A 57,671-nucleotide genomic window follows, 5' to 3' on the forward strand; every position below is an offset into this window, starting at 1 on the left:
CCACCAGCAACTGCTGGAGCTGGGCGAAACCTGGCGCGCCGCACAGGGTGGTGGCGCCAGGTTTGCCGTGTTCACCGATGGCAGCCAGGGTGGCGAGGCCGAGCTGGCGCGGCGCATGCGCATCGGGCAGCTGCAAGGGGCCTTGATGTCGGTCGTGGGCCTGCGCGAGATGGAGCCCAGCATCGCCGCCCTGCAGAACCTCCCCCTGCTGTTTCGCAACTGGGACGAGGTCGACCACGTGCGCGAGAAGATGCGCCCCGCCATGGAGAAGCGTTTTCTCGAGCGCGGCTTCGTCATCCTCGGTTGGGGCGATGCCGGCTGGGTGCGCTTTTTCTCCAAAGAACCGGCCCTGCGCCCTGGCGATTTCAAGCGCATGAAGTTCTTCGCCTGGGGGGCCGAGCCCGAGCAGCAGGCCATCATGAAGAGCCTGGGCTACACGCCCGTGCCACTGGAGACCGCCGACGTGCTGCCCTCCTTGCAGACCGGCATGATCAACGTCATCCCGGCCACACCCTATTTCGCGCTGGCCAGCCAGATCTACGGCACGGCCCCGAACATGCTGGACATCAACTGGGCGCCCATCGTCGGTGCCCTCGTGGTGACCCAGAAGGCCTGGGACGCCATGTCGCCCGCCGGCCAGCAGGCCCTGCGCAGCGCCGGTGAAAAGGCCGGCTTGCAGATGCGCACCCAGGCCCGCAAGGAAGTGGACGAGGCCGTGGCCGCCATGAAGAAGCGTGGGCTCACGGTGAACACACCCAACGCCGAACAGATGCGCGAGTGGACGCAACTGGCCGAGCAGCTCTACCCGCGCATCCGCGGCACCATGGTCCCCGCCGACACCTTCGACGAGGTCTTCCGCCACCTCAAGGCCTACCGCGCCGCGCGGGGGAAGTGAGCGTGACCGCCCCGCATGACACGGCCCGCGCCACGGGCCTGAGGGCGCTGGCCCGCCTGGACAACGCACCCGCCATGCTGGCCCTGGCGCTGATGACGGTGCTGCCCCTGATCGAGATGGCGCTGCGGCCCCTGCTCGGCCGCGGGGTGGACAACGCCCCTGTGCTGGTCCAGCACCTGGGCCTGGTGCTGGCCATGTTTGGCGCCATCGCCGCCGAGCGACGTGGCCACCTCACCAGCCTGGGCAGCGCGCGCACCCAGGCTGCCGTGCGCGGCTTGGCCAAGGGCGGCTCGGCCCTGCTCTGCGGCACGCTGGCGCTGGCCGGCTGGCAGCTGGTCGATGCCGAACGCCAGGCCGGGCAGCTGCTGGCCTACGGCATGCCGGTGTGGTGGGTGCAACTCAGCCTGCCGCTGGGCTTTGCGCTGCTGGGCATGCGGCTGGGGGCCGCTGTGGCGCACAGCCCAAGGTGGCGCGCCATCACGGCCCTGCTGCTGCCCCTGGCCGGCTGGGTGGCTGCCCGCACCTGGCAAGACCACGCCCTGCCACTGGGCCCGGCCCTGCTGGCCATCGTGGCGCTGCTGCTGGCCGGTGCGCCCGTGTTCGCCGCCCTGGGGGGCCTGGCCCTGGCCCTGTTCTGGAGCGATGGCCTGCCCCTGGCCTCCATCGCCCTTTCGCATTACCAGATCACGGTCAACCCCTCGCTGCCCGCCCTGCCCTTGTTCACGCTGGCGGGCCTGGTTTTCGCCCGCACCGGCGCGGCCGGCCGCCTGGGCGCCGTGTTCGTGCAGGTGTTTGGCGGCGGTCAGCGCGGCACGGTGATGGCCACGGCGGTGCTGTGCTCGGCCTTCACCGCGTTCACCGGTGGCAGCGGCGTCACCATCCTGGCGCTGGGAGGGCTGCTGCTGCCCCTGCTGCGCCAGTCGGGCTACCCCGAACAACGCGGCATCGGCATGGTGACCAGCGCCAGCGCCCTGGGGGTGCTGCTGGCGCCCTCGGTGCCCCTGATCATGTACGCGGTCATCGCGCGCGTGCCCATCGAGGCCATGTTCCTGGCGGGGCTGCTGCCAGCCCTGGTGATGGTGGCCAGCCTGCTCCTGCTGGGAGGCTTTCTGCGCGGAACCGCTGCGGCAAACGACCAGGCCCACACCCCTGACTTGCCTCCCACAACCCGGCCCAGCCTGCGCTGGGCCCTCGCGGCCGCCTGGACGGCCAAGTGGGAAATCGCCGCGCCCCTGGTGGCCATCGGCGCCATGGTCAGCGGCCTGGCCACGCCCACCGAAAGCGCCGCACTCACCGCCGCTTACGCCGTGCTCAGCCAGGGCCTGGTGCACCGCGAACTCGGCTGGCGTGCCTTGGGCCACTGCCTGGCCGAATGCGCACAGGTGATCGGCGGCGTCATGCTCATCCTGGGCATGGCCCTGGCGCTCACCAACTTCCTGGTCGATGCCGGCATCCCCGATCAGGCCGTCGAATGGGTGCAGGCCGCCATCCCCAACAGGCACGCGTTTCTGCTTGCCCTGTGCGCCTTCCTGTTCGTTGCCGCCGCGCTGATGGAGATCTTCGCGGCGATCGCCGTGCTGGTGCCGCTGCTGCTGCCCGTGGCCCACAGCTACGGCATCGACCCCCTGCACTTCGGCATCGTCTTCCTGGCCGCCATGGAAGTCGGCTTCCTGTGCCCACCCGCCGGCATGAACCTCTATTTCGCCTCGGCCATGTTCGGCAAACCGATCCGGTATGTGGCGAAGTCGTTGCTGCCCGCCATGCTGGCGATCTTTGCAGGCACCCTCGTCATCGCCATGTGGCCAGGGTTGTCGACGTGCTTGCCGGAGTGGTGGCGCCAATGAAGGGCCTCAGGCCTTTTCAAAAACAGGCGGCCGTTTTGCCAGGAATGCCGCCATGCCTTCCTGTTGATCCGGCGTCCCGAACAGGGCCTGGAACACACGCCGCTCATACTGCACCCCATCGCTGAGGCCGGTTTCGAAGGCGCGGTTGACGGCCTCCTTGGCCAGCATCACGGCCGGGCCACTGAGCGTGGAGATCAGCGCCCCCATCTGCAAAGCCTCGGGCAAGAGCTGCGCCAGAGGCACCACGCGCGAGACCAGACCGATGCGCTCTGCCTCGGTCGCATCCATCATGCGGGCGGTGAGCACCATGTCCATCGCCTTGGCCTTGCCCACCGCTCGCGGCAGCCGCTGTGTGCCACCGGCGCCCGGGATGACGCCCAGCTTGATCTCCGGCTGACCGAAGCGGGCGTTGTCTGCCGCGATGATGGTGTCGCACATCATGGCCAGTTCACAGCCGCCACCCAGGGCAAAGCCCGCCACGGCTGCGATCACCGGCTTGCGCACGCGGCGAATGGTTTCCCAGTTCCGCGAGATCAACTCGCTGCGGTAGGCGCTCATGAAATCATGGCGCGCCAGCTCGGGGATGTCGGCGCCGGCCGCAAAGGCCTTGTCTTGGCCGGTGAGCACGATGCAGGCCACAGTGGGGTCCTGATCGAAGTCCAGCAGGGCCTGCCCCAGTTCATCCATCAAGGCGTCGTTGAGCGCGTTCAAGGCCTTGGGTCGGTTCAGGGTGATCAAACCAGTCTGGCGATCGCCCTCGCCATGCCTGCTCAACAGAATGTGTTCAAAGTTCATGTGGACCTTCATTGGTTGACATCGACGATGGCACGCCCCTTGAGGCGCCCTTCCAGCAATTCGGGCGCAACCCGGATGACATCGCTCAGGCCGATGGTGTGGCTCATGCGCGCCAGGGCCTCGCCATCGATGTGGCGCGCCAGCAGGGCCCAGGCCTCTTCGCGCACAGCCTGTGGCACGAACACGCTGTTGATGCCGTAGAGGGTGACGCCGCGCAGGATGAAGGGCATCACGCTGCCGGACAAGTCTGCGCCCTGTGTCAGCCCGCAGGCTGCGATCGCGCCGTTCCAGCGCGTGGCGGCGCAGGCATTGGCCAGGGTGTGGCTGCCGACCGTGTCGACCACGCCCGCCCATCGCTCGCTTTGCAGCGCCTTGCCGGGTGATGCGAGCGCCGCACGATCCATGCACTGCACCTTGCCCGCACCTTGAAACGCCATCACCACCTGCGGCCGACCTGTGGCCGCCGTGACGTCCATGCCCAGCGCCGACAGCAAGGCCACGGCCACCGAGCCCACGCCACCACTGGCCCCGGTGACCAGCACCGGGGCGCCGGCCTTGAGCCCATGGCGCAGCAGGGCCATCACGCACAGGGCGGCGGTGTAGCCCGCCGTGCCAATGGCCATGGCCTGCGGCAAGGTGTAGGCCTGTGGCAGGCGCTGCAACCAGCTGGCCGACACGCTTGCCCGCTGCGCCAGGCCGCCCCAGTGGGTCTCCCCCATGCCCCAGCCATTCACCACCACCTGATCGCCTGGCTGCCAGGCAGGGTCGTCGCTGCGCTCCACCACACCCGCCAGATCGATGCCTGGCACCATGGGCCATTGCCGCACGATGGCACCTCGGCCAGTCACCGCCAAGGCATCCTTGAAGTTCAGGCTGCTGAAGGCCACGCGGACGATGACCTCACCGGGCGGCAATGCGGCATCGGCCAAGGGCACGATGTCGGCCACGGTTTGGCGGTCGGACTGGGTGAGCATCAAGGCAAGAAAGGTCATGGCATGCAAGGGCAACAGGTAGCAGGAAGCAGGAGGGGCTGGTCAAACGCTGGGCGGCGACCACTTGGACCAACGCATGACGATCTGGTGCAGGGCATCCAGGCCATCCGTCAGCGCGGCGGGCCCTGGCTGCAAGATCAGCGGAGATTTGATTTCATGGAGCTCGCCATCGCGCACCGCCGGCACGTCATGCCAGCCCGGCCGGCGCTCGACCGATTCCGGTCGGAACTTCTTGCCACACCACGAACCGATGATGATGTCGGGCGCGCGCGCCACCACCTGCAAGGGATCGGCAATGATGCGGTCCCGCCCCATGCTGGCGCGGGCGCGCTCGGGAAAAATGTCTTGCCCGCCGGCCAGCGTGATCAGCTCGCTCACCCAGCGTATGGCCGAGATCTGAGGCTCGTCCCACTCTTCAAAGTAAACGCGAGGGCGCCGTGGCAGCTGCGACGCCTGAACCTGAACGCCGCGCACCTTCGCCTGCAAGGACTGCGCATAGGCCCGGGCCTTGTCGGGCACCCCCACCAGGGCACCCAGTCGCATCACGTAGCCCAGTATCTCGGCCACCGAGCGGTGGTTGCTGATCCAGACCTCCACGCCATGCCTGATCAAGGTCTGGGCAATGTCGGCCTGCATGTCTGAAAAGCCGATGACCAGGTCGGGCCGCAGGTCCAGAATGGGCTCGATCTTGGCGCTGGTGAAGGCCGAGACGCGCGGCTTTTCGTGCCGTGCCTGAGGTGGCCTCACGGTGTACCCGGAGATGCCCACGATGCGATCTTGCTCGCCCAGCGCGTACAGCACCTCGGTGGGCTCCTCCGTCAGGCACACGATGCGCTGCGGGATGCGGGGGCTCAGATCGATCACGCGGGCAGCCTCAGAACAGCTCATCCGACAGCGCCAGCACGGCCTGCGCGCCCCGGGTCACGCCGTGCAGCAGCCCACTCACCTCGGGCATGACGTGGTCCGCGTAGAAGCGCGCCGTGTGCAGCTTGGACTGCATGAAGGGCAGGTCTGCTGCAGCCTCGCCGTTGGTGCACTGGTCCCTGTCCAGCGCCTGCCTGGCCGCCAGCGCCGCTCGGGCCATTTGCCAGCCACCGGCCACGATGCCGAACAAGGCGAGGAAGGGCACCGCGCCGGCCAGTGCCTCGCGCACATCCTTGCTGTATTGGTCCACGATGTACTGGACGGCCACATCGAGTGCCGCCACGCCTTGCGCCAGGCTGCTGGCGATGGCGGAGAGCTCCGGGTCATCGCCCTCATTCAGAGCCTGCACCACGCCACGCATGTCATCGATCACGCGACGCACCGTTGCGCCCTCGTCGCGGGCAACCTTGCGGCCGATGAGGTCGGCGGCCTGGATGCCCGTTGTGCCCTCGTAGATGGGGGTGATGCGCGCGTCGCGCCAGTGCTGGGCTGCACCGGTCTCTTCGATGAAGCCCATGCCGCCATGGACCTGAACCCCGAGTGAGGTAACCTGAACCGCCGTTTCCGTGCTCCAGCCCTTGACGACGGGGATCATCAACTCGACGAAGGCCTGTCGCTGAAGCCGACAAGCCTCGTCGGGGTGCGACTGCGCCTCGTCCATGGCCAGCGCCACCACGCAGGCCACGGCACGCAAGGCTTCGGTGCGCGACTTCATCTGCAGCAACATGCGCCGCACATCCGGGTGGCGAATGATGGCCACCTTGTCTCGGCTGCTGGCGCCTGCCTCGGTGCCCTGCACCCGGTCACGCGCATACGCCAGCGCCCGCTGGTAGGCACGCTCACACAAGCCGATGCCCTCGATGCCCACCGAAAAGCGCGCGGCGTTCATCATGATGAACATGTAGGCCAGGCCATGATGGGCCTCACCCACCAGCCACCCCGTGGCACCCTGCTCGTCTCCGAAGGACAGCACCGCCGTCGGGCTGCCGTGGATGCCCAGCTTGTGCTCGATCGACACGCAGCGCACCTCGTTGCGCGCGCCCAGGCTCCCGTCTGCATTGACCAGGAACTTGGGCACCACAAACAAGGAGATGCCCTTGACGCCCTCAGGCGCGCCGGGCATGCGGGCCAGCACCAGGTGGACGATGTTGTCCGTCAGGTCGTGGTCGCCATAGGTGATGAAGATCTTTTGCCCGAAGACCCGGTAGGACCCGTCGGGCTGCGGCAACGCACGGGCCCGCACCGCAGCCAGATCGGAGCCGGCCTGCGGCTCGGTCAGGTTCATGGTGCCGGTCCACTCGCCACTGATCATCTTGGGCAGGTAGATGGCCTTCTGCTGCGGACTGCCGCAAAGCTCCAGGGCCTCGATGGCACCGCGTGTCAGCATGCCGCACAAGGCAAACGACAGGTTGGCGCCGTTCCACATTTCCTCAACCAGTGCAGACAGCAGGCGCGGCAAACCCTGACCACCGTGAGCACTGGGACAGGACAGCGCATTCCACCCACCTTCGCTGAACTGGGTGTAGGCCTGCCGCCAGCCCGTGGCCGTGTGCACCTGGCCATCCAGCCAATGTGCGCCTTCGCGGTCCCCGACCACATTCAGTGGCGACAACACCTCGCTGGCGAACTTGTTGGCTTCTTCAAGGATGGCATCGGCCACGTCTGCATGGAGGTCTGCCTGACCCGGCAAAGCCATGACCTCGGCCAGCGGGGCCAGGTGGCGCAGCACGAAGCGCATGTCGCGCAAGGGAGCGATGTAGTCGTTCATCTGGATGCGGCTTGAATGAATGAAGGTGCTCAGGCGTACGAAAAGAAGCCCTGCCCGCTCTTGCGGCCCAGGTGCCCGGCGGCCACCATCTCCTTGAGCAGCGGGGCGGCGCGGTATTTGGGGTCACCCAGGCCATCAGACAGCACGTTCATGATGGCCAGCACCGTGTCCAGCCCGATCAGATCGGCCAGGGCCAATGGGCCAATCGGGTGGTTGCAGCCCAGCTTCATGCCCTCATCGATGTCGGAGGCCGAAGCCACGCCCTCCTGCAGCACGAAGATGGCCTCGTTGATCATGGGGATCAGGATGCGGTTGACCACGAAGCCCGGGTTGTTGCGCACCGTGACCGGCGTCTTGCCGATGGCCTGGGCAAAAGCCATGGCCAGCTCACCGGTCGCGTCCGATGTCTGCATGCCGCGGATCACTTCGACCAGCGCCATCAAAGGCACGGGGTTGAAGAAGTGCAGGCCAATGAGGCGCTCGGGCCGCTTGAGCACGGCCGCCAACTGCGTGATCGAAATCGACGAGGTGTTGCTGGCAATCACGGTGTCGGGGCCGAGCAGCCCGTCAAGCTGGGTCAGGATCCGCAACTTGAGTTCCAGGTTCTCGGTGGCCGCCTCGATGACCAGTTGGGTGCCGGCCAGGTCTTCGTACCGTGTCGAGCCTTGCACGCGGGCCACGGCGGCGTCACGGTCGGCCTGGCTGAGCTTGTCCTTCTTGACCAGACGGTCCAGGCTGCCAGACAGCGTGCTCAGGCCGCGCTGCACGGCCGCGTCGTGGATGTCGATCATCGTGACCCTCAGGCCCGACACGGCGCAGACCTGCGCGATGCCGTTGCCCATGGTCCCTGCCCCGATGACCCCTATGTGTTCGATCTGCATGACAACTCCGGATGGACTGCTTGTGGGGCCGATCGTCAGACGCGCTCAAAGATGGCGGCAATGCCCTGCCCGCCGCCGATGCACATCGTGGCCAGGGCATAGCGCCCGCCTGTGCGCTGGAGTTCGTAAATGGCCTTGGTCGTGATGATCGCGCCCGTCGCGCCCACCGGATGCCCCAGCGAGATGCCCGAACCATTGGGGTTGACCTTGGCAGGATCCAGGTCCAGCGCACGCGACACCGCGCAAGCCTGCGCCGCAAACGCCTCGTTGGCCTCGATCACATCCAGATCCGACACGCGCAGCCCCGCGCGCTGCAGCGCAATCCTCGTGGCCGGCACCGGCCCCAGGCCCATCAGGCGGGGATCCAACCCGGCGTGGCCATGGCTCACCAGCCGCGCCAGTGGCGTCAGGCCATGCGCTTTCACGGCGGCCTCGCTGGCCAGCACCACGGCGGCCGCGCCATCATTGAGTCCGGAAGCATTGCCAGCCGTCACGCTGCCGTCCGCCTTGAAGGCCGGCTTCATGGCGCCCAATTGGGCCAGCGTCACGTCGCCGCGCACATGTTCGTCGGTCTGGAACACGACCGTGCCCTTGCGCGAAGCCATCTCGACGGGCACGATCTGCGTGGCAAAGCGCCCCTCGGCAATGGCCCGCGCGGCACGCTGCTGGCTTTCCAGTGCAAGCGCGTCCTGCATGTCTCGACTGATGCCTTCTTGTGCCGCCACGTTCTCGGCGGTGACGCCCATGTGGATGCGGTGGAAGGGGTCGTGCAGAATCCCCAGCATGTAGTCTTGAATCATCGCATCACCCATCCGAGTACCCCAGCGGGCAGAGGGCATCAGGTAGGCGCTGCGGCTCATGGCTTCGGCACCTGCCCCCACGGCGATGTCGGCGTCCCCCGCCGAGATGGACTGGGCGGCCAGCAAAATGGCCTGGAGACCAGAGCCGCACAGCCTGTTGACATTGAACGTGGGGGCCTCCTGAGGGATGCCGGCATCCATGGCCGCAACACGGGACAGGTAGGCATCACGCGGCTCGGTGGGGATCACATTGCCCATCACGAGATGCCCCACCTGGCTGGCGTCCACATGGCTGCGGCGCAGGGCTTCCCGCACGGCGATGGTTGCCAACTGACTCAACGGAACATCCTTCAGCGTGCCGCCGAAGGTGCCGATGGCGGTGCGTGCGGCACCAACGAGATAGATGCTTTGGCTCATGATTCAAAATTTGGGTTGCGGCAGCGGCCAGGAGCCACTGAAGTGGATGGAGGCGCATGCCTGCGACGCGCGCCTGATGAAGGGGGGCACGCGTCGATCAATCGACACGCGCACGGTTCCAGAGAGGCTCGGCCTGGCTGGCCTGCTGGTTGAGCACACGGGCCATGACAAAAAAGAGATCGGACAGCCTGTTGAGGTATTGCCGCGCCGTGTGGCTGATCGACTGGAGTTCGGCGAGGTCCACCAGCACACGCTCGGCCCGGCGACATACCGTACGGCACATGTGCGCCTGAGCTGCAGCCAGGGTCCCCCCAGGCAACACGAACTCGGTCAGACGGGGCAACGTGGCATTGGCCAAGGTCAGCCAGGCATCCAGTGCCACGACACGCTCTTCCTTGAGCAAGCTGTAGCCAGGAATGCTGAGCTCCCCACCCAGGTCCAGCAGGTCCTGCTGGATGCTCCCGAGCAGGTTCCCCATGTCCAGATGGCAATCCGGCACGCCCAGGGCCCTCAACAGTCCGACGGCGCTGTTGAGCTCATCGACATCCCCCATGGCCGAAACCCTGGGATCCGACTTGCTGACGCGGCTGCCATCCCCCAGACCCGTGGTGCCGGCGTCGCCGGTGCGGGTGGCGATGGTGGACAAGCGGTGTCCCATGGTCAATGCGCACGCTGTGAGGAGAGCGCAGACACGGCGGCCTGCGACGTGCGGCCTGCCAGCACTTCCGCCTTGTGGTAAAGCGCCAGCAAGGTGGCATCGCGCACGGCGGCTGTGCGACAGTAGGCCCAGCTCTCATCGGGCACATCGGCACCCGCATGCACAGCCATGGAGAGCCTCACCACCGCCAGGCGCTGATGACCGAAGCCAATGCTGCGCGCCAGCAACCACAAGGCCGACTCACGGGCAAGGAAGACCTCCTGAACGGAGGCATCAGGGCGCCCACCCGACGTGTATGTGCGCTTCATTTCACGGACGTTTTCACGGGACATTGTTGTCTCACCTCACATGCTGCGGCGGTACTGACCGCCCACTTCGAACAAGGCGTTCGAAATCTGCCCCAGCGAGCACACGCGCACCGCGTCCATCAGCACGTCGAACACATTGCCGTTGTCGATCACGGCCTGCTGCAGACGCTTGAGCATGGCTGGCGCCTCACCGGCGTGTCTCGCGTGGAAGTCTTGAAGGCGGCGCAGCTGGCTCTGCTTTTCGTCGTCGGTGGAGCGCGCCAGCTCGATGGTCTCCTGCACCGCATCGCCATGCGGGTTGCGGAAGGTGTTCACGCCGATGATGGGGTACTCGCCCGTGTGCTTGAGCATCTCGTAATGCATGCTCTCTTCCTGGATCTTGCTGCGTTGGTAACCGGTCTCCATGGCGCCCAACACGCCGCCGCGCTCCGCGATCTTCTCGAACTCGCCCAGCACGGCCTCTTCGACCAGTTCCATCAACTCGTCAACGATGAAAGCACCCTGGTTGGGGTTCTCGTTCTTGGCCAGGCCCCACTCCCGGTTGATGATCAGCTGGATGGCCATGGCACGGCGCACACTGTCCTCCGTGGGGGTGGTGATGGCCTCGTCAAAGGCGTTGGTGTGCAGGCTGTTGCAGTTGTCGTAGATGGCGATCAGCGCCTGCAAGGTGGTGCGGATGTCGTTGAACTGAATTTCTTGCGCATGCAGCGAGCGCCCACTGGTCTGCACGTGGTATTTGAGCTTTTGACTGCGCTCGTTCGCGCCGTACTTTTCACGCATGGCCACCGCCCAGATGCGGCGGGCAACCCGTCCCAACACGGTGTATTCCGGATCCATGCCGTTGCTGAAGAAGAAGCTCAGGTTGGGCGCGAAGTCATCGATGTGCATGCCGCGCGCCAGGTAAGCCTCCACAAAGGTGAAGCCATTGCTCAGCGTGAAGGCCAGCTGGCTGATCGGGTTGGCACCCGCCTCGGCAATGTGGTAGCCACTGATCGACACCGAGTAGAAGTTGCGCACCTGGTGCTGCACGAAGTACTGGGCAATGTCGCCCATCACCTTGAGGCTGAACTCGGTCGAGAAAATGCAGGTGTTCTGGCCCTGATCCTCCTTGAGGATGTCGGCCTGCACGGTGCCGCGCACATTGGCCTTGGCCCAGGCCTTGAGCTCATGCAACTCCTCTCGCGAGGGCGGTCGGCCATGCTTGGCCGTGAACTGATCGATCTGCTGGTCGATGGCCGTGTTCATGAACATGGCCAGGATGGTCGGCGCCGGCCCATTGATGGTCATGGACACCGACGTGGTCGGGCTGCACAGATCAAACCCGTCGTACAGCACCTTCATGTCGTCCAGCGTGGCAATGCTCACGCCGGAGTTGCCCACCTTGCCGTAGATGTCCGGGCGCAGATCCGGGTCATTGCCATAGAGCGTGACCGAATCGAAAGCCGTGGACAAACGCTTGGCGGGCATGCCCTCGCTGACCAGCTTGAACCGGCGGTTGGTGCGAAAGGCATCACCCTCGCCCGCGAACATGCGCGTCGGGTCTTCGCCTTCGCGCTTGAAGGCAAAGGTGCCCGCGGTGTAGGGAAAGCTGCCTGGCACGTTTTCGAGCAGCAGCCATTTGAGCAGCTCGCCGTGGTCTTCGTAGGTGGGCAAGGCCACCTTGCGTATCTTCGTGCCACTCAGGCTGGTCTGCGTGAGCCTGGTGCGGATCTCCTTGTCGCGAACCTTGACGACCAGCTCGTCACCGGCATACGACTCACGCAGCGCAGGCCAGCCCGCCAGCAGGTCACGTGAGCACGCGTCCAGCTTGGCCTCACGCTCCTTGGCCAGAGCCACAAGCTTGTAGCCCACAGCCTCAGGCCCGTTGTCGGCAACCTGCGCCTGCAGCAAGCGCTTGGCCGCCATCAATTGCTGAGCCTCGCGTGCCAGGCGCGCCTGCTCCCGGGCACGGCGTTTGTAGCCGCGCACCGTGTCGGCGATCTCGGCCAGGTAGCGCACGCGTGCGCCCGGCACCACCGGTGTCTGGTGCGTGCTGTGGCGGGTGTTCACCAAGGGCAGAGCGCCCTCTTGAACGGGCAGCCCCAACTCGGCCAGGCGCGCGCGCAAAGCCTGGTACAGGGCCGTCACGCCATCGTCGTTGAAGCGGCTGGCCATGGTGCCGAACACCGGCATGGCATCGGGCATCACCGTGAAGGCCTCGCGGTTGCGCTGCACCTGCTTGGCGACATCGCGCAGGGCATCTTCGGCGCCCTTGCGGTCGAACTTGTTGATGACCACGAACTCGGCAAAGTCCAGCATGTCGATCTTTTCAAGCTGGCTGGCTGCACCGAACTCCGGCGTCATCACATACATGGGCACATCGACCATGGGCACGATGGCCGCATTGCCCTGGCCAATGCCCGATGTCTCGACGATGATCAGATCAAAGCCCGCGACCTTGGTCGCAGCCAGCACATCCGGCAGGGCCGCACTCACCTCGCTGCCGGTGTCACGCGTGGCCAGACTGCGAACGTAGACGCGCTGCCCCTGTTGCCACGGGCTGATGGCGTTCATGCGGATGCGGTCGCCCAGCAGTGCACCACCGCTCTTGCGGCGTGAGGGGTCGATGCTGATCACGGCGATCCGCAGGCGGTCGCCTTGATCCAGTCGAATGCGGCGGATCAGCTCGTCCGTCAGGCTGGACTTGCCCGCGCCCCCTGTGCCCGTGATGCCCAGCACCGGTGTCTTCACCGCCTGAGCCCGCTCATGCAAGGCCGCCAGCATGTGGGCGTCGGCCTTCTGGTTCTCCAAGGCGGTGATCAACTGCGCCAGCGCACGCCAGGCTGCTTCACTGTGGCCGGTGATGGCGTCGATGTCAGACGGTGCGTAGGGCGACAAGTCCTTGTCGCAACGCATCACCATCTCGCCGATCATGCCCTGCAGCCCCATGCGCTGCCCATCTTCCGGGCTGTAGATGCGCGCCACGCCATAGTCGTGCAGCTCGCGAATTTCGGCCGGCACGATCACGCCACCGCCGCCGCCGAACACCTGGATGTGCTCGCCGCCACGTTGCCTGAGCAGATCGACCACGTACTTGAAGTACTCGACGTGACCGCCCTGGTAGGAGCTGATGGCAATGCCTTGGGCATCTTCCTGCAGGGCCGCTGTCACCACCTCATCGACCGAGCGGTTGTGCCCCAGGTGAATGACTTCAGCGCCCATGCTCATCAAGATGCGGCGCATGATGTTGATGGCCGCATCGTGACCATCGAACAAGGCAGCCGCCGTGACGAATCGGACTTTCTGAGTGGGCCGGTATTCGGCCATCGCTTTGAATTCTGCGGACAGATCGGTCATGTGTTGTCTCCTGCCACATGACTGTAGGCAGGCACGCCTTCATGCACCATGGCCTTGCCCGCCAGGCTGGCTGGCAGTTTTGGACACCCGCACATACGCGAACAAGGGCGAACAAGCAGCGCTAACATCGGCAGGTATCACGCACTCGCCTTCAACGGCTTCAACCCGTCAAGATGGACGACCTCAAGGACAAGGACACCGTCTCGGTGTATTTCGTGAATGCGGCGCTGAGCCACCTTGACGAGGCGGCTCGGGCTCATGCGCTCAAGACCTCGGGCATCCCTTCCGAACTGCTGGGCTCACCTCAGGCTCGCGTCACCGCACCGGCCTTCTCGGCGCTGTGGCGCGCCACGGCGCTCGCGCTCAACGACGAGTTTTTCGGCCTGGACGGTCGGCCCATGAAGGTCGGCAGTTTTGCCCTGCTCTGCCACGCTGTATTGGCTTGCGACAACCTGGACCAGGCGCTCAAACGCGCGCTGCGAGGCTTTGCACTGTTTCTCGACGACATCCATGGCGAGCTGCGACTCGATGGCGCCCATGCGGTCATCGACGTACACAACCGCATCCAGGCCCCGCAAGACCGGCTGTTTGCCGACGAAACCTTCCTGATCCTGGTGCATGGCCTGATGTGCTGGCTGATCGGGCATCGTGTGCCGCTGGCACAGGTGAGCCTGGCCCACGCCCGCCCCCTCCACGCACGCGAGTACACGCGCATGTACTCGCAGCACCTGGCGTTTGACCAGCAGCTCACCCGCATCAGCTTTGATGCGCAGGTGTTGGGCCGCCCACTCGTGCAGAACGCGGCGACCCTGCAGCAGTTTCTGAAGTCCGCGCCGCAGTCGGTGTTCCTCAAATACAAGAACGAAGACAGCTGGACAGTGAAGCTGCGCCGGCGGCTGCGCAGCGCGCTGGGCAGTGAGACCTGGCCCGTTTTCGAAGAACTGGCGGCAGAGTTGGGCACCACCCCCACCACCCTGCGCCGGCGCCTGGAGGCAGAGGGCAACAGCTTTCAGGACATCAAGGACCAGCTGCGCAGCGACCTGGCCATCAACCTGTTGTGCCACAGTGCCCAGAGCATTGACGACATCGGCGCACAGCTCGGCTTTCAGGATGCCAGCGCCTTCCATCGCGCTTTCAAGCGCTGGAACGGGCTCCAACCGGGTGAATACCGCCAGCGCCGCCTGAGCGCCGCACCACCCTTGAAAGACCGGTGATTGCGACGCCATGAAAAAAGGGCGGCTCGATGCCGCCCCTGTGAGGCTTGGGCAGGCGGGAGAACACCTGCCCCACAATCTCCCTTGGCAAGGGGGCCTGATGCCCCCTCATACCCAAGGAAGCTGTCACAACGCGCTGACCATCTCTGGCACGGCCTGGAAGAGGTCGGCTTCCAGGCCATAGTCGGCCACGCTGAAGATCGGGGCTTCCCCATCCTTGTTGATGGCAACGATGACCTTGGAATCCTTCATGCCCGCCAGGTGCTGGATGGCCCCTGAGATCCCCACCGCCACATACAACTGAGGCGCGACGATCTTGCCCGTCTGACCGACCTGCCAATCATTGGGAGCATAGCCCGCATCCACTGCCGCACGCGATGCACCCAGGGCGGCGCCCAAAGCATCGGCCAAAGGCGTCAGGGTCTCATTGAAGCGCTCGCTGGAGCCCAGCGCACGCCCGCCGGAGACGATGACCTTGGCCGCGGTGAGCTCGGGTCGATCGTTCTTGGTCACCGCGCGGCCCACAAAGCGCGCACGTCCTGTTTCGGACACGGCCGCCACCTGCTGCACCGCCACGGGCGAGGCCCCGACACCAGCAGGGTCAAAGGCCGTGCCACGCACCGTCAAGACCTTGACCGTGTCGGAGCTCTGCACGGTGGCGATGGCGTTGCCCGCATAGATGGGACGCTCGAATGTATCGGGCGCCAACACCTTGATGACATCGGAGACCTGGCCCACATCCAGTTGCGCGGCCACGCGTGGCGCCACGTTCTTGCCCGATGCCGTGGCCGCAAAAAGGACATGGCTGTAGGCAGGGGCCAGCGCCTGCACCTGCGCGGCCAGGGTCTCGGCCAGGCCCTCGGCCAACTGGGGCGCGTCGGCCCACAGCACCTGCTGCACGCCCTCGACCGAGGCGGCGGCTTGCGCCACGCCCTGCGCCTGATGGCCGGCCACCAGCACATGCACATCGCCGCCAATGGCGCGGGCCGCAGTGACCACATTGAGGGTTGCCGCCTTCAGGCTGACGTTGTCGTGTTCTGCAATGACGAGAATGGTCATGGTGTGTGCGTCCTTCAAATGACCTTGGCTTCATTTTTGAGCTTGGCAACCAGTGCAGCCACGTCGGCCACCTTGATGCCAGCACTGCGCTGAGGGGGCTCGCTGACCTTGAGCGTCACGATGCGCGACGCGATGTCCACCCCCAGTTCTGTCGGCTTGAGAACATCGAGTGGCTTCTTCTTGGCCTTCATGATGTTGGGCAGCGTCACATAGCGCGGTTCGTTGAGTCGGAGATCGGTGGTCACCACGGCGGGCAGGCTCAAGCTCAGCGTCTCCAGCCCACCGTCCACTTCTCGGGTCACCATCAGGCTGCCGCCTTCTGCCTGAACCTTGGAAGCAAAGGTGGCCTGCGGCCAGCCTGCCAGAGAGGCCAGCATCTGGCCTGTCTGGTTGCAGTCGTCGTCAATCGCCTGCTTGCCCAGAATCACGAGGCCGGGCTGTTCGCGATCGACCAGCGCCTTGAGCACCTTGGCCACCGCCAGCGGCTGCACCTCTTCAGCGCACTCGACCAGAATGGCCCGGTCCGCCCCAATGGCCATGGCCGTTCGCAAGGTCTCTTGCGCCTGGGCAGGCCCCACCGAGACGGCCACGATCTCGCTGGCCAAGCCTGCCTCCTTGAGACGCACGGCCTCCTCCACGGCAATTTCGTCAAAAGGATTCATGCTCATCTTGACATTGGCAAGGTCTACACCGGAGCCATCGCTCTTGACGCGCACTTTCACGTTGTAGTCCACCACACGTTTCACGGGTACGAGGATCTTCATAGGAGTCTGGTATTGAATGGAAAAAGACGGTGCGACGTGAGCCCGGATCAGCCCCCGTCCCACACGAGGACGTCCGCCACCTCAGCCCGCAGATTGCCCGCTTCGGTAGTCGGCAAACAGCTTGCGGCCAATGATGTGCTTCATCACCTCGATCGAGCCGCCGGCGATCTTGACGATGCGGGCGTCCGCGTAAGCACGGGCGATGGGGTATTCCCACATGTAGCCCCAGCCACCGAACAGCTGAAGGCATTCGTCCACGACCTTGCAATGCAAATTGCTCAGCCACATCTTGGCCATGGCGGCGTCAACGGCGTCGAGCTCGCCCTTCATGAAGCTGGCGATGCAGGCGTCGGTGAACTGGCGGCCGATGACCGCCTCCGTCTTGAGCTCGGCCAACTTGAACTGCGTGTTCTGGAAGTCGCCAATCGTCTGGCCGAAGGCCTTGCGTTCTGCCGTGTAGGCCACGGTGTAGTCCACCACCGTCTCGGCGACGGTGGCCGAGCGGATGGCCTGTGCCAGGCGCTCTTGCGCCAGCTTGGTCATCATCAACTCGAAGCCCTTGCCCTCTTCCCCCAGCATGGCCGAGGCGGGCACACGCACGTCGTCAAAGAAGAGCTCCGAGGTGTCTTGCGCCTTCATGCCCAGCTTGTCGAGGTTCTGCCCGCGGCGGAATCCAGGCAGACTCGTGTCCACCAGAAACAGCGTCACACCTTTGGCGCCGGCACTGCTGTCCGTCTTGGTTGCCAGCACGATCACGTCGCACATCTGGCCGTTCGAGATGAACACCTTTTGTCCGGAGATCACGAAGTCGTCGCCATCACGGACGGCCCGGGTGCGTATCGCCTTGAGGTCACTGCCTGCATGCGGCTCCGTCATGCCCAGAGAGCCAATGGCCTCGCCCTTCACCATCTTGGGCAGCCATTGCCGCTTCTGCGCTTCGGTACCGAAGGACTTGATGTATGTGGCCACCAGATCGCAATGGATCAGGAAGCCCGGCCCCGTGAAGCCGGAACGGGCCATCTCTTCGAACACCACCACATCGAACAGGTAATCGGCTTCCAGGCCACCGTAGGCCTCGGGCACCGTGCAGCACAGCATGCCCGCTGCACCGGCCTTGAGCCAGACATCGCGCGGCACGATGCCGTCTTTCTCCCACTGCGCATGGTGGGGTGCGATTTCGTTGTCGATGAAGCGCCGCACGGTGTTGCGGAAGGCTTCGTGGTCTTCGTTGAACAGGGTTCTTTTGATCATGGTCTCGCCTTGGCTATGCCGACAGGTGGCTTCAATACGACTTGGGCTGGTCCAGCACCTTTTCGGCGATGAACGACAGGATGAGTTGCTCGGTGATCGGCGCGATGCGCGTCACCGCCACCTCGCGGAACAGTCGCTCCACGTGGTATTCCTTCGCGTAGCCGAAGCCCCCGTGGGTGAAGATGGCTTGCTGCGCACTCTCATAGCCCGCACGCGCGCCGAGGAACTTGGCCGTGTTGGCTTCGGCCCCGCATGGTTGATGCTGGTCGTAGAGCCAGGAAGCCTTCATCGTCATGGCCCATGCGGCCTCCAGCGCCATCCAGCGCTCGGCAAGCGGGTGCTGAATGCCCTGGTTCTGACCGATGGGTCGGCCAAACACCACGCGGTCACGCGCGTATTGCGATGCTCGACGCAAGGCATCGTGTCCGATGCCAATGGCTTCTGACGCAATCAGCACGCGCTCGGGATTGAGGCTGTGGAGGATGTAGTTGAAGCCCTTGCCCTCCTCGCCCACGCGGTCTGCCTCGGGGATGAACAGCCCGTCAATGAAGATGGCATTGGAGTCGACCGACTTGCGGCCCATCTTGGGGATGCGTCGCACCTCGATTTTGCTGCGGTCCAGATCGGTGTAGAAGATGGTGATGCCATCGGTGGGCTTCTTGCAGTCTTCCAGCTTGGTCGTGCGCGTCAGCAGCATGATCTTGTTGGCGACTTGCGCGGTGGAGGTCCAGACCTTCTGACCATGCACCACGTAGCCACCCGGCACCTTCTCCGCAAAGGTCTTGATGGCCGTGGTGTTGAGTCCGGCATCCGGCTCCGTGAAGCCAAAACAGCATTGGTCCTTGCCCTCGATGAGGCGCGGCAACCAGCGCTGCTTCTGATCGGGCGTGCCCACCACCACGATCGGATGTGGACCAAACAGGTTGATGTGCACGGTCGACGCCGCCGCCATGCCGCCACCATGGCTGGCCACCTCGTTCATCATGATGGCGGCTTCGGTGACCCCCAGCCCCGCGCCGCCATATTCGGTGGGCATCGTGATGCCCAGCCAACCGGCCTCGGCCATGGCCTTGTGGAAGGCAAATGGGAATTCGCCATCCTCGTCACGAGCCAGCCAGTACTCGTCGTCAAATCTGCGCACCACGGCAGCAACGCCTTCGCGTATGGCGCGGTGGTCTTCTGAAATCGAAAAATCCATCAGTGCTTCTCCGTCTGGGTCTGTTTGAGCAACCTTGGCTCAGGCGCGCTGTCCGAGCGTGCGCCGGGCCTGCTTGAGGTGGGGGATGTCATACATCGCGCCGTCGATGCTGACCACGCCGGCATCGGGTTGCGCGTCGAACGCGTCCACGATGCGCTGGGCAGCCTGCCGTTCGGCATCGGATGGGGTGAATGCCGCATTGATCACCTCGACCTGATCCGGGTGAATGGCAATGCGTCCGCCAAAGCCACGCCGGCGCGACAGGCGGCATGCGGCCATCAGGCCATCGGCGTCTCGGAAATCGGCATAAAGGGTATCGATGGCGGCCACCCCGGACACGCCGGCCACGCACAGGCACATGGATTGCGCCATCGTGTACAGCGGCGAGAGTGCACCGTCGTCCTCGCGGTTGGAGATGGCACCGATCGCTGTGGACAGGTCTTCGGCCCCCCAGGTGACCCCTGCCAGACGGGGCAGCGGCGTGCTGGCATAGCTGGTCATGGTCAGCATCGAGGCCGCGGTCTCGGTGGCCACCGGCACGATGCGCACGCTGCCAGGCACCAGGCCGGCTCGCACCTCCAGGGCGTCGAGGTAGTGGCTCAGCAATTGCACATCGGCCGCGCCACGCACCTTGGGCAGCATGATGCCGCTCAAACCGGGCACCAGAACCGCCGCAAGGTCGTCCAGCGCCAAACCCGAATCCAGTGGGTTGATCCGAACAAACAGGCGTGCCTTGCTCTGCTCGCCCTGCGATTGCAGGTATTGGGCAGCCGCCTGGCGCGCTGCGGGCTTCTGCGAAGGGGCCACCGCGTCTTCGAGATCCAGAATCAGGGCGTCTGCCTGGCTGCCCTGAGCCTTGGCCAGCTTGCGTTCACTGTCGGCCGGCACAAACAACATCGACCGCATTGGCGTGCAATCCATGCCTGAATCATCTGAAGTCTTGCGTCTTGTCTCCAGCATATGCTGCCTCATCTCCCATACACAACATACGTATTGTATGCATGCGTACGATCATGATCAAGATGTTTTCCCTAGGTGAAAACAGTGAGGATGGTGGGTGCCCGACAGGCGGGCTGAGGCATCACAGGTTGGATGTGATGCGTGACCAGGCTGCCTGCAAGGCGCCTTGATGGCTGGGGGCCGCGATGCGAATCAGCGCCTCGGCACGCTGATGAAGGGACAAACCCTTGAGTTCGGCCACGCCATGTTCGGTGATGACGGTGTCGGCCAGGTGCCTGGACAAGGTGCACAGCCCCTGATCTGGCAGAACGGGCACGATGCGCGACACCGTGCCCCGGCTTGCGGTTGCGCGCAGGCAAATCATCAGGCGCCCGCCTTCCGACGCCCAGGCGCCCTGGGCAAAGGCGGGCAGCCCGCCTGCGCCGGCCATGAGCCTTCCTTCCGCCCGCTCGGCGTTGACCTGGCCAAAAAGGTCGACCTCGACCGCCGAGTTCACCGCCACGAAGCGCGGGATGGCGCCGATGGCAGCCACGCTGTGCGTGTGGCGCACATCCGTGAGCCACAGCGGTTCAAGTTGCGAGGCAAAGTCGTACAGGCCGGCGTCGCCCAGCACAACACCCGCGGTGATCCGGGCGTCATGGTCGAGGGCACCAGCCTCCCACAGGCGCTGCATGGTGCTGGTGACCATGCCTGCGTGCAGCTTCAGGCGACGGTGCTGGGCCAGTTGGGTGCCCAGGGCCAGGGGGACGGTGCCGATGCCGAACTGCAGGGTATCGCCATCGCGGATCAGGCCTGCGGCCAGATGGGCAATGCGCAAATCCAGCTCGCCAGCCTCAGGTTCGCTGTAGCTGAGCAAAGGGCTGTCCGCCTCGCTCCACGCATCCAAGGATGCGATGGGCACGCTGAATGAGCCAGGCGTGCGCGGCATCAAGGGGTTGAGGTGCGCCACCCGGCGCTTGGCCCTGGCCCACACCAAGGGCAGAAAATCTGCGCTCACGCCCGCGCTGCACATGCCCTTGTCGTCAGGCAGACTGAGGTGCGCAAAGGCCACGTCAGGCGCGGGGCCATGTTGCATGACCTGGGCCATGCCGATGTAGTCCGTGCACAGCAGGTCGGCGCGCCCTTCCCTCATGCCAGCGCGCACGTTCGGAGACATGAAGAAGGCAGTTTGCCGAGCCTCAGGGTGCAGGGCAAGGTAGTCGACCGTGTCGATGCCCGGAAACTGCACGCTGGTGAACGTCACGCCGCGTGCCACTTCGGGCTGCGCCAACAACGACCCGGCCAGCAAGCCGGACTGCGCGCTGAGGCCGGGCATGAAGACGCGATCGCCGGGGCGCAGGCTGCGCACCGCATCGGTCAGTGAGGGCACGCTCATGCCTCGGCCTCGGCCACTTCCGCCCCGACATGCGGGGGTGCGCTCAGGCTCACCACCGCCTCACCCGTCACGATATCGACACCCGCTTCGGTACGGGCGCTCACGGTGTAGCGCGCGCATTCACCTTCGATGCCGCCGAGCTGCGCTGTCAACACCAGGCGCTCGCCCCGGCTGGCCGCACCGACAAACCGCGTTTGAAGGCTGCGCAGCCCGTACGGCCCGAACCGGCCGCTGAACAGCCGTGCCACATAGGCCATGGTCAACATGCCATGCACCAGCGGGCGCTCAAAGCCTGCAGCGCTTGCCACCGCCTCGTCCAGATGCAGCGGGTTGTGATCACCGGAAGCCGCTGCATACAGGGCCAGGTCCACCGCAGACACCGGGCCCACCTGCAGCGACAGTTGTTTGGGATAGTCAACGCCGCTCATTTGGCGCGTGCCTCGCCGGCATCTGGCACCGGTTCATTTCGCACCAGGATGGTCTGGGTGCTTTCGCAGGCCACCTGGTTGCGCACCTTGTAGCGCGTGCGCACAACGATGAAGCTCAGCGCGCCGCCACGCTTGTCGTAAAGATCACTGATGGTGCGGCTCATCTCGACCTCATCGCCCACGTAGACAGGCATGAAGTGTTCAAAGCTTTGCTCGGCATGCAGCACCTTGCGAACGGGTACGTTCAGGTGCTGCAGCAAGGTGGCGCTGCTGCAGTGCTCGCTCTCCATGGCTTTGAGAAAAGTGGGGGGAACCGGGCACGCCGGCAATCCGGCAGACTGGGCTGCGGCCCGGTCCCAATAGACCGAATCGGCTTCGCCAATCGCCTCGCAAAACAACTTGACGCGCCAGGCCTCTGCACGCGCCTTCGTGGGCGCGGTGGTGTAGCCAAGGTGGATCTTGTCGATCATGCCAGCGCCTCTTGCACGCGCCCCTGCCATTGAGGCCAGTTGCTGCGCAGTCGATCATCAAAGCCCGATTGCAATTGTCGGTGGTGGCGCCACAGGTAGGTGACCGGCCCGCCTGTCCAGGCCGGGCTGACACCGGCCGCACAGGCAGCCACATCGAGCGTGGCTGCATCCGGCGCCGCCCCCGCATCCAGCAGTTGCAAGGCCACCAGTGCCTGCGCATCCAGCGAAATCGCACCTGCAGAGGCCAGGCGTCGCAGAACGCTGCCCGCATCGCCGCTTCGGTAGGGCAACGCCCCACCCAGTCTGCTGGCCAGCGAGGCCAGGGCGTCGGCCTCGGCCGGTGTGGCCGAAATGATCTCCAGCACGCGCCCATATGGCCCCACCGGGCTGAGCACGGCGCGCGCGCCAGCTGGCTCGACCGAGCGGGGTGCATCGCCCAGGCTTTGGACGTGAACGGTGTGGAAGGCGCCTCGCGAGTCGTTCAACACCAGGGTATCGGGCGCCAGAGAGACGTCTTCCGTGAGGGGCAAGCGGCTCGCGCTCAAAGCCTGAGACCACAGGCTTTGCATGGGCGACAAGGGCCCCACCACGACGGACTCGATCTTCAAGTCGGCTGGGGCCGCCAGGGCGCGGTCGGCGCGCTGGCGATTGAGGAACAGGCTGCGCATCATGTTGGCGGCCACCGGGTCACGCATCAGCCGCAGGAATTGCCGCATCTCGATGGCGCTGGCCTGGGGCACAGGGTGCCGCGCACCCAGCAGCACGCAGTCGATGATGGTGCGGTAAGCAGGGTAGTCACGCAGGTCGGCATCGCTCACGCCATGCTCGCCCGCCAGACGCCGCACGGTCTCACCATCGTGAACAGGCACGTCCATCTGAGCGAGGTGCGGGAACTTCTCGGCGGCATCGAAGGGATGACCCGCGAGCCGGCGCGCCACCTCACGCGCCTTGTCCAGCAACTGGTCCGCAGGCACGGCCGCTTCATAGAGACCACATGCCACCGCTTCGACCGGTTTGATCGAACGGCCGGTGAGCAGCATCGACAAGCCCTGCTCGAATCCCACCAGGCGCGGCAGACGCTGCGTACCGCCAGCCCCCGGCAGCAAGCCCCAGCGCACCTCTGGCAGGCCTTGCACCGCCCGCTCGTCGTCAACGACCACCCGGGCGCGACAAGCCATGGCCAACTCCAGCCCGCCGCCAAGTGCCAGGCCATTGACGGCAGCCACCCAGGGCTTGCTGGACGCCTCCAGGCGCACGAACAGGCGGCCCAGGCGGCCGCACAGATCGAACAAGGCGGGCTCGGGCAGCACCTGCGCGCTGTCCGTGAAGCCCTTGACCATGCTCAGATCGGCACCGGCCAGAAAGGCTTTTTTGCCGGACGTCAGAACCACGGCACGGACAGCCGCTTCGGCATCGACACGGTCCATCAAGGCCTCGATCGCGTCCATCAGACCGGCCGAGAACACGTTCATGGACCGGCCCGGCATGTCGATCGTGGCCAGCAACAGGCCATCAGCCTCTAGGCTGAGCTCAATTGGGGATGACAAGGTGCTCACTCCTCAGGTGGCGGGCGGTTCGCCAAGGTGGCTCGGCCGCCCAGTCGGCATCAACCGGCAAACTTCTTGAAGTCCGGCTTGCGCTTTTCGTTGAAGGCGCGCACGCCTTCCTTGGACTCTTCGCTCTGGTAATAGCCCTTGACGGCGGCCACACCCATGAAGCTGATGCCCCGAATGTTTTCGCTGTCTGCATTGAACGAACGCTTGGCGATCGCGATGGCGGTCGGGCTCAGTTCATTGATCTCGGCAGCCCAGGCCTCGCACTCGACGTCGAGTTCCTCGTGAGGCACCACCTTGTTGACCAGCCCCATGTCCAGGGCTTCTGCAGCGGTGTAGCGGCGGCAGAGGAACCAGATCTCGCGGGCCTTCTTCTCGCCCACGATGCGCGCCAGATAGGCCGTACCGAAGCCGGGGTCCACCGAGCCAACCTTCGGGCCGACCTGGCCGAACTTGGCCTTTTCGGAAGCAATGGTGAGGTCGCAAATGGTGGCAAACACATTGCCGCCGCCAATGGCAAAGCCTTGCACACGTGCAATCACCACCTTGCGGCAGTCGCGGATGGCCGATTGCAGCTCTTCGATCGGCAGACCGACCATGCCGCGAGGGCCATACAGGCCATCTTCCGACAGGTGCACCTTCTGGTCGCCGCCTGTGCAAAATGCCTTGTCACCGGCGCCGCCAAAGATCACGGTGTTGACCGACTTCTCTTCGTCAGCCATGCGGAAGGCCTGGATCAGCTCTTCCACCGTCTGGGTGCGAAAAGCGTTGAACACCTCAGGGCGGTTGATCGTGATGCGAACCGCATTGGGGCCCACTTCGTACAGAATGTCCTTGAATTCCTGGCTCATGATTTCAGTCCTGTCGATGATGTTGATGGGTGCAATGGCCGCTCAGATCAGCCATGCATGCTCAGGCCACCCGAAACGCTGATGGTCTGGCCCGTGATGAATGCCGCGTCGTCGCTGGCCAGGAAGGCCACGAGACCGGGGTAGTCGTCAGGCACGCCGATGCGGCCCAGCGGCACGCCACGCACCATGGCATCCCGGATCTTCTGGCCGGCTTCGCCCGTGCCTACGAAGGCGTCCATGGCCGGGGTGTCGGTGGGGCCAGGGCACACGGTGTTGACGGTCACGTTGTTGCGCGCCACTTCACGTGCAAAAGCCTTGGCAAAGGCGATGGTGGCGCCCTTGCAGCCTGAATACACCACTTCGCCTGACGAGCCCACACGGCCGGCGTCGGAGGCGATGTTGACGATGCGCCCTGCCTTGCGGGCGTTCATACCCTGCCCCACCACATGGGTCATGTGCAGCGGGCCGAAGTAGTTGATCGACACCACCTTCTTCCAGAAGGCCTCGTCGGTCTTCAGGAAGGGCATGGGGGTGTCCCAACCGGCGTTGTTCACCAGAATGTCGGTGGCGCCGGCTGCCTCTTCAAAGCCCGCCACCGCAGCCTGGACGGCGCTGTAGTCGGTGATGTCGCACACGGCGACCACACCCTTGCCACCAGCCGCATCGATGGCTGCCACCGTGTCGGCGGCGCCCTGGGGGTTGATGTCGAACACGCCCACAACGGCGCCTTCGCTGGCCAGACGCAAGGCAATCGCCTTGCCAATGCCGCTGCCGGCGCCCGTCACGATGGCAATCTTGCCTTTCAGTCCTCGCATCAGGAGTCTCCTGTGAATGTAGAAAAAAGGGTAACAAGAACGGTGGTGCGTGTCAGGCACCCTGGCGGCCAATGATGGCGACCGCCGACACGTTTTGATGCGGATGCCCGCCCAGGTTCTGGGTCAGGCCCCGATCGATCCGCTTGAGTTGCCGCGGCCCGGCGCGACCGTGCAACTGCAGGTAAACCTCGTAGACCATGCGCAATCCCGAGGCCCCGATGGGATGGCCGAAGCATTTGAGTCCGCCGTCCGGTTGCACCGGCAGCGCCCCTTGCAGATCGAACATGCCATCGAGCACGTCATGGATGACGCGGCCATGCTCGCTGAAGCCCAGGTCTTCCATGAGCACGGCCTCCGTCACCGAAAAGCAGTCGTGCACCTCGGCCATGTGAATCTGGCTGCGGGGGTCGGTGATGCCGGCGCTGGCATAGGCTCTGGCACCAGCCGTGCGGGCCGTGGCGATGAAGCTGCCATCCCAGTTGTTGAAGCTCGCCTCTTCGCCATTGCTGACCGACAGCTCCAGCGCCTTGATCGTGAGCACCTCGCGGTCGGGCTTCAGGCTGCGGGCAATCTCGGGCGTCGTCAGGATGGCGCAGGCGGCGCCGTCGCTCACCCCGGAGCAATCGAACAGCCCCAGCGGTGCGGCAATGGTCATGGCCTTGAGCACATCCTCTTCGGTGATCTGGTTGCGCAGATGGGCCTTGGGGTTGTGCGCGGCATTGGCATGGCTCTTGATGGAGATGTGCGCCATGGCACGCTTGAGGTCGGACATGCTGACCCCATGGCGCGCCGCATAGGCCGAGGCCAGTTGGGCAAAGGCGCCCGGTGCGGTGGCATTGGGCAGCCACAGGTCGTTGTCCACCCCTCGGGTGCGCACCGGAAGGCCGCCGTACCCCGTGTCCTTGAGCTTTTCGGCGCCCAAGGCCAGCACGATGTCGTAAGCGCCCGATGCCACGGCATAGGTGGCCGCACGCAGCGCCTCGGTGCCGGTGGCACAGGCGTTTTCCACCCGGGTGGCCGCAATGCGCGGCAGGCGCAAGGCCTGGGCCAGCGGCCCGGCTGTCTTGCCCACATTGTTTTCTTCGAGGCACACGCCCAGCCAGGCGGCCTCGATCTGAGGCAGGCCAATGCCGGCGTCGGCCATCGCCTCATTGAAGGCCTCCAGCATGAGGTCTTCTGCACTGCAGTCCCAGCGCTCGCCAAAGCGGGTGCAACCCATGCCGAGAATGGCGACCTTGTCGCGGATACCCGTTGCCATCGTCTCTCCTTAAGCGGTCTGGCGAACGGGTGTCGCCTTCCAGAAATAGCGGCGGAAGCCGCGCTTGTGATCGAACTCCTTGATGCGGTAGACCATGCGCACCGGCAGGCCCACCGCCAACTCGTCTGCGCCGGTGTCCGTGAACTCCATCATCACGCGGCCACCGCCATCAAAGTCGATGTGCCCGAACTGGAAGGGCGGGTGCGGCGTAAAGGCCAGGAAGTCACTGGTGTGAGACAGCACCTTTGCCGACGCATCGGCCAGGCTCACCGGCTCCTGGCTGTCCTGCGCACGGCATGCAGGGTTGACACACAGACGCGTCGAAGGGAACTGCACCGTGCCGCAATGTCTGCAACGGCCACCCTCGAAGTGCGCCACCCGGGCCTGCTGCCGCCAGGCGGCGGTCAGCGCGGTCTTGTTGTCCATCTCGGCGCGCATGCCCCACTCCGGCTCGTACTGCCGGGTGAATGACAGGTACTTGAGGTAACTGGTTTCTGCCTGCCCGGAGCCGGGCACCGTGCCGGAGCAAGCTTGCGCGGTTCGACGCAGCAGCAGCGCATCACAGCCATTGGCAAAGCTCAACAACAGGATCCACTCGCCGTCGCTGGCCAGACGCACGGCCGTGTCCAGCATGGCCAGGGGCTGCGCGCCGCCCAGATCGCCCACCTGCTCTGCCTCGGTGGACACCAGTGCCGTGTCGGGAACGCCCAGCTTCCTGGCGACCGCCGCGTTGATTTTCGAAATGGGCGCAGGCATGACGAAGTGCCGGATGTCGGCAGCCGCCACACCGGCCTGAGCCAGACAAGCTTTCGCAGCCTGGAGGGCGATCTTCATGTAACCCTCTTCACGCACCCAGCGCTCTTCCCACTGGTAGTCGTGATCCTGACCGCTTTCTCTGAAGTGATCAACGAAATCCGCCTGGATGGAAGACGACGCCACAAAGGTCGCCACCGGGTTGCCCTCGCCCACCAGGGCGGCGGCCGCACCATGCCCGGTGATCAACTCCTGCGCACTCGCAGGGCGAGGAACTCGGCACTCCGCCGCCACCAGCAGATGGCGAACCGCCGAGGGCTGCCGCAAGGCTTGCACCAACTCGATGGTGGCCGCACGTGCGGACGAGGCCACATCGCGCGCCACCGTCTCGCCTGGCAGGCCCAGCGCGGCCGCGGCCACACCGGCGTTGAGGCGGTCGGCAAACGGGAGGGTCGTGGAGGCCAGGGTCAACTGCCCGGGCAAACCCTCAGCCAGCCCATTGATCAGCAGCCTGGCGGCTTCCACCGTCATGGTGATGACGTCCTCATCCCAATTGGCCATGGCACGCTGCCCTTTGGCCAGGCTCCTGAGGCCTGGCGCCATCCAGCGGTGCAATGCCACCACCTCGCTGCGCTCAAGTCGCAGATGTGGCACATAGCGGGCAGTGGCCAGCAAGCCGAAGCGTGTTCCTGTCTGGTTCATGGCAGCCGTTTGAATGAATCTTGCAATATTTGATGATGTGGCTGATGATACACTAGCGAACCGTAATCGCAATGGACTTTGATGTGATTCAGGCCAGGGTTTCCCCTGCCACTGAACGCAGACAGCAGGAGACAGCAATTGCAAGCCAATACCGTCAAGCTACGCGAGTGGGTCAATGAACGACAGGGCCTGAGCCTGTCGTCCTACGAAGCGCTGAGGTCGTGGTCGGTGACCGAGCCCGACAAGTTCTGGTCCTGCCTGTGGGCCTACTTCGACCTGCACTCACAAGCCCCTTTTGCACACGCCATCGCCGAACCACGCATGCCGGGCGCCGTGTGGTTCGAAGGCGCCAGGGTGAACTACGTCGAACAGGTGATGCGCCATGCCCAGGACGAACGCCTGGCGGACACACCTGCCGTGATCTTCCGCAACGAGCGCATGCAACAGGAGGGCAAGACCATCCAGATTGGCTGGCGCGAACTCGCAAGCCGCGTTGCGCACATCGCCGGCGCCCTGCAGGCCATGGGCGTCAAGGAGGGAGACCGTGTGGCCGCCTACCTGCCCAACACGCCAGAGGCCTTGATCGCCTTTCTGGCCTGCGCATCCTTGGGTGCCATCTGGAGCGTTTGCGCGCCGGACATGGGCGTGGGCACCGTGCAAGACCGCTTTCGTCAGATCCAGCCCAGTGTGCTGCTGGCCTGTGATGGCTCGGTTTACGGCGGCAAGGTGGCCGACCGCCGACCGCTGATCACGTCGCTGCTGCAAACCTTGCCCAGCATTGCGCACCTGGTGCTGGTGCCCGTGCTTCAGGCTTCAGGTGGCCCCGAGGCCCCTTATGTGCCTGACAACTGGCATGGACAGTTTCACCAATGGGCGGAATGCGAGGCCTGCCCCACGCAAGTGGCACCTCAGGCCGTGGCCTTCCACCACCCACTCTGGGTGGTCTACAGCAGCGGCACGACGGGCCTGCCCAAGCCCATCGTGCATGGCCATGGCGGCGTGATGCTCGAAATGCTCAAGCTGCATCACTGCCACCTCAACCTGCTGCCAAGCTGGGAGGCGAACGACCGCCTGCACTGGTACAGCAGCACCGGCTGGGTGATGTGGAACCTGCAGATGTCTGCGCTCCTGCAAGGCACCACCATCTGTCTGTACGACGGCCACCCGTCCTTCCCGCAGGCAGACACCCTCTGGCGCTTTGCTCATGACCTGAAAGTCACCTTGTTCGGCGGCGGCGCCGCCTATTACACAGGCTGCATGAAGGCGGGCGTCGACCCCCATGCACTGGGCCTGAGCGAACACATCCGCACGCTCGGCTCGACCGGCTCCCCCTTGCCGCCCGAAGGCTATGCATGGGGGCACGCCGCCGTCAGGCAGGACGTATGGTGGGCGGTCATCTCGGGCGGCACCGACATCGCCAGCGCCTTCCTGGGCGGCACACCGGAGCTGCCCACCATCCCCGGCCAGATGCAGGCACGCTGCCTGGGTGCCGACGTGCAAGCCTGGGACGAAAACGGCCAGCCGCTCACCGATGCCGTGGGCGAGCTGGTGTGCCTGCAGCCCATGCCCTCCATGCCCGTGAAGTTCTGGGGCGACGAAGGCCACAAACGCTATCTGGACAGCTACTTTGATGTCTACCCTGGCGTCTGGCGCCATGGCGACTGGCTGCAAATCACCCCCAGCGGCGGCACCATCATCTACGGCCGCAGCGACGCCACGCTCAACCGCCACGGTCACCGCCTGGGCACCAGCGAGGTCTACCGGGTGGTCGAAGCCGAGCCCGAGGTGATCGACAGCCTCGTCGTCGACATCGAGTTCCTCGGCAAGCCCAGCTACATGCCCCTGTTTGTGGTGCTGAAGCCGGGCCTGGATCTGGACTCGGCATTGGTTCAACGCCTCAAGCAGCGCATCCGCGAAGGCCTGTCGCCCCGCTTCGTGCCCGACGACATCGTGCAGGTCGAAGCCATCCCTCGCACCCTGACCGGCAAGAAGCAGGAGCTGCCCGTCAAGAAACTGATGCTGGGCCGCGACCTGGCCGACGTGGTCAACAAGGACGCCTGCGCCAACCCGCAGGCATTCGACTGGTATGTCGACTTTGCCAAGGCGCGCGCGCGCCAGGCCGGCTGAGCCCCGTTCAGTCAAGCCCTTCCCTATCAACCTCTATCAAGTTGGAGACAGACAATGAGCAAGCATTTGCAAGGCCGCGTGGCCCTGGTGACTGGCGCAGGCCGCGGTGTGGGTCGGGGCATTGCCCTTGAGCTGGCGCGCCAGGGCGCAGACGTGGTCGTCAATGACCTGGGGGCCTCGCTGGATGGCAAGGCCGAAGCCGAACAACCCGGTGCCGCCGTGGTGGCCGAGATTCAAGCCATGGGCGGACGCGCGGTGGTCGACGGCGGCTCCGTGGCCTCGTGGGACGACGCACAGCGCATGGTCGATCTGGCCATCAAGACCTTCGGCCGCATCGACATCGTCGTCAACAATGCCGGGATTCTGCGTGACGTGATGTTCCACCGCATGGGCGAGGCCGAATTCGACGACGTGATGGCGGTGCACATCAAGGGCTCGTTCAACGTCAGCCGCGCCGCAGCACCCCACTTCAAGGCCCAGAACAGTGGCGTCTTCGTGCACATGACGTCCACCTCGGGCCTGATCGGCAACTTTGGCCAGGCCAACTACAGTGCTGCCAAACTGGGCGTGGTGGCCCTGTCCAAATCGATCGCGCTGGACATGCAGAAATTCGGGGTGCGCTCCAATGCCGTGGCGCCCTTCGCCTGGACGCGCATGATCGACTCCATCCCGGCCGAAACGCCAGAGCAGAAAAAGCGCGTCGAGGGGCTCAAGAAACTGGACGCCGACAAGGTCGCGCCCTTTGTGGTGGGCCTGTGCTGCGACGGCGCCAGCCATGTCAGCGGGCAGGTCTTTGGCGTTCGCAACAACGAGATCTACCTGTTCAGCCAGCCACGCCCCATCCGCAGCGCCCACCGCAGCGAAGGCTGGACGCCCGACAGCGTGCTGGAGCAGGCCATCCCCATGCTGCAATCGGACTTCTACGCACTGGATCGGTCCGGCGATGTGTTCACCTGGGACCCGGTCTGAGCCATGCCAAGGGAAAGCCTGGCGCATGTCGGCGCCATGACAGTTAAACTATGTGCATGTAAACAGTCATGGACCCGCACTTCTGCAGCGGTCTATACCTCATGTCCGAAGCCAAGCACAGTGTGGACTGGGAGCTCAAGTTGGGCTTCCTGATCCATGATGTTTCCCGCTTGCGGCGCAGCGCATTCGACCGCTGCCTCAAGCCCCTCAATGTGACCAGGTCCCAGTGGTGGGTGCTGGCCTACCTGTCGCGCGAAGACGGCATGACCCAGGTCCAACTTGCGGAAGAGCTGGATCTGGGCAAGGTGGCCATCGGGGGCCTGATCGACCGCCTTGAAAAGACCGGACTCGTGCGACGCGAGGCCGATGCCAACGATCGTCGCGTGAACCGGATCTTCCTGGAGCCCAAGAGCAAACAGCTCATCAGCAAGATGCGCAAGGTCAGTCACCAGCTCAATGCGACCATCCTCCACGGCATCAAGGATGAGCAACTGAACTCGACCGCTGCCACGCTCGACACCATGAAGAGCAATCTGCTGAGCTATCTGGCAGACAGCGAAGCCTGACGACGCGCCAAACAGACCCTCACCAAAGCAAAGCGGCCTGCCTCGCCATGAGGTACAGGCCGCTTTCTCCGTGTGACGAAACTTCGCTCAGGATGTGCTGCGCAGCGCCTTTTCCTGCACGGCCTTGCCACGCACCAGCGCCTTGGCTTCGGCCCAATCTTCGGGGGTCAGTTTGCCCAGCTCCGCAAAGGTGCTGGGTGCTGCCAGGTGATGGCCCCCGTCAATGGCGATGTTGTGCCCGGTCAGGTACTCGCAGCCATCTGCCTGCAAGAACGTCAACAGATTGCACAGTTCGTGCATGCGGCCAAAACGCCCCATCGGAACCTGCTCCGATGAGGCTGCTCCCACATTGGCCTTGGGAATGGGCGCCAGCTTTTCCCAGGCACTTTCCGTGGGGAATGGCCCTGGCGCCACGGCGTTGACCCGGATGTTGTGACGCCCCCACTCCACTGCCAGCGACATGGTCATGGCGTGCAGCGCACTCTTGGACATCACGGACGGCAGCACATAGGCAGAGCCGGTCCACACCCAGGTCACCAGCATGCTCACCACCGAGCCCGGCAGACCTTGCGCGATCCAGCGACGGCCACAAGCCAGGGTCGAATACAGCGCGCCGTCCATGACGGTGGAGCGCACCGCCTCAAAGCCACGAGGGCTGATGTCAGCCGAAGGCGAGATGAAGTTGGCCGCGGCGTTGTTGATCAGGCCCGTCAAGGGACCGTCCTGCCAGATGCGCTCGACCATGGCATCGATCTGATCGGCGTCACGGACATCGCAAACATGGCCATGGATGTCACCGCCGTGTGCCGCGGTGCAGCGCAGCTCCGCAACGGCTTCTTCCAGCACGGCACCTCGGCGACCGCAGATGTAGACCACGGCGCCCGAAGCGCTGAAGGCGCGGGCCAGTTCCTTGCCAAGGCCAGTGCCACCACCGGTGATGAGGATGCGCTTGCCCGCCAGGGCGTCTGGGCGCAAAGGGCTGATGTTTGGACTCATGTATCTTCCTTTCAAAAGGGTCAGCCCATCGCGTAGATGGACTTGAGCTGCTGGTAGGCCGCGATGGATTCAGGCCCCATCTCGCGTCCCAATCCACTGGCCTTGATGCCGCCAAAAGGCGCATTCAGATCAGGCAGATAGCCGTTGATGCCGATCGTGCCGGTCGCCACGCGGCGCGCCACACGCAAGGCCCGCTCGCGGTCTCGCGACCACACGGTGCCCCCCAGACCGAAGGCCGAGTCATTGGCGAGCTGGATGGCCTCGTCGTCGCTGCCATAGGCGATCAGTGACAGCACCGGGCCGAAGATCTCCTCACGCGCAATCGTGGCGCTGTTGCTGACATCGGCAAAGACCGTGGGTTGCACGAACCACCCTCTGTCTCGCGAAGCAGGACGCCCCCCGCCAGTCACCAGCCGAGCTTCCTGCTTGCCGATCTCGATGTAGCGTTCGACGCGGTTGCGATGCATGGCAGAGCCCATCGGGCCGATCTGGGTGTTGCGGTCCAGCGCATCGCCCACCACATACGACGAGGCCGTGGCGGCCACTGCGTCCACGACTTCCTTGTAGCGCGCGTTCGGAACCAGGATGCGCGTGCACGAGAAGCAGGCCTGGCCATTGCTGAGCAAAGAAACCGAAGGCATGCCGCCAATGAAGGCATCCAGATCGGCGTCGTCCAGCAAGATGGCAGCCGACTTGCCCCCCAACTCCAGGCTGACTGGGCGCAGCAGCTTGCCGCAGGCCTCGGCAATCGCCCGGCCTGCACCGGTCGAGCCCGTGAAGGCGACCTTGTCGACGCCTGGATGCGACACCAGGTAGGCGCCCAGTTCACGCCCACCCGGCACCCAGTTGACCACGCCTGGTGGCAGCCCGGCCTCTTCGGCAGCCTGCGCCACGATGAAGCAGTCGAGCACGGTCTCGGGCGAGGGCTTGAGCACGATGCTGCAACCGGCTGCCAGCGCTGGCCCGATCTTCATCAGCGACAGGATGACCGGGAAGTTCCAGGGCACGATGGCGCCCACCACCCCAACCGGCTCGCGGCGCACTGTGGTGTTGAAGCCCAGCGGCGACGGACGGCTTTCTTCTGCGTCCAGCGTGCCGGCCAGGCTGGCATAGTAGCGCAGCACGGCCACGGAATAGCTGCTCTCCAGTTGTTCTGCCGTAGCGATCGGCATGCCGTTTTGCATGCTGACTGTGCGTGCAAGTTCGCTGCCCCGTTTTTCCAGGGCATCGGCGAAACGCGACAGACACTCACCGCGCTCTGCGCCGCTCATCGTGCCCCAGGCCGTTTCGGTCAATGCGCGACGGGCCGCACTCACCGCAGCATCGATGTCCTGCTGATCGCCTTCCGGCGCACTGCCAACCACGTCTTCCGTGCTGGCGCTGATGGCCTCGAACCGCGTGCTGGAATGGGGCTTCACCCATTGGCCGCCGATGAACAAGGCTTGGTGATGTGTGCTCATGAGGGTCTCCTGACGCTGGCGCCCATGCACCAGCAGCGACTGCCGTGTTTTGCGGTCAGGCTGATGTGCTGCCGCAGTGAAAGATCGAGTGCGACGCGAAATTGTCGTTCGCATGCGTACCATATGCTAACACTACCAATTTGCAGCCACACTGGCAGAAACCCCCGAGCGCTGGTGCGTCAGGCGCTGCCCAGCAACTTGAGTGCGCGAGCCCTGGCCAGCGCCGCAGAGCGACTGCCGACGCCCAGCTTGGCGTAGAGGTTGCGCAGATGCCACTTCACAGTGGGCAGCGACAATGACAGCCGATCGGCCATCTGCAAGTTGTTGAGCCCCTGGTCAAGCAGGGCCAGTATCTGCAGCTCGCGCGCCGAAGGCGCCTCAACGTAGGCCACGCCCTCTTCCGTCTGTGGGCGGCTTGAATCAGCCCCGTCGGCGGTTGCACTGACATGCGCCATCAGACGCCCCCACAAGGCCAGCTCCGAGGGCAAGTTCAGGCCCAGATCCTTGTCCTTGAGTTGCAAAAGCCACGCGCTCAACCAGTTGATGCGCGCAAGGAAGGGCGACAGCAAACGCCCGGGTGCCGCCATGGCCAAGGCGAGCGACAAGCTGCGTTGCGCTCTGTTGAAGTGCCGATCGCGCACATGGATTTCCGTTGCGGCGGCCAGCAACTCGACCTGATCACGCATGCGGTGCTGCCCCTGTGCGGTGCGCAGACGCTGCTCGATCGCGTTCAGCGCAGCCTCGTGCTGCCCCTGTGCGATCAGGACATCGATCGATGCCATCATCCAGTCGCCTCGCTCCGGCATGCTCCGGTCGCGGCCCAGCTGACACCGTGCGGCCAGTGCCTCGGCTTCGGCCAGGCGCCCCAGTTGCACGCAGCGGCGCACACGGCTAGCGGTCAGGAATTTCAAGGCCCGTGCCGGGTAGCTCAAGGCGATGCGCTCCAGCATGGCAGACGCCAGCATCTCGTCGCCCTCACCTTGCCACAGTGCGGCGCAGGCACTCAGACCCTGCTCGGCGCTCGTCATCACACCCTGCAAGGTCGAACAACTCGTGCTCATCTTGGCCACGCGCCTCGCCCGATCGGTGAAACCCAGATCGCGCAGCGCCCCCACATGCACAAAGTCGATGGCGTCCAGAACATGCACGTCCGCGCCGATCAGGTCAACCACCTTGGCTCGCACCGCCTGCAAGAGCTGATCGGCCAGATCGGGTCGCCCCTGCGTGATTTCCGCACAGGCGCGCACGATGGCGACCCATGCCATGCCCCAAGGGCTGCTGGATCGGTCGATCACCGCCTGCGCCTGCGTGAGGTGTTGAGCGGCCACCATCAGGTCGCCATGGTCGATTTCAGTCATGGCCAGCAGGGTGATGGCCGTGGCATGACTCAGGGCATCACGAGGGCAGTCCCTTTCCAGCCAGGCGCTCGCGCACGCCCGCGCCTCGGGCAAGCGATCCAGGTACACATTGATGATGAGGCCCAGGAATTCGGCCCGCGCCTGCTCACGCACACCGGCCTGCGCAAGGCCCTGCACGCCAAGGCGGTCCAGTGCCTTGCTCGCGCGTTCGTACTGCATGGTATGGCAGAGCGCCCAGACATACCAGCCATGGGCTTCGCTCGAGATGTCTCCGCCGATGGCCATCAGACGGTCGGCCCAGGTGATGAAGGGCGCCATCCGATCCTGGTCGCCCACCACCACGGCCGCCACGCGATCCAGAAGCTGCTCAGCCAGCACCACCGCCTGCGCATCCAGCGCGATGGGCAGTGCGTTGATGTCGTCACCCTGTTGTGCATGCCAGCTCGCAGCACGCTCAAGCACTTCACGTCGGCGCTCGCCACTCAGGCGATCCCTGCCTTCCGCCAGCAAGAACTCGCGCAGCAGGGTGTGGAAGCGCAACCACCGCCGATTGCGGTCCAGTGGAAAGATCAGCACATTGCGCGCCAGCAGATCATCCAGCCACGCCCTGGCCTCTGAGCAACCCGTCATGTGCGCGGCCAACTCGACGCTGAATTCGCGAAGCGGCGCGATCTCGAGCATGAACTGCACCTGTTGGTCGTCAAAGCCGACCAGCACTCGCCGCGCCAGCAGGCGGGCGATGTCGATCTGGTCGCCGCCAAAACGCGCCAGCACCCCATCGAAATCCAGATGGGCGCCCTCCCCCTGCAGCCGCTGCTCCCCAGACATCAGCACCTGCAACAGCCTCAGCGCCGTGGGCCAGCCTTCTGTTTGCGCCTCGATGCGCTTGAGCAGACGCTCGTCCAGTTGCACCAGGCCGGCCTCGGCAAACAGGCTGGCCACGCCTGACTGGTCCATGCGCAGATGAGGCACGCCCAGCTCCAGCGCCGACAACTCGAGCTTGGCGCGCACCATGTCGATGGGCAGTTCACGCGTGCTGGAAACGACGATCTTCAGATGAGGGCCGCTCTGAAAGATCAGGCGATCCAGAAAGGCCGGCAATTGCGGGTCACGACAATAGCCCAGGTTGTCGATGAACAGCACCACCTCTGACTCGAGCTGATTGAACTGCTCAAAGATGTCGTCGCGCGCCACGCCGCGGCCAGACAGCGCCTGAAGCATCGACGCCGGCTCGCCCAGGCTGAGCAAGCAGGCATGCGACATGGCAATCCGCAACAGGTAAAGAAGCGTCGAGAGGTCCGTGTCGCGGTCATCGAGTGTGACCCACACGCCACGCCGCCCCTCGTTGACCAGCTGCTGGTGCAGCCGCGTCAGCAATACCGTCTTGCCATAACCCGATGGTGCCGTCACCAGCACCAGCTTGGGCAATGGCTGCAACTGCTGCAGCGCAGCCAGCGCACGGGTGTCCACGGCATCGAACTTGAAAGTCGGGGGAGCGATGCGCGTCTCGTGCGCGACGACATCCTGCTCGCCAGCCTGAACGGCGCTGACCAAGCCGGCAAAGGTCTCACCCATCACATGAACCCCAAATCATTACCGTGCTTACCATGCACATGCATATCATATTCGACATGCAGGCATCACGTGCCGCAATCCGGGTGACCAATGCGCGCAGACCGACAAAGAGACGGCCATCTCGATGTCGAGCGCAAGGGTTTACACCCAGTTGAGGTCGCCAGCCGCAACGGGCCCGCTCCGATGCTAGCGTGCGGCCCACCAAGACTCAAGCGGGATTGCGCGGGGGCCGCGTCATCCGATGCAGGGATAGCCCCTCCTCCACCCCTCCTTAGGGATGGTGCTTTGCATGGCTGCGCCGGCATCCAATGCAGGACACCACACATCCGCACAAGAAGGAACGCCATGAACGCCCTGGTCGACGGCTCACCGCTTCAACACACAGCCTCGGCACGCCGCGCCCGCGCTGCCCTGGCTCGCCGCCCTCAGACGCCCCTGCTCCTGGAAGACATCGACGTGGCCGAGCCCCGCGCCGACGAGCTGCTGGTCCGCATGGTGGGCAGCGGCATTTGCCACACGGACATCGTCTGCCGCGATGGCTTCCCTGTGCCCATGCCCATCGTGCTGGGGCATGAGGGCGCTGGTGTGGTCGAGGCGGTTGGCGCAGCCGTCACCGGCTATGCCCCTGGTGACCACGTGGTCATGTCCTTCAACTCGTGTGGCAGCTGCGCCAACTGCGAGAGCCACGAACCGGCCTACTGCCATCAGTTTCTGGGCCTGAATTTTGGCGGGGCCTTCCAGGATGGTCGCGCCACGCCCTTGAGCCAGAACGGTGAACCGATCTTCGGCAATTTCTTCGGGCAGTCATCGTTTGCCTCGCTGGCCATCGTGCGTGCCAGCAATGCGGTGAAGGTAGACAAGAGCCTTCCGCTGGCGATGCTGGGCCCGCTGGGTTGCGGCATCCAGACCGGCGCCGGCGCTGTCATGAACACCTTCAAGCTCAAGCCCGGGCGTGCCATCGTGGTTTTTGGCGGCGGTGCGGTCGGCCTGAGCGCCGTGATGGCGGCCAAGGCGCTCAAGGCCAGTGCCGTGATCCTCGTAGAGCCCAACAGCCAGCGCCGCGCCCTGGCATTGGAGCTGGGCGCCACCGCCACCATCGACCCGCTGGATGGCAGCGACACCCTGGCGGCCATCCGCGCAGCAGGGGGCGGCACGGGCGTGAGCTACGCCCTCGACACCACGGGCATTCCGTCGGTGGCCGCCACGGCAACCGAGGTCTTGTTGCCCAACGGACAACTCGGCCTGATCGGCATCCCACCACCGGACGCGCACTTCCCCATGTCGATCATGAGCGCCTACGTGAAGGGGATTGGCATCAAGTGCATTGTCGAAGGCGACAGTGACCCGCACACCTTCATTCCCCAATTGATCGCACTCCATCAAGACGGGCAACTGCCATTTGATCGCTTGATCAAGACATTCCCCTTCGAGCAGATCAACGAAGCCATCGCCTCATCAGAGAACGGCTCGGTCATCAAGCCTGTCGTGTTGTTCTGAACCCGTTTCATCTCGCACTGGAGACCAATATGTGGGACTACATCAAATACTACCTGGCACCGTTGACGCTGGTGTTGGCCATCGCCGGCATGCTGCATGGCGGTGCCTTCGTGTGGACCGGCCTGGCCATGCTGCCCCTGCTTGCCGTGATCGACAGCCTGTTGCCCCCTGATCTGGCCAAACGCCAGATCAAGAACCGCACGCTGGCCTTCATTCCCATCTGGCTTTGCACGCTGCTTTGCCCGACCCTGTACGTGGTCATGGCCTGGGTCGTCGCGCACCAGGCGCTGAGCGGCTGGGAGATCACAGGCCTGGTGATGAGTTGCGCCTGGCTGTCGGTCCTGCCTGGCGTGACGGCCTTTCATGAGCTGTACCACGCACGCGGGCGCATTGGCCGCACGGTCAGCCGCTATGCGCAGGTCTGCTATCTGGATACCACGCGCATGGAGGCTCATGTGGTGAGCCATCACCGTGATGTCGGCACCGCCGAAGACGCGGACACCGCCGCCCGAGGCGAGACGCTCTATACCTTCGCCGGGCCTGCAGTGATCGAGTCCACCCTGCTGGCACAGCGCATCGAATCCGACAACCTGGAGAAGCGCGGCTACGGACGCTGGTCCATCCGCCACCACCTGTGGCGCGCGATCCTGGCTCAGGTCATCTTTCAAAGCATGCTCTTTGCAATCGGTGGCTGGCAGGCCGTTGCCATGGCTTTGACTGCGATGGTGATTGCACGCTATTGGATCGAGACCTTCAACTACTTCCAACACTACGGTCAGGTGCGCGTGAGCGGCACCCCCATCGAGAAGCGCCACGTGTGGAACCACTTTGGCACGCTCTCTCGCCTGGTGGCTTTTGAGATCACCAACCACGCCGACCACCATCTGAACTCCTACCTGGCGTTTTACGAGCTGGTGCCGCACCGCGAGTCGGTGCGCATGCCCAGCGTGTTCGTGTGCTTCTTTGCCGCGCTGATCCCGCCAGTCTGGTTCAACATGATCATCAAGCCGGCCCTGCGCGAATGGGACGCCCACTACGCCACCCCTGAAGAGCGCAAGCTGGCAGCCGAGCAGAACCGAAAGGCCGGCTGGGAAGACTGGTCTGCGCAGCCCGCAGCCTCGCACTGAGCGCACCCCACCCGTCGCCCACCTTCTGCGAACCCACGCCATGCGCAAGTTTTTCCAATCCTTGCTGGGGCGCCCCTCGGCACCCCAGCGACTCCAGGTGCTGCCCCAAGGTGTCACCGTGGACATCGCCCCAGGGCAGACGCTCCTGGAGGCGGCCCTGACCAACGGCATCGCTTACCCGCACGATTGCACCGTGGGCACCTGTGCCTCGTGCAAATCGCATCTCAAGCAAGGCCGGGTCAGAGAGGCCACGCCCTTTGGCTACACTCTCTCCAAGCTGGAGCTGGACGCGGGCTTCATCCTGGCTTGCCAGGCGTTTCCGCGCGATGAGCTCACCATCATCGAGGTCAGCCCGCAGTCCGCCGACATGCCGCCAGCCGAGCGTTTCGTTGGCACCATCACCTCGACCACGCCCCTCACGCACGACATCGTCAAGGTCTGCGTGCGCACGGACCGCCCCGTTCACTACGTGGCCGGCCAGTACGCCAGCATCACGGCCGAAGGCCTGCCGCGCGCCCGCCACTACTCTTTTGCCGATGCACCGCAGCGCGAAGGGCGCAAGGAGTTGACCTTCTTCATCCGCAAGGTGCCTGGTGGTGGCTTCACCGAAGCCCTGTTCAAGGGCGAGTTGACAGGCCAACCCCTCATCGTGAATGCGCCGCACGGGCACTTTCACCTCAGGCCAGGCAATGCGCCCATGGTCTGCGTTGTGGGCGGCAGTGGCCTGGCGCCATTGCTGAGCGTGCTGGAACATGCCCGCCGCATCCGCATCAAGCGTCCTTGCGTGGTCCTGTTCGGCGCTCGCACACAGGCCGACCTGTACATGGTCGACGCCCTGCAGGCCATTGGCGCCGCATGGCTGGACGCCTTCACTTTTGTGCCGGTGCTGTCGCATGAGCCCGCCGACAGCGACTGGACTGGCGCGCGCGGCATGGTCACCGACCACCTGAGCACCGCCGCATCCGGCATCGACTGGGCCGTGGCCGAAGCCTACATGTGCGGCCCGCCGCCCATGATCGACGCGGCCATCTCTCGCCTGGTCGATGCAGGCATGCCGCTGGCCTCCATCTTCTACGACAAGTTCACTGACGGAAAGGACGCCCCATGAACGCACCACTTCCACAAACAGCACGAGCCCTCATGGCCGAGGCAGCAGCTCAAGTCGATCCCAAAGAGTTTGGCTACTGGCGCTTTTGCGCCTGGATGGGCCCGGTCTTCATGGGTGTCTTCATCGTCTTCTGGGGCATGATGGGGCACAACATCCCCCCCTGGTCGGGCGACGCGCCTGCGGCCGATGTCGCCAACTGGTTCCGCGCCGAGGCCAACACCATCCGGCTGGGCATGGTCGTGGCCATGACCTTCGCGGTCTGCTACGCGGTATGGGGGCTGGCCATTGGCCGCGTCATGGGTCACATCGTGGCCAAGGACAGCATCCTGGTTGACCTTCAGGTCTGGGGCGCCGGCCTGACCGTGGTGCCGGTGCTGGTGTCGACTTCTTTCTGGCTGACCGGCTCCTATCGACCGGACGCGCTGCCAGACAACATCCTGCAAATGCTGTATGACATGGCGTGGCTGCTGATCGACCTGGCCTATGCGGTCACGTCGGTGCAGATGTTTGCCCTGGGTGTCGGCATCTTGAAGGACAAGCGCGCCAACCCGCTGATCCCCAAATGGTTTGCCTGGTATGGCATCTGGGTCGGCTTCATGTTCGTTGCCGAGTGCCTGATGCCCTTCTTCAAGAGCGGCGCTTTTGCCCGCCAAGGTGTGCTGAATTTCTGGATCGAATTCATGATCTGGTTCGTGTGGGTGCCCACTCTGAGCTTCTTTGCACTCAGGGCCATCAACCGCATCGAGCGCGAAAGCAGGATGGCGCCTTGAGCAACGCTCTGCCTGCGGTTGGAACGCCGCGCACCCAGGCCAACGCCAGCGCCCAGGTGCGCACCCTGGTGGGCGACAGCGGCCTTTGGTTCTTCATCGCTGCGGACACCCTGGCCTTTGGCGTGTTCTTTCTGGTCTTCACGATCGGTCGACATGCGCAGCCAGCCTTGTACGAGAGCGCAGCTCGCCACCTCCAGGTTGAACTGGGCCTGCTCAACACCGTGATCTTGCTGAGCAGCGGCGCACTGATGGCACAAGCCGTGCTCGCCGCGCGCCGCCTCGACCGCGCGGCCTTGTGCCGCCACCTCGTTCTGGCCATGCTCGTGGGCAGCGCCTTCGCGGTGAGCAAGGTCTGGGAGTACACCAACAAGATCCAGGCGGGCATCACCCTGCTGACGAACGAGTTCTACATGTACTACTTCGTGTTCACAGGCGTGCATTTCCTCCACTTTGTGGTGGGCATGGTGGCGCTGATGGTGGCCCTGTCCAAGGCACGGCAGGACGCCATGGGCCCGGAATTGACCGGCTGGGTCGAGTCCACAGGCGCCTACTGGCACATGGTGGACCTGCTGTGGATCATGCTCTTTCCCCTCCTCTACCTGCAGCGATGAGCCAAGCCACCCACACCCCTGCCGACGTCACCCGCGTCTGGTTGCTGCTGCTGGCCATCACCGGCCTAACGACTTATCTGGTCGAGTGGGGCTCGGTGAGCCCTGCCGTCACGACGACCGCCGCGTTGTGCGCGGCTTCGTTCAAGGCTCGCCTGGTCATCCTGAACTACATGGAATTGCGCGACGCCCCGCTGGCCTGGCGCTCCATTTTCGAGGCATGGAACATCGCCTGTCTGTGCCTGATCCTCGGTGCCTATTGGTGGCGCTGAGCCCCTGATGCAAGCGCTTGCCCACCACCTCCATTGAATGGGAACCTTTGAATGCCCAACAACACCCCTCTGTCCATCAAGCAGCGCTATGCCCTTTTGCGAACCTGCGCATGGGCTGGCCCCATTTTCCTGGCGGGCTATGTCCTGTCCTGGGGCGTGATGGGGATGAACATTCCGCCCTTGCCTGCCGGCATCGACGTCAATGCCTTGCATGCGCACTACCTTGAGCACAGTTACCGGCTGCGCGGCGCTTTTGTCTTGAGCGTCTTTTTCATTCCCTTCTACTTCGCGTTCAGCAGTGCCGTGTCTCGGGTGATGCAACGCATCGAAGGGGCGGATGGGCCCATGGCCATCGTCGAGCAACTCGGCGGGGCCACGACCACCGTGGTGGGCATGGTGGCTGGCATCTGCTGGCTGACCGCAGCCTACCGCGTGTCCGAGTTCACCCCCGCGCAAGTTCGTGGACTGCATGACTTTGGCTGGCTCTTCTTCGACACAACCTACATGGTGACCGGCTTGCAGATGCTGGCCATGTCCAACGTGTTTCTCCGCGACCCGAGGTCCGAGCCCCTGATCCCGCGGTGGCTGTCGTGGTACGCGATTTTTGTGGTGCTCGCTTTTCTGCCCCTCAGCCTGATGCCCTTTTTCTACGAAGGCGCCTTCACATGGGCTGGCACCTTCTGCTACTGGGTCTCGCTCGGCTCATGGTTTGTCTGGCTGACCTTGCTGAGCTGGTACATGTTTGTCGCCATCAACCGTCTGGAAGAAGAAGAGCGCACCAGCCAGACGTGAGCACGTACACCGTCGCCCAGCTCGCAAGGGTGATGACACCTCCTGCACGCCGCGCCTTCCGCGTTCGCGCATTGACCTCAGAAAGGACAACCGCATGTCTGAAGCATTCACCTCACTGAAGCTCACCCGTGATGCCGGCCTGGCCACGCTCACCATGACCCAGGCCCAACGTGGCAACCCGATTGACGGGACCTTCTGCCGCGAGTTTCGGCAAGCCGCCTTGAGCTTGTGGAACATGCCTGGGCTACGTGCCGTGCTGCTGCGCGCCGAAGGCCCCAACTTCAGCTTTGGCGGCGACATCAAATCCTTCGCGCCGCTACGCGAGAACCTCGGCGCGCCCATTCGCGAGTGGACGGCCGACCTGCATGCTGGCCTGTCTCGCTTCTGGCAGTTGCCAGTGCCGGTCGTGGCCGAGGTCCAAGGGTGGGCCATGGGGGGCGCCGTGGGCCTGCTGGCAGGATGCGACGTGGTGGTGGCCGCACAGTCGGCCAAGCTGGGTTCGGCCTTTGCGCAATTGGGCTTCAGCTGCGACTCGGGCTCCAGCGTGACGCTCAGCGCCCGCATGGGCGCGGCCAGAGCGCGGCGCTTCACCTTGCTGGCCGAGGTGCTCAAGAGCGAAGAGGCCCTGCAGGCCGGCCTGGTGGACAAGGTCGTGGCCGACGAGGAGCTGGCCGATCACTGCCAGATGCTGGCCACCGGCCTGGCCCAAGGCCCCTCGGTGGCCTACGGCGAAATCAAGCGCCTTTTCCTGCGCGTGGGTCAGCAATCCATGGAAGCGCAGCTCGAAGACGAGGCCTTGACCCTGGCTCGCGTGGCGGGCAGCCAGGATGCCCAGGAGGGCATTGCCGCCATGGCCGCACGCCGCAAGCCCAACTTTGTTGGCGCCTGAGCTACCGGGCAGAACGGAGCAACACCATGAAACTGAGCTTGAGGCATGGCTTCTTTCTCGTCGTCGGCATTGCCGCGCTGTTCCTGACCTGGCCTCATGCCTTGGAATGGATGCGGCAGGGCGGCAACATCCTGAACCCCATTCAGTTCTTTGCCGACGCGATCAACGCAGGCGGCACCGCGGCCTTCCTCAGCATCGACATGGCCATCGCCTGGGTGGTGTTCATGGTGTGGGTGGTGATCGATGCCCAGCGCATCGGGATGGGCATCAAATGGGGCTGGTTCTTTGTGGGCCTGTCCTACATCGGTGTGTCGATGGCGTTCCCGATCTACCTGGTCACCCGCGAGCGCTTCATTGACGCCCGCAAGCAGGCCGAGGCCCAGCCGGGGCTCAACTGAATCGACGCTTAACACACCCAACAAAAAGGGCCAGGGTGATTCCCTGGCCCTTTTCACGTCAGGCTGGCTCAGGCCAGACCACCCCAAGGCAACCGGAAACCGCCCTCGCACAAACCATGGCCCCGAGTGCCATCGTCGAGCTGGTAGGCCATGATCTGCTCGCACAGCACAAAGTCGTCCTGCGGGAACAGCCAGCGGAAGACTGGGCGCCCCGTCACCTCCTGGCGCTTGCCGGTTTCATCCTTGAAAGCCCAGTGCAGCGTCTTCACGGTGAAAGGGTCCGCCAACTCGTATTCATTGTGGTCCTCGATGTCCTGCACGCGCAGCCAGCGCTGGCCATCGTGGTACATGCGCAGGTAGCCGCTGCGCCCCTGCGTGTCGATGCCCCGGATGCCGCAGAAGGTGCGGCCGTCCTCGAAGACGGGCCAGGCCAGTCGGTAATGCTTCAAGGACGCCCAGTTGCGCACACCGGCGGCCACATCGCGGAAGCCATGGGCATCGATCTCGATGCGACGGCCCCGCACGGTCATGTGGCCGCGCACCTTGCAAGGCCCTTCCAGGTGCACATGGGCAATGTCATCCGAAAAATTGCCGCTCTCGCCCGAGCTCATGGCGATGCTGTCCGCCAAGGTGTGCAAGGTCTCCCAGACCAGGTCCAGAGAGAACTCGCCCTCGTCAAACCGGATGCGGCACTTCTTCAGGGGCTCGATCACCTCCACATGCATGCCGGCGATGTGCATGCCGCCTGCAGGCCGCTCCTTGATGTAGGGCAGTTGCAGATTGGTTCGCGTGAAGATGGGCAGGCCATCCTGAAAGGCAATCAGCCAGCTGTTCGATTGCTGGGCATATTCCAGCAGGCCAATGCGGATCAGGCAACCTGCATTGGTTTGAGGGTCATAGGCATTGAAGTAATAGCTCTGGTTCCATTGGGCTTCGCCTTGGCCCGCCACATGGGCTTCAAATTTCTCGTGGTTCATGTTTGCTTCCTGTGCAGGCGTCATCGCGCCTCGGTGGATGTCGATGGGTCAAAAACGGCGGCCAGCAACGTGCCGATGTCGGGCAGGTCCTCCGGCCTGGCTTCCCAGCCCTGCGCGACCAGCCAGGCGCGCTCACGCAGCAACTGGGCCCGGCTGGTGTCGAGCACAATGCGCTCCAGCGCGGTGGGGATTTCTGCCTTCGCATAAGCCTCCTGCAGGAAGCTGCCACTGACGGCGCGCAACTGCCGCACGGCTTCCAGCACCTCCTGGGGCTCGGCCATCGCACGGGCCCGCACCTGGCTGGCCAGCGCCACACCTTGCTTGAGCGCCGCGGCGCTGGCCTCGCTGGCCGCGTCACCATCGGCCAGAGCAAGCAGTTGTTGGCCCATGTCCAGCAGGCGGGTCAACTCGTCACAGTCGTAGCGGTACTGCAGGGGCAGCTGCTTGCTCATCAACTGCAGCAGACCCATGCACAAGCGGGCCTGCTCTTGCGCCAGCTGATTCTGGTCGTCAATGGCGGGCAGGATCACATCGCTCATGGCCTTGAGGATGCTGCGGATCTGGATGTCGGGGCGCATCTGCATGTCAGGCTCCTTGTTCAATCAGGTTTTGCATGTCGGCCATCAACATGGCGCTGATACCCATGAGCCAGGTCACCAGCACGTCCTGGTGCGTTTTGCCATTTCGTGCAATGCGGTAGCCCGTGCCCAAGGTCAAGGTCACCATCGAATACGCGTTGTAGACCTTGTACCAATGCAGCGCCTTGGGGTTCACCGTCAGACCGCTGGCTTGTTGGTAGGCATCGAAGAAGGCGCCCTCAGGCATCAGGCCGCACACCAGGAACTGCCCCTTGTCATCGTTGCTGCCGAAGGCGGGGCTGGTCGTCCAGGCCAGATCCTGGTGGGGGTCACCGATGCGGCCCAGCTCCCAATCCAGCCAGGCAGATATCCGGCAATCGGCCTCGGTGAACAGGAAGTTGCCCACACGGTAGTCGGAATGCACCACGCAGGGCTTGTCCAGCACCGGCATGTGTCGTCGCAGCCATGCCGAGACCAGCCGCATCAAAGGCACGTCCTCATCGGCGTCTTCTTCCCAGACGCGCTCCCAGTTGTTGACGCCCCACAAGGCGCATTGCGTGCCCGGCTCGGGTACGTCGAAGGCCGACAGGTCTGCCTGCCGGTGGTCCATGCGGTGGATCAGGGCCAGATGCTCGACAAACTGCGGGGCCAGCTTGTGGCGAACGGCGTCGGGCAGCCTGGTCTGCAAGCCACTGACCCCGCTGGTGGTCTGGCTGGGCTTGGTCACCCCCTCGGCAAAGCCGTAGACCAGTGCCGGGTAGGGCAGAAACTCTCCGTGGGCGTCGCACCAGAAGACCGGAGGCACCGGCACGACGGCCTGCGCCGCCCGAATCAGCTGGTACTCGCGCAGGCGGCTGGTCTCGACGATGGACTCGGAAGGCTCCATGCGCAAGACCATGCGCGTCAGCTGGTGGCCAACACCCGGTTGCGTCCAATCCAGCACGAAGGACATCTGCAATTTGGACGCACCGCCAGACAGCCAGCGTGCTTCTGTGATCTCGAAGGCGCCTTTGTGATGGGCGGCGATCAGCGCCTTCACGCCATCGACCAGGGTGTGCAGGGCCAATGGCGCAAAGCCGGGGCCGGCGCGACGCTCCAGGCGCCTGGTGAGGATGCGGTCGATTTCCCGCTCGGTCGGGTAGCGCTGACGCATGGCAGCGATCCACGCTGCGGAAGGTTTGTCTCGGTCTATGACTTGCATGGGCATTCCTTGTTGGGCAAGGCCGTTCGACAGGTGCATGCCACCAAAGGTGGTCTGCGCTCAGTGGCCTGCGCGCCGCAAGGCGTCAGGCTGAAAATCCTGGGTGCGCCCTGCCTGACCAAATTGCCAGGGGGCGCTGTAGCCGTTGTCCAGCCCCGTGAGCACATAGCTCTTGTTGCTGAAATCGAACCACCACTCGAATCGGTAAGCAGGTACGGGCACCGTGTAGACCTGCATCAGACCGTGTACGCCCGCCCGCCACAGCTGGCCCTTGGCGTCATAGGCCTCGCTGAGCAACACGGCCCAGCTGTCCTCGTCGAGATAGAAAACGCGGCGCGCGTAGACATGGGTCTGCCCGGCCTTGAGGGTGGCCTCGACCTGCCACACCCGATGCAGCTCGAAGCGCATCAACTCCGGGGCAGGTGATCCTGGCAAGGCGATGCGTGTGTACGGGATGCGCTTGTCCGCGATGCGGTAGTTGTTGTAGGGCACGTAAAGCTCACGCTTGCCCACCAGCGTCCAGTCGTAGCGATCAGGTCGGCCGTTGTAGCCATCGTATTGGTCGACGATGGCCAGGCCGTCCGCGGCGTTCTGCGCGCTGTCATAGGCCAGGTCGGGTGCCCGCCGAACACGCCGCTGACCGGCGTTGTAAACCCAGGCACGGCGCTCGGCCTGTGTCCTGGGGTCTGGCTCGTGCACGAGGTAGATCGTGCCCACCAGATCGGCCGGGCTCAGGAAGTGCAGCCTGGACACGAACAACCGATCGGGCTGATGCTCGTCGAGCAACGCCTCATAGACCTTGTCTTCATGGACCCCAATTTGCTGGGCGTGGCCATTGGCTCGCACAACAAAGGTGTCCACGTCGCGCCTGACGCCCCCGCCCTGGTCACGCAGCAGGTGGTTGGTGATGGCCTCCAGCCCATTGCGTGGCGTCACAAAGGGCACTGCCGCGGCATTGGCCCGGAAAGCTGCCGTCCGGTGGCTGGCATACACATGCATGCGAAAGGCCGGCGCCTGCTTGAGCAAGGCCAGCAAGCCAGGGCTCAGACAGGGCTGATGGGTGGGCGAGGCGGCACTTGCCGCGTCGATCACGTGCAAGGGCTTCTCGTCAGGGAAAGGGTCGACCAGGCCCTGCCCCGCCAGCCATCCCGGTGGAGGCTGAGACAGCCCACCGCGCCACGGCGGAATGCTGCCCTGGGCGTTACCCGCGAGCTCGGCGCCCACTGACGTCAGCCCGACGGGCGCCCCCTGCGCAGACATAACCCACACAAGGCTCAGCCTGACAGCGCACCCAAGGGCCCCTGTCATCCCGAGTCGGTACGCCGTCATGTCACTCAGCCCTTGGCGGGCAGGCGATCCGGCACGATCCAGGCAGCCAGACCGGGCAAGAGGAAGATCGCACCAAACACGTTGACCAGGAACATGAAGGCCAGCAACACGCCCATGTCGGCCTGGAACTTCAGCGTGGAGAATGTCCAGGTGATCACCGAGATGGTCATCATCGCAGCCGTGAAGATGGATGCCGTGCCGCGCTGCTTGAGCGAGGCCACGAAGGCGTCGCGCAGGTTCATGCCGCTGTGGGCCATCTCGTGGCGCATGCGCTCGAACAGGTAGATGCCGTAGTCGACCCCCACGCCGACGCTGATGGCGATCACCGGCAAGGTGTTCACTTTCACGCCGATGGACAGCATGGCCATGATGGCGTTGCAAAGCAGCGTGACTAGCGCCAAAGGCAGGATCACACACAAGGTGATCCGAACCGAGCGGAAGGTCACCAGGCACAACAGGCTCACCGCGGCGAACAGGGTCAGGTTGACCCACTTGTCGGACTGTTCGACCACCTCATTGGTCGCCGCCATCACGCCGATGTTGCCCGAGGCCAGACGGAAGGTGATGCCCTGGCCATCGTGTGTCTTCTTGAAGGCCTGGACCTTGTCGACGATGCGGCGAATCGTGGTGGCCTGGTGGTCGATCGGGAAGACCGAAATGGGGATGGCGTTGCACTGGGTGTTGCGGAACTCATTGCCCAGCCGCGATGCAAACCCGGTGGCCTGCGCGATTTGCTCGCGCGTTTCCGGCAGCACGCGCCACTTCACCCAGCCTTCTGAAAAGTCCTGCGTGACCTTGCCAATGAACGAGGCCATGCCGCGCACCGCGGCCACGCCTTCGGTCTGACGCATGTCGGACTCGAAGGCCTCGACCTTGGCCAGCACCTCTCGGTTCAGACAAGGCGAGGCGTCCCCTTCCAGTTCGGCAATCACCTGCAGCACGTCCAGGCCAATGGCGAAGTGGCTGGTCACCACCTGGACATCCTGGTTGTAGCGGGTGTCGGCGCGCAACTCAGGCACGCCCGTACCCAGGTCGCCAATCTTGAGGTCACGCACCTCGTACAGACCGAATGCCGTCAGCGCCACGCTCAAGGACAGGGGTAGCATGGCACCGCGGCGCGTGGCCAGAAAGCCCAGACGCTCCCAGAACCAGTCACCTGCCGTTTCCTTGCCCTCGAGCTTCTTGGCCCTGGATGGCGACAGCTTCATGTAGGACAGCAAGATGGGCAAGAGCACCTTGTTGGTGGCGATCATCACCGTCACGCCGATGGTGGCCGTGAGTGCCAGCTCGCGCACGATCTCGATGTCCACGATCGCGATCACGATGAAACCCACCGCATTGGCCAGCAAGGCGGTGGCGCCGGGTATGAACAGGTTCACGAAGCAATTGCGCGACGCCGTGATGCCATCCTGGCCCGCCAGTGTCTCCAGCTTCCAGGCATTGGTCATCTGCACCGCGTGCGACACGCCGATGGCAAAGATCAGGAAAGGCACCAGGATGGACATCGGGTCCAGGCCCATGCCCAACAGCGGGAGGATGCCCATCAGCCAGACCACGGGAATGGCCGCAGCGAGCAGCACCCAATAGGTCAGCATGGCCGAACCCGAATACCAGTAAAGCATCACCGCCGTGACCACAAAGGCCAGGGCAAAGAACTTGATCACACCACTGGCGCCCTGCGCGATGTCGGCACTGGACTTGGCAAAGCCCACGATGTGCACGGACATCTTGCTGTTCTCGTACCGGGACCGGATGTCTTCGAGCTGGGCACCGACCTGCCGGAGGTCCAGACGCTCGCCGGTCTCGGGGTCGCGGTCCTGCAAGGTGGCCGACACGATGGTGGCCGAGCCATCATTCGACACGATGCGCCCCCCCCAATCGGACTTGGCCAGGTTCTGCCGGATGGCCGACAGCTGATCGGGCGCCCCCTTGAAGTCTGCCGACACGATGGGCCCGCCCTTGAAGCCCTCTTCCACCACCTCGTTCCAGCGCACATTCGGCGTGACCAGCGAGGTCAACGAACTGCGCTCGATGCCCTTGATGTAGAAGAGCTCGTCGGTGATCTTGCGCACCGCATCGATGCCATCCTTGGAGAACACATCCCCCTGGCGAACCTTGACCGCGATCAGCACCTTGTCCGCACCACCAAAGTCGCTCTGGTACTTGGTGAAGGTCTGCATGAACTCATGGTGCAGCGGGATCATCTTGGTGAACCCAGCCGTCACATGCAGCCGCGTGGCGGACAAGCCCAGCAGCACGGTCACCAGAATGCCCAGTGTCAGCCACAGCTTGCGCATGCGAAAGATGCCGTCGGCCACGCGAGCGATCAGGCGCTCGGAAGGGGCGACCACAGGGTCTGGCTGCACGGCCGATCCTGGCGTAACGGACTCGATCGTGTCCTCGTCGGGGATGGAAAGCATGGTGGTTTTCAACTTCAACTTTCGATGTCAATCAGGGCTTGCTGACTGGTGCGGGGCGCGTGGCAGCACGGTCCTGGCGCCCTGCCACCAGATAGCCCACATAGACCAGGGCACCGTCTCTGGCAAAGCTGGCCTGGGCGAGCGGCAAACGAACAGGCACATTGCTGGACGAAAAATTGCGGCCGTTGTCGGCACTGACGGCCATCACGCCATCGTTGCCAACCAGCACCACTTGGCCATTGGGACCGATGGCGCCGCCGTTGATGGCCACCACGGCGGGAAAGCTCACCTTGCTCCAGGTCTTCCCCTCGTCGCTGGATCGGAACACATTGCCACGCATGCCGTACACCAGCCAGGCACCGTCAGACAGCGCCAGGGCGCCGAAGAGCGAGCCCTCATAGGGCGAGCTGAGCGCCGCCCACGTGCTGCCGCCATCACTGGAGACGGCCAAGGTGCCGGACTCGCCCACCAGCAGCAACTTGCCGCCAGCTTCGATCACCTTGGAGATGTGCCGATCGAACTCGGGCGAAATGGTGGGCTGGCGCACCCAGGTCAAGCCTCGGTCCGACGACACCAGATAGAGCCCGAATGAGCCGTAGGCCACAAAGCGCCCATCGTGGAGTGCCGTGACACCCAGGATGGAGTCGGTTCCGGCATCCTTGACGGCGACCTTCGCCCAGCTCTGTCCGCCATCGGCCGATCGCAGCAAGGAACCGCCATGGCCCACCGCCAGACCGACCTCACCCTGGAAGGCCAGTGCCGTCAGCGTGCGATCGGTCAAGGCCTGGCCCATCTGCCAGGTGCGGCCCTGGTCGAGCGAGGTCACGATGGCCCCCCGCTCGCCCACGGCCACGAGCCTGCCCGCCACGGCTTGGACGTCAAACAGCGCCAACCTGGTCACGTCTACCGACGCGGCGACCGGCCCCGACACGGAGTGACCGAGCTGATGCCAGCCCCCCAACCCCAGGGCCGAGGCCAGGACCATCGCCTTCATGTACTTGGGCATGTGCATCGTGTGCTCCGCGGCGTTCAGCGCACGCCCTTGCGACGGATGGCGTCCACCTGGAAGTCGGACCACTTCTTGGGCTCGTTCCAGACCGTGGCTTCCTTGCGTTCGTTGGTCAGGCCTTCGACGATGTAGCTGCCACTGATCAGGTCATGCTGGATCCACGGGGCCTGGAACATCACGTTCGCGTCGTAGGCTTGAACCAGCGACAAGACATGGGTGCGCCACAGGTTGCCGCGGCTGTCGTAGTGGTCGGCCAAGGCGATGGTGTTGCTGTCTTCGTCGATGAAGAAGGTTCGCTTGGCATAGACATGCGACATGCCGGTCTTCAAGGTGGCCTGAACCTCCCACACGCGGTGCAGCTCGTAGCGCAGCAGATCAGACTTGAGCGAGCCCTTGTCGATCATGTCCTTGTACTTGAGGCTCTTGTCATTGGCCTTGTAGGCGTTGTAGGGGATGTACATCTCCCGCTTGCCTGCCAGCTTCCATTCGTAGCGGTCCAGTGCGCCATTGAAGCCCCAGTAGTCGTCTGCGGTGCGCATCCCCTCGTCGCCATCCGAGGCCGCGTCGTAAGCCAGATCGGGCGCCCGGCGCACACGGCGCTGGCCAGCGTTGTAGATCCAGGCCTGGCGCCCTGCAACCGAATAGTCCACCGGATCGTGCACAAGGTAGATGGTGCCAACCAGCGTCGCTGGTGCGTCATAAGCGCCATAGAAGGAGAACACATGGTTGGGTTGGCGCTGATCGAAGTTCTGCCCCTGCACCATGTCTTCGCAAAAGCCCACGCGGTAGTAATCGCCGTTGGGACGCACCGGCAGCCAGTCCGCGCAACGGTTGTAGCTGCCGAAGAAGTGCGTCAGGTGGTTGTACATGGCCTCCACCCCATTGCTGGGCACGGGAAATGGGGTGCCAGGCATCGTGTAGTTCTGCAGGGTCAGCCCTTTGAGCATCACCTTGCCGACCATGGCCTTGGTCGCGTCGTACACCGATTGCGGGTTGGCAAAGGTGCGGTGCGTGCGGTAGACCGGCATCGACAGATGGGGGTATTTCTTCAGCAAGGCCTGCATGCCCGGGGAGACCTTGTCCTTGTACTTTTCAAGGTTCTGACCGGTGATCTGGAACAAGGGCTTTTCACCAGCGAAGGGATCGACATACGCCCCACCGGCCTTGTAGCCAGCGGGTGGCTTGGTCAGCCCGCCTGTCCATTCCGGGATGCTGCCGTCCTTGTTGCCTGCTCGCTCTGCGCCGCTGGGCGTCAGGTCCTTGCCCAGTCGGTCTGCATCCACAGCGGCGTGTGCCAGGGACATCAAGGACGAGACACACAGGCCCAGAATGGCCGCGCGCTTGCTCGGTGCGAATGTGGGTTGCTTGGTATTCATGTGGATACTCCGTCGATCAGAAGCTCACGCCAAGCGTCGCGGCAAAGTAATCGCGGTCGCGGTAGGCGTCGTAGGTGGCGTGGTGGTTGTAGGTCACGTAGTTGAGGTCCAGGGTGTACTTCTTGGCGTACTCGAAGCGGCTGCCCAGGCCGATGGCGCGGCGCCCCTGGAGGAACTGGCTGTCCACCGAATAGCCGTAGACGTCTTGCGACAGGAAGATGCTGGGCACCACCGTCACACCGGTATCCAGGACGTTGTTGTAGGTCAGGTCGAACTTGGCGCGCAGCCCCCAGGAGAAGGGTGTGACGTAGCCATCGTTCTTGCAGCCGGCCGAGGAAATGTTCAAGGTCCCACAGGTGCTGCCGCCATAGCTGGCACTTGAGCCAGGCCCGAAAATGAAGGCCCGAGTGCCGTAGCGCACCGCTGTGGGGTCCTTCTTGTAGTTGGGAAGGTCATTCCACTGGAACCCCGCCTCTGCGATCAGGACGTACTGCCCGGCACCCAGCAGGTTGCTGCCGGCCTTCACTCCATTGAGTTGGAACTGGGTCTTGTTGGTGCGCCCGTAGCCCAGGAGCAGGCCATTGCCCGCTCTGGCAGTGGCCGCTGCCGATGCGTAGGGGCCGATGCCTGCCAGGCTCGCATACAGCAAGTCGTTGCCATCCACCTGGGCCGGCACGCCGCGTTGGGTGCTCAACTCCGCGCCCACAGAGATGCCCGCCAGGTTGGTGGCAGCGCTGATGCCGTACATCTTGATGTCGTTGGCGTAGTCCCAAGACACGGCGAAGGGACTGACCGTTCCGGGAAAGGTGCCGAAGTGCGAACTCAGATTCGGTGTTCGCGAGTTCAGGCGCTGTGCATACAGGCCAAACTCGGTGTCCAGGGCTTCAGAGTTGAAGCGGTAGGCCAGACCGTACTGGCCAGCATCACGCCCTTCCTTGCCATCGATGGTTGGCACGTACGCGCCTGCGGCGTAGCCCTGCGCGTTGCTGGTGCCGGGCGCAATGGTCACGGCCGTGCTGCAGGAGTTTTGTGAGGCTGAAATGGAAGCGGCTGCCGCAGCCCAGTAGTTGCCACAAGCCCCTTCAATCGGCGTGGGCTTCCATTGCAGTTGGTAAAAGGCTTCCAGCGAGCCATGGCTGCCCAGGCTCTGGTTGGCGAAGATCAGCGGCACCGGCAGGAAAACCTCCTTGAGTTGCACACCCGGCTTGCGGAAGGACGGCAGGTCGATCGGCGACACCTGGTTGATACCCTGAATGAACAGGCTCTCGCCCCAGTTCACCACCTGATTGCCCAGACGCACCTGCAAGGGCTGGCCAGCGAGTTCGAAGGTGTCGTACACATAGGCGTCCAGCAGATAGATGCCCTGGAACTTGCTGAGCGGCTCGAAGCCCTTGTCGCTCAGCGGGTCGCGGGATGAGTAGCCATTGTTCTGGCTGCCGAAACGCACGTTCTGGTTGTTGAGCGTGTAGTCGTACCAGGCCTTGGCCCGCAGCATGGCGCCCAAGTCGCCCTTGTGCACAGCCACTTCGGAAATCAGCTTGAGCTGCGTTGAAAACGCGTCGCCCTTGTTGTAATTGAGGTTGCCTTCATCAATGGTGTTGTTGCCTGTCCCGTTGGTTTTGCCCACGGTGGCACCGTCAATCTGACCATAGAGACGGCTGTCCGCATCGCGCGCCCGTATCGCTGTACCCAGCGACAAGGAAGAGGTCCAGCTCCCCGCCCACCCCTCGCCAAACTCGAAATCCGCTGCCTGGGCCGATGCGGCCAACCCGGCACAAAGCAGCAGGACAGCCTGCCTCGTCAATCGGAACTTGAACTGACTCCTCATATCGCCTCCTGGTCGTCTCCGACTCAAAATTGTTGCCACCTCATGGACACATGTTTTTCGTACGCATGCATATGATTCACATGGTCATGTTGTCATCTATTCAACAATTCATGCTCAGTAGGAACCCGAAGGTTGGAGGTCCTGATGCAAGACAAAGGGCAAACCCCAATGCAGAAGCGCATCAGGGCGCTTGCCTTGACTTGGTAACGTAGCGTACGATCTTTGCCGAAGCATTCACTGGCTGCGTGGTCGCCGGTGCCACCCCATTCGAGAGGCAATCAACATGTGGCTCCATGCCAGCATTCAGTACTTACCTGATGTCATCCGGTATCACGCCAGGCAGGCGCCGGACAAGGTCGCGCTCATTGACCAGCGCAAGACGTACAGCTACCGGGAGATGGACCTTCGGAGCAACCAGGTTGCGAACGGCCTCATCCAGGCCAATGCCAGACCCGGAGACGTCATCGGCTTCCTGGGCAAGAACTCCCTTGCCGTGTTCGAATCGCTCTTTGGCGCCGGCAAGGCTGGATGCACGTTCCTGCCACTGAACTGGCGCCTCACCCCCGCCGAGCTGGCACAGGTGATCGACGATGCCCAGCCGCTGATCATCTTTGCCGAACACGAATGTCTGGCCCAGCTGGAAGCCGCGTGCAAGATCAGCCAGCGAAGCGTCCGCATCGAGCCGTTTGATGTGGCAGCCGGCCTGACCAGTTTCTGCAGTGGACAAGGCGACATCGATCCAGGGGTCGAGGTGAGCCCTCGCGACGTGGCGCTGCTGATCTACACATCCGGCACCACGGGCAAGCCCAAAGGCGTGGAGCTGACACACCAAAGCATCAGCCACATGCGGCTTTGCGAGCACCTGGAACCCAGCTATCAATGGCTTGCGTCGGACATCCTGGTCATGGCCATGCCGAACTTCCATCTGCTGGGACTGTCGGTACCCATACAGGCCCTTTACAGCCAGGCCACGGTGACCTTGATGCCGGCACTGGACGTCGGCAAACTCCTGCAGATGATCGCGCAGGATCGCCCGACCATGCTCGTTCTGGCGCCTACGGCCATCCAGATGCTGCTGGACCACCCGGACGCCAAGACCACAGACTTTTCGTCCATACGTCAGGTGATCTATGCCGGTTCGGCCATCACGGCCCACTTGCTCAAGCGCGCCATCAAGGAAATGCAATGCGAATTCATGCAGTTCTATGGCGCGACCGAGAGCGGTGGGGCCATCACCATCCTGCGGCCCGATCAGCATGACCTGGTCCACGAAGAGAAGCTCAAGTCCTGCGGCACGCCTCTGCCGCTGACCGAGGTCAGCATCGTGGATGCCAACGGCCAGCCCTGCCCGGATGGCGAAATCGGTGAACTGCTGGTGCGCACACCAGCGAACTTTCGCGGCTACCGAAACCAGCCGGAAGCCACCGCTGCTGCGCTGCACGATGGCTGGTATCGCACCGGAGACGCAGGCTACCGTGCCAGTGACGGCCTGCTCTATCTGGTCGACCGCGTCAAGGACATGATCGTCACGGGCGGCGAGAACGTCTACTCCACAGAAGTCGAGCAGGCTTTGGCCAAGCACCCGGCCGTGGCCATGTCTGCGGTCGTCGGGCTGCCGGACGCGCACTGGGGCGAGATGGTCTCGGCCGTCGTGGTCCTGAAAGCAGGACACCAGGCCAGTGAAGAAGAACTGGTCAAGCACTGCCGCCAGCTGATCGCCGGCTACAAGGTGCCCAAGCGCATTTGCTTCGACAACGCTTTGCCGACCAGCCCGGCCGGCAAGGTTCTCAAGCGCTTGCTGCGCGACACCTTGCAGAGCAAATTGCAATCTGCAGCCTGAGCACTCGTCGCTTCAACTCAAATTGAAGCGATGCGAATCAGGCGCTTGCCCAGGTTGTCGCCACGGTACAGGCTGGCAATGGCGTCTGGCGCGTGCTCGATGCCGTCGAGCACGTCCTCCAGGTACCGCAGCTTGCCTTGCCTCACCCAGCCAGCCAGGTCCACCAAGGCATCGGCAAAGCCATCGCGGTGGTCAAAGATGACGAAGCCTTGCATGCGGGCCCGGTTGATGAGCAGGTGCCGCTCGACCCTGGGGCCCTGAGGCAGCGGATCCCAATTCGAAATGGATGCGGTGCCACACACGACCACGCGCGCACCAGGGCGCAGATGGCG

General features: G+C 64.2%; 50 protein-coding genes (1 of these 50 running past the window's edge). 16 read left to right on the plus strand and 34 right to left on the minus strand.

Annotated elements, in window-relative coordinates:
* Positions 1–895 (plus strand): TRAP transporter substrate-binding protein DctP (gene dctP, locus QZ994_RS00005; protein WP_290866492.1); only part of this gene is annotated, 895 nt, incomplete at its 5' end.
* A 2-nt stretch (positions 896–897) separates the two neighbouring features.
* Positions 898–2,739 (plus strand): TRAP transporter large permease subunit, encoded by a 1,842-nt coding sequence (locus tag QZ994_RS00010; protein WP_290866494.1) that lies wholly within the window; start codon positions 898–900, stop codon positions 2,737–2,739.
* A 6-nt stretch (positions 2,740–2,745) separates the two neighbouring features.
* Here the strand turns inward: QZ994_RS00010 and QZ994_RS00015 are convergent, their stop codons facing one another.
* The 9 genes from QZ994_RS00015 to icmF all read right to left on the minus strand — a co-directional run bounded on the left by QZ994_RS00015 (position 2,746) and on the right by icmF (position 13,618).
* Positions 2,746–3,534, minus strand: a complete 789-nt coding sequence (locus tag QZ994_RS00015) for an enoyl-CoA hydratase (RefSeq protein WP_290866497.1) — start codon at positions 3,532–3,534, stop codon at positions 2,746–2,748.
* 8 nt (positions 3,535–3,542) lie between these two features.
* Positions 3,543–4,526, minus strand: coding sequence for an MDR family oxidoreductase (locus QZ994_RS00020; protein WP_290866499.1), 984 nt, complete (start codon positions 4,524–4,526; stop codon positions 3,543–3,545).
* 42 nt (positions 4,527–4,568) lie between these two features.
* Positions 4,569–5,414 (minus strand): cobalamin-binding protein, encoded by an 846-nt coding sequence (locus QZ994_RS00025; RefSeq protein ID WP_290866501.1) that lies wholly within the window; start codon positions 5,412–5,414, stop codon positions 4,569–4,571.
* Positions 5,401–7,218, minus strand: a complete 1,818-nt coding sequence (locus QZ994_RS00030) for an acyl-CoA dehydrogenase (protein WP_290866504.1) — start codon at positions 7,216–7,218, stop codon at positions 5,401–5,403. Before QZ994_RS00030 ends, QZ994_RS00025 begins: the two co-directional genes overlap by 14 nt.
* Before the next feature lie 29 nt (positions 7,219–7,247).
* Positions 7,248–8,099, minus strand: coding sequence for a 3-hydroxybutyryl-CoA dehydrogenase (locus QZ994_RS00035; protein ID WP_290866506.1), 852 nt, complete (start codon positions 8,097–8,099; stop codon positions 7,248–7,250).
* 35 nt (positions 8,100–8,134) lie between these two features.
* A complete protein-coding gene (locus QZ994_RS00040; RefSeq protein WP_290866509.1) occupies positions 8,135–9,316 on the minus strand; it encodes an acetyl-CoA C-acyltransferase family protein in 1,182 nt (393 codons plus the stop codon).
* Positions 9,317–9,413: 97 nt separating this feature from the next.
* Positions 9,414–9,974 (minus strand): cob(I)yrinic acid a,c-diamide adenosyltransferase, encoded by a 561-nt coding sequence (locus QZ994_RS00045; protein WP_290866511.1) that lies wholly within the window; start codon positions 9,972–9,974, stop codon positions 9,414–9,416.
* Positions 9,975–9,976: 2 nt separating this feature from the next.
* Complete coding sequence (locus QZ994_RS00050) at positions 9,977–10,282, minus strand: hypothetical protein (protein WP_290866513.1); 306 nt, start codon at positions 10,280–10,282, stop codon at positions 9,977–9,979.
* A 36-nt stretch (positions 10,283–10,318) separates the two neighbouring features.
* The gene (gene icmF / locus QZ994_RS00055) at positions 10,319–13,618 is read right to left on the minus strand and encodes a fused isobutyryl-CoA mutase/GTPase IcmF (RefSeq protein WP_290866516.1); all 3,300 of its coding nucleotides are present in this window, start codon (positions 13,616–13,618) and stop codon (positions 10,319–10,321) included.
* Between the two features lie 173 nt (positions 13,619–13,791).
* On the opposite strand from icmF, the gene QZ994_RS00060 reads away from it, so the two are divergent.
* Positions 13,792–14,832, plus strand: a complete 1,041-nt coding sequence (locus QZ994_RS00060) for an AraC family transcriptional regulator (RefSeq protein ID WP_290866518.1) — start codon at positions 13,792–13,794, stop codon at positions 14,830–14,832.
* 126 nt (positions 14,833–14,958) lie between these two features.
* On the opposite strand, the gene QZ994_RS00065 is transcribed toward QZ994_RS00060, so the two are convergent.
* From QZ994_RS00065 to QZ994_RS00125, 13 genes are all read right to left on the minus strand, one after another.
* Entirely contained in the window at positions 14,959–15,891 is a 933-nt protein-coding gene (locus QZ994_RS00065; RefSeq protein ID WP_290866521.1) for an FAD-binding protein, read from the minus strand.
* Positions 15,892–15,905: 14 nt separating this feature from the next.
* A complete protein-coding gene (locus QZ994_RS00070; protein ID WP_290866523.1) occupies positions 15,906–16,655 on the minus strand; it encodes an electron transfer flavoprotein subunit beta/FixA family protein in 750 nt (249 codons plus the stop codon).
* Positions 16,656–16,736: 81 nt separating this feature from the next.
* A complete protein-coding gene (locus tag QZ994_RS00075) occupies positions 16,737–17,906 on the minus strand; it encodes an acyl-CoA dehydrogenase family protein (protein WP_290866526.1) in 1,170 nt (389 codons plus the stop codon).
* A gap of 31 nt (positions 17,907–17,937) precedes the next feature.
* Entirely contained in the window at positions 17,938–19,104 is a 1,167-nt protein-coding gene (locus QZ994_RS00080; RefSeq protein WP_290866528.1) for an acyl-CoA dehydrogenase family protein, read from the minus strand.
* A 39-nt stretch (positions 19,105–19,143) separates the two neighbouring features.
* A complete protein-coding gene (locus QZ994_RS00085; protein WP_290866531.1) occupies positions 19,144–20,025 on the minus strand; it encodes a CoA ester lyase in 882 nt (293 codons plus the stop codon).
* Between the two features lie 160 nt (positions 20,026–20,185).
* Positions 20,186–21,439, minus strand: coding sequence for an acetyl-CoA hydrolase/transferase C-terminal domain-containing protein (locus QZ994_RS00090; protein WP_290866533.1), 1,254 nt, complete (start codon positions 21,437–21,439; stop codon positions 20,186–20,188).
* On the minus strand, positions 21,436–21,867 hold the full coding sequence (locus QZ994_RS00095; RefSeq protein WP_290866536.1) for a MaoC/PaaZ C-terminal domain-containing protein: 432 nt from the start codon (positions 21,865–21,867) through the stop codon (positions 21,436–21,438). Before QZ994_RS00095 ends, QZ994_RS00090 begins: the two co-directional genes overlap by 4 nt.
* A complete protein-coding gene (locus tag QZ994_RS00100; protein ID WP_290866539.1) occupies positions 21,864–22,337 on the minus strand; it encodes a MaoC family dehydratase N-terminal domain-containing protein in 474 nt (157 codons plus the stop codon). The genes QZ994_RS00095 and QZ994_RS00100 overlap by 4 nt, the downstream gene beginning before the upstream one ends.
* Positions 22,334–23,884 (minus strand): enoyl-CoA hydratase-related protein, encoded by a 1,551-nt coding sequence (locus QZ994_RS00105; RefSeq protein WP_290866542.1) that lies wholly within the window; start codon positions 23,882–23,884, stop codon positions 22,334–22,336. Before QZ994_RS00105 ends, QZ994_RS00100 begins: the two co-directional genes overlap by 4 nt.
* Positions 23,885–23,943: 59 nt before the next feature.
* The gene (locus tag QZ994_RS00110; protein WP_290866544.1) at positions 23,944–24,741 is read right to left on the minus strand and encodes an enoyl-CoA hydratase-related protein; all 798 of its coding nucleotides are present in this window, start codon (positions 24,739–24,741) and stop codon (positions 23,944–23,946) included.
* A gap of 47 nt (positions 24,742–24,788) precedes the next feature.
* A complete protein-coding gene (locus QZ994_RS00115) occupies positions 24,789–25,556 on the minus strand; it encodes a glucose 1-dehydrogenase (RefSeq protein WP_290866547.1) in 768 nt (255 codons plus the stop codon).
* Positions 25,557–25,608: 52 nt separating this feature from the next.
* A complete protein-coding gene (locus QZ994_RS00120) occupies positions 25,609–26,814 on the minus strand; it encodes an acetyl-CoA acetyltransferase (protein ID WP_290866549.1) in 1,206 nt (401 codons plus the stop codon).
* A gap of 9 nt (positions 26,815–26,823) precedes the next feature.
* Positions 26,824–28,269: a 3-oxoacyl-[acyl-carrier-protein] synthase III C-terminal domain-containing protein gene (locus tag QZ994_RS00125; protein WP_290866551.1), complete on the minus strand. Its 1,446-nt coding sequence runs from the start codon at positions 28,267–28,269 to the stop codon at positions 26,824–26,826.
* 111 nt (positions 28,270–28,380) lie between these two features.
* Between QZ994_RS00125 and QZ994_RS00130 the strand changes: the two genes are divergently transcribed.
* The 3 genes from QZ994_RS00130 (at position 28,381) to QZ994_RS00140 (ending at position 31,931) form a co-directional block, all read left to right on the plus strand.
* A complete protein-coding gene (locus tag QZ994_RS00130) occupies positions 28,381–30,396 on the plus strand; it encodes an acetoacetate--CoA ligase (RefSeq protein ID WP_290866693.1) in 2,016 nt (671 codons plus the stop codon).
* Between the two features lie 54 nt (positions 30,397–30,450).
* Positions 30,451–31,365: an SDR family NAD(P)-dependent oxidoreductase gene (locus tag QZ994_RS00135; RefSeq protein ID WP_290866554.1), complete on the plus strand. Its 915-nt coding sequence runs from the start codon at positions 30,451–30,453 to the stop codon at positions 31,363–31,365.
* A gap of 101 nt (positions 31,366–31,466) precedes the next feature.
* Positions 31,467–31,931, plus strand: coding sequence for a MarR family winged helix-turn-helix transcriptional regulator (locus QZ994_RS00140; protein WP_290866557.1), 465 nt, complete (start codon positions 31,467–31,469; stop codon positions 31,929–31,931).
* A gap of 87 nt (positions 31,932–32,018) precedes the next feature.
* Here the strand turns inward: QZ994_RS00140 and QZ994_RS00145 are convergent, their stop codons facing one another.
* The 3 genes from QZ994_RS00145 to QZ994_RS00155 form a co-directional block, all read right to left on the minus strand.
* Positions 32,019–32,927, minus strand: a complete 909-nt coding sequence (locus QZ994_RS00145) for an SDR family oxidoreductase (RefSeq protein WP_290866560.1) — start codon at positions 32,925–32,927, stop codon at positions 32,019–32,021.
* Between the two features lie 20 nt (positions 32,928–32,947).
* A complete protein-coding gene (locus QZ994_RS00150) occupies positions 32,948–34,387 on the minus strand; it encodes an aldehyde dehydrogenase (RefSeq protein WP_290866563.1) in 1,440 nt (479 codons plus the stop codon).
* A 179-nt stretch (positions 34,388–34,566) separates the two neighbouring features.
* Positions 34,567–37,320 (minus strand): LuxR C-terminal-related transcriptional regulator, encoded by a 2,754-nt coding sequence (locus tag QZ994_RS00155; RefSeq protein ID WP_290866566.1) that lies wholly within the window; start codon positions 37,318–37,320, stop codon positions 34,567–34,569.
* 345 nt (positions 37,321–37,665) lie between these two features.
* Here QZ994_RS00155 and QZ994_RS00160 point away from each other — a divergent pair, with 345 nt between their 5' ends.
* The 9 genes from QZ994_RS00160 to QZ994_RS00200 all read left to right on the plus strand — a co-directional run bounded on the left by QZ994_RS00160 (position 37,666) and on the right by QZ994_RS00200 (position 44,781).
* Positions 37,666–38,817, plus strand: coding sequence for an NAD(P)-dependent alcohol dehydrogenase (locus QZ994_RS00160; RefSeq protein ID WP_290866569.1), 1,152 nt, complete (start codon positions 37,666–37,668; stop codon positions 38,815–38,817).
* 29 nt (positions 38,818–38,846) lie between these two features.
* Positions 38,847–39,944, plus strand: coding sequence for an alkane 1-monooxygenase (locus tag QZ994_RS00165; RefSeq protein ID WP_290866572.1), 1,098 nt, complete (start codon positions 38,847–38,849; stop codon positions 39,942–39,944).
* 40 nt (positions 39,945–39,984) lie between these two features.
* Entirely contained in the window at positions 39,985–41,052 is a 1,068-nt protein-coding gene (locus QZ994_RS00170; RefSeq protein WP_290866574.1) for a 2Fe-2S iron-sulfur cluster binding domain-containing protein, read from the plus strand.
* Positions 41,049–41,822: a hypothetical protein gene (locus tag QZ994_RS00175; RefSeq protein ID WP_290866577.1), complete on the plus strand. Its 774-nt coding sequence runs from the start codon at positions 41,049–41,051 to the stop codon at positions 41,820–41,822. The genes QZ994_RS00170 and QZ994_RS00175 overlap by 4 nt, the downstream gene beginning before the upstream one ends.
* Entirely contained in the window at positions 41,819–42,433 is a 615-nt protein-coding gene (locus tag QZ994_RS00180; RefSeq protein WP_290866580.1) for a cytochrome c oxidase subunit 3, read from the plus strand. Before QZ994_RS00175 ends, QZ994_RS00180 begins: the two co-directional genes overlap by 4 nt.
* On the plus strand, positions 42,430–42,702 hold the full coding sequence (locus tag QZ994_RS00185; RefSeq protein WP_290866583.1) for a cytochrome C oxidase subunit IV family protein: 273 nt from the start codon (positions 42,430–42,432) through the stop codon (positions 42,700–42,702). The genes QZ994_RS00180 and QZ994_RS00185 overlap by 4 nt, the downstream gene beginning before the upstream one ends.
* Positions 42,703–42,753: 51 nt before the next feature.
* A complete protein-coding gene (locus tag QZ994_RS00190) occupies positions 42,754–43,494 on the plus strand; it encodes a hypothetical protein (protein WP_290866585.1) in 741 nt (246 codons plus the stop codon).
* Between the two features lie 94 nt (positions 43,495–43,588).
* Positions 43,589–44,383: an enoyl-CoA hydratase-related protein gene (locus tag QZ994_RS00195; protein ID WP_290866588.1), complete on the plus strand. Its 795-nt coding sequence runs from the start codon at positions 43,589–43,591 to the stop codon at positions 44,381–44,383.
* A gap of 26 nt (positions 44,384–44,409) precedes the next feature.
* The gene (locus QZ994_RS00200; RefSeq protein ID WP_290866590.1) at positions 44,410–44,781 is read left to right on the plus strand and encodes a DUF2834 domain-containing protein; all 372 of its coding nucleotides are present in this window, start codon (positions 44,410–44,412) and stop codon (positions 44,779–44,781) included.
* Positions 44,782–44,849: 68 nt separating this feature from the next.
* Here QZ994_RS00200 and QZ994_RS00205 read toward each other — a convergent pair whose 3' ends face one another.
* From QZ994_RS00205 to QZ994_RS00240, 8 genes are all read right to left on the minus strand, one after another.
* Positions 44,850–45,758 carry a hypothetical protein gene (locus QZ994_RS00205; RefSeq protein ID WP_290866593.1) on the minus strand — a complete coding sequence of 303 codons (909 nt, stop codon included), beginning with the start codon at positions 45,756–45,758 and terminating at the stop codon, positions 44,850–44,852.
* 20 nt (positions 45,759–45,778) lie between these two features.
* Positions 45,779–46,342: a hypothetical protein gene (locus QZ994_RS00210; RefSeq protein WP_290866595.1), complete on the minus strand. Its 564-nt coding sequence runs from the start codon at positions 46,340–46,342 to the stop codon at positions 45,779–45,781.
* Between the two features lies 1 nt (position 46,343).
* The gene (locus QZ994_RS00215) at positions 46,344–47,537 is read right to left on the minus strand and encodes a phosphotransferase family protein (RefSeq protein WP_290866597.1); all 1,194 of its coding nucleotides are present in this window, start codon (positions 47,535–47,537) and stop codon (positions 46,344–46,346) included.
* Positions 47,538–47,597: 60 nt separating this feature from the next.
* Complete coding sequence (locus QZ994_RS00220; RefSeq protein ID WP_290866696.1) at positions 47,598–48,629, minus strand: DUF1329 domain-containing protein; 1,032 nt, start codon at positions 48,627–48,629, stop codon at positions 47,598–47,600.
* A 242-nt stretch (positions 48,630–48,871) separates the two neighbouring features.
* Positions 48,872–51,286: an efflux RND transporter permease subunit gene (locus QZ994_RS00225; protein WP_290866600.1), complete on the minus strand. Its 2,415-nt coding sequence runs from the start codon at positions 51,284–51,286 to the stop codon at positions 48,872–48,874.
* A gap of 31 nt (positions 51,287–51,317) precedes the next feature.
* Positions 51,318–52,298, minus strand: a complete 981-nt coding sequence (locus QZ994_RS00230; protein ID WP_290866602.1) for a YCF48-related protein — start codon at positions 52,296–52,298, stop codon at positions 51,318–51,320.
* Positions 52,299–52,315: 17 nt separating this feature from the next.
* Entirely contained in the window at positions 52,316–53,671 is a 1,356-nt protein-coding gene (locus QZ994_RS00235) for a DUF1329 domain-containing protein (protein ID WP_290866604.1), read from the minus strand.
* Between the two features lie 16 nt (positions 53,672–53,687).
* Positions 53,688–55,499 (minus strand): DUF1302 domain-containing protein, encoded by a 1,812-nt coding sequence (locus QZ994_RS00240; protein ID WP_290866606.1) that lies wholly within the window; start codon positions 55,497–55,499, stop codon positions 53,688–53,690.
* 283 nt (positions 55,500–55,782) lie between these two features.
* On the opposite strand from QZ994_RS00240, the gene QZ994_RS00245 reads away from it, so the two are divergent.
* Positions 55,783–57,339, plus strand: coding sequence for a long-chain-fatty-acid--CoA ligase (locus QZ994_RS00245; RefSeq protein WP_290866609.1), 1,557 nt, complete (start codon positions 55,783–55,785; stop codon positions 57,337–57,339).
* Between the two features lie 17 nt (positions 57,340–57,356).
* On the opposite strand, the gene QZ994_RS00250 is transcribed toward QZ994_RS00245, so the two are convergent.
* A protein-coding gene (locus QZ994_RS00250; RefSeq protein WP_290866612.1) for an NADP-dependent oxidoreductase crosses the window boundary here: on the minus strand, positions 57,357–57,671 show its 3' portion. 699 nt of this gene lie beyond the right edge of the window; the window shows 315 of its 1,014 coding nt (coding positions 700–1,014); its start codon lies off the right edge, out of view; its stop codon occupies positions 57,357–57,359.

This window comes from Aquabacterium sp. (genome assembly GCF_021768455.1).
Classification (GTDB): Bacteria; Pseudomonadota; Gammaproteobacteria; order Burkholderiales; family Burkholderiaceae_C; genus Aquabacterium.

Excerpts from the sequence above, each read along its gene's own strand:
- QZ994_RS00120 (WP_290866549.1), bottom strand. The coding sequence starts at position 26,814 with ATGGCAACGGGTATCCGCGACAAGGTCGCCATTCTCGGCATGGGTTGC.
- QZ994_RS00195 (WP_290866588.1), top strand. The coding sequence starts at position 43,589 with ATGTCTGAAGCATTCACCTCACTGAAGCTCACCCGTGATGCCGGCCTG.
- QZ994_RS00225 (WP_290866600.1), bottom strand. The coding sequence starts at position 51,286 with ATGCTTTCCATCCCCGACGAGGACACGATCGAGTCCGTTACGCCAGGA.
- QZ994_RS00170 (WP_290866574.1), top strand. The coding sequence starts at position 39,985 with ATGCGCAAGTTTTTCCAATCCTTGCTGGGGCGCCCCTCGGCACCCCAG.
- QZ994_RS00165 (WP_290866572.1), top strand. The coding sequence starts at position 38,847 with ATGTGGGACTACATCAAATACTACCTGGCACCGTTGACGCTGGTGTTG.
- QZ994_RS00115 (WP_290866547.1), bottom strand. The coding sequence starts at position 25,556 with ATGCGAGGACTGAAAGGCAAGATTGCCATCGTGACGGGCGCCGGCAGC.
- QZ994_RS00020 (WP_290866499.1), bottom strand. The coding sequence starts at position 4,526 with ATGACCTTTCTTGCCTTGATGCTCACCCAGTCCGACCGCCAAACCGTG.
- QZ994_RS00095 (WP_290866536.1), bottom strand. The coding sequence starts at position 21,867 with ATGAGCGGCGTTGACTATCCCAAACAACTGTCGCTGCAGGTGGGCCCG.
- QZ994_RS00155 (WP_290866566.1), bottom strand. The coding sequence starts at position 37,320 with ATGGGTGAGACCTTTGCCGGCTTGGTCAGCGCCGTTCAGGCTGGCGAG.
- QZ994_RS00035 (WP_290866506.1), bottom strand. The coding sequence starts at position 8,099 with ATGCAGATCGAACACATAGGGGTCATCGGGGCAGGGACCATGGGCAAC.
- QZ994_RS00070 (WP_290866523.1), bottom strand. The coding sequence starts at position 16,655 with ATGAAGATCCTCGTACCCGTGAAACGTGTGGTGGACTACAACGTGAAA.
- QZ994_RS00245 (WP_290866609.1), top strand. The coding sequence starts at position 55,783 with ATGTGGCTCCATGCCAGCATTCAGTACTTACCTGATGTCATCCGGTAT.
- QZ994_RS00135 (WP_290866554.1), top strand. The coding sequence starts at position 30,451 with ATGAGCAAGCATTTGCAAGGCCGCGTGGCCCTGGTGACTGGCGCAGGC.
- QZ994_RS00100 (WP_290866539.1), bottom strand. The coding sequence starts at position 22,337 with ATGATCGACAAGATCCACCTTGGCTACACCACCGCGCCCACGAAGGCG.
- QZ994_RS00240 (WP_290866606.1), bottom strand. The coding sequence starts at position 55,499 with ATGAGGAGTCAGTTCAAGTTCCGATTGACGAGGCAGGCTGTCCTGCTG.
- QZ994_RS00080 (WP_290866528.1), bottom strand. The coding sequence starts at position 19,104 with ATGGATTTTTCGATTTCAGAAGACCACCGCGCCATACGCGAAGGCGTT.
- QZ994_RS00190 (WP_290866585.1), top strand. The coding sequence starts at position 42,754 with ATGCCCAACAACACCCCTCTGTCCATCAAGCAGCGCTATGCCCTTTTG.
- QZ994_RS00215 (WP_290866597.1), bottom strand. The coding sequence starts at position 47,537 with ATGCAAGTCATAGACCGAGACAAACCTTCCGCAGCGTGGATCGCTGCC.
- QZ994_RS00125 (WP_290866551.1), bottom strand. The coding sequence starts at position 28,269 with ATGAACCAGACAGGAACACGCTTCGGCTTGCTGGCCACTGCCCGCTAT.
- QZ994_RS00205 (WP_290866593.1), bottom strand. The coding sequence starts at position 45,758 with ATGAACCACGAGAAATTTGAAGCCCATGTGGCGGGCCAAGGCGAAGCC.
- QZ994_RS00160 (WP_290866569.1), top strand. The coding sequence starts at position 37,666 with ATGAACGCCCTGGTCGACGGCTCACCGCTTCAACACACAGCCTCGGCA.
- QZ994_RS00065 (WP_290866521.1), bottom strand. The coding sequence starts at position 15,891 with ATGACCATTCTCGTCATTGCAGAACACGACAACGTCAGCCTGAAGGCG.
- QZ994_RS00175 (WP_290866577.1), top strand. The coding sequence starts at position 41,049 with ATGAACGCACCACTTCCACAAACAGCACGAGCCCTCATGGCCGAGGCA.
- QZ994_RS00140 (WP_290866557.1), top strand. The coding sequence starts at position 31,467 with ATGTCCGAAGCCAAGCACAGTGTGGACTGGGAGCTCAAGTTGGGCTTC.
- QZ994_RS00085 (WP_290866531.1), bottom strand. The coding sequence starts at position 20,025 with ATGGATTGCACGCCAATGCGGTCGATGTTGTTTGTGCCGGCCGACAGT.
- QZ994_RS00075 (WP_290866526.1), bottom strand. The coding sequence starts at position 17,906 with ATGATCAAAAGAACCCTGTTCAACGAAGACCACGAAGCCTTCCGCAAC.
- QZ994_RS00025 (WP_290866501.1), bottom strand. The coding sequence starts at position 5,414 with ATGAGCTGTTCTGAGGCTGCCCGCGTGATCGATCTGAGCCCCCGCATC.
- QZ994_RS00030 (WP_290866504.1), bottom strand. The coding sequence starts at position 7,218 with ATGAACGACTACATCGCTCCCTTGCGCGACATGCGCTTCGTGCTGCGC.
- QZ994_RS00050 (WP_290866513.1), bottom strand. The coding sequence starts at position 10,282 with ATGAAGCGCACATACACGTCGGGTGGGCGCCCTGATGCCTCCGTTCAG.
- QZ994_RS00060 (WP_290866518.1), top strand. The coding sequence starts at position 13,792 with ATGGACGACCTCAAGGACAAGGACACCGTCTCGGTGTATTTCGTGAAT.
- QZ994_RS00185 (WP_290866583.1), top strand. The coding sequence starts at position 42,430 with ATGAGCCAAGCCACCCACACCCCTGCCGACGTCACCCGCGTCTGGTTG.
- icmF (WP_290866516.1), bottom strand. The coding sequence starts at position 13,618 with ATGACCGATCTGTCCGCAGAATTCAAAGCGATGGCCGAATACCGGCCC.
- QZ994_RS00210 (WP_290866595.1), bottom strand. The coding sequence starts at position 46,342 with ATGCAGATGCGCCCCGACATCCAGATCCGCAGCATCCTCAAGGCCATG.
- QZ994_RS00150 (WP_290866563.1), bottom strand. The coding sequence starts at position 34,387 with ATGAGCACACATCACCAAGCCTTGTTCATCGGCGGCCAATGGGTGAAG.
- QZ994_RS00145 (WP_290866560.1), bottom strand. The coding sequence starts at position 32,927 with ATGAGTCCAAACATCAGCCCTTTGCGCCCAGACGCCCTGGCGGGCAAG.
- QZ994_RS00045 (WP_290866511.1), bottom strand. The coding sequence starts at position 9,974 with ATGGGACACCGCTTGTCCACCATCGCCACCCGCACCGGCGACGCCGGC.
- QZ994_RS00015 (WP_290866497.1), bottom strand. The coding sequence starts at position 3,534 with ATGAACTTTGAACACATTCTGTTGAGCAGGCATGGCGAGGGCGATCGC.
- QZ994_RS00235 (WP_290866604.1), bottom strand. The coding sequence starts at position 53,671 with ATGAATACCAAGCAACCCACATTCGCACCGAGCAAGCGCGCGGCCATT.
- QZ994_RS00230 (WP_290866602.1), bottom strand. The coding sequence starts at position 52,298 with ATGCACATGCCCAAGTACATGAAGGCGATGGTCCTGGCCTCGGCCCTG.
- QZ994_RS00110 (WP_290866544.1), bottom strand. The coding sequence starts at position 24,741 with ATGAGCCAGGAATTCAAGGACATTCTGTACGAAGTGGGCCCCAATGCG.
- QZ994_RS00200 (WP_290866590.1), top strand. The coding sequence starts at position 44,410 with ATGAAACTGAGCTTGAGGCATGGCTTCTTTCTCGTCGTCGGCATTGCC.
- QZ994_RS00090 (WP_290866533.1), bottom strand. The coding sequence starts at position 21,439 with ATGAGCGTGCCCTCACTGACCGATGCGGTGCGCAGCCTGCGCCCCGGC.
- QZ994_RS00040 (WP_290866509.1), bottom strand. The coding sequence starts at position 9,316 with ATGAGCCAAAGCATCTATCTCGTTGGTGCCGCACGCACCGCCATCGGC.